Genomic DNA, 57,671 nt, shown 5'->3' with positions numbered 1-57,671 from the left:
ATCGGCCAGGCGATGCTCGCCGATTCCTCGATCGCGCGCGGCATGATCGCCAAGGTCGCCCCGCAGGCGGATCGGGACCTGCGCATGGTCGAACGCGCCATCGAAGCCGGCCGCAGCGGCAAGCCGGTGAGCGCGATCGCGTACTGCTTCTGCGGGTTCTGATCCGGTTCGAGAATGTGGTGATGCATGCGAAAACGCCCGGCGATGCCGGGCGTTTTCGCTTGGGGCATGTCGTTGCTGAAAGCGGTTCGCGACTTGCGTCGCTCCCACAAGAGCAGGCTGTTTCGCTTTCTGTGGGAGCGACGCAAGTCGCGATCGCTCGCTCGCTGAAGTATCAGTTTCCTGCAGCGTCGCCTGTCGCCGCGTCGATCGCCGCATCCTGCTTCTCCGATGCCGCTTCGGTCGCGGCCTGCGCCGCGTTGGCCTTGTCGAGCGGCTGCTCGATCGCCTGGGTCAATTCGGCAGGCTGCGCGGCGGCCTGCGGCTCGGGCGGGTTGTCGTGCTCCGGCACCTCGGGTTTCGAGCAGGCGGCCAGCGCGAGGCAGGCGGCGAGCAGCGGCAGCAGGGCGGCGCGGGCTGTGGTGCGGGACATGGCGACCTCCGTGGCGGTGACGCCGTTATCCTACGCCCATCCTCCTGTGCAGAAGAACGGTGCCCCATGACTCCGCAGCGCTGGCGTCTCGACGGACAACTCGCCCTCGTCACCGGCGGCACGGCCGGCATCGGCCGCGCCATCGCCCGTGAACTGCTCGGCTTCGGCGCACGCGTGCTGGTCGCCGCGCGCGATGCCGACGGCCTGGACGCGACGCGCGCCGAGCTGGAAGAGGAATTCCCCGATGGCGACATCCGCACCTGCGTCGCCGACGTGAGCGACGACGAACAGCGTCGCGAACTGCTCGACTGGGTCGGCGACATCGGCGACGGCCTGAACATCCTCGTCAACAACGCCGGCGGCAACATCACCAAGGCCGCGAACGACTACAGCGAGGACGAGTGGCGCGGCATCTTCGAGACCAACCTGTTCAGCGCCTTCGAACTCTCGCGCCTCGCCTACCCGCTGCTGGTGAAGCACGCCGCCTCGGCGATCGTGAACGTCGGCAGCGTCTCCGGCATCACCCACGTGCGCAGCGGCGCACCCTACGGCATGACCAAGGCCGCGATGCACCAGATGACCCGCAACCTCGCCTGCGAATGGGCCGAGGACGGCATCCGCGTCAACTCGGTCGCGCCCTGGTACATCCGCACCCGCCGCACCTCCGGCAAGCTCGCCGATCCCGACTACCTCGACGACGTGCTGCTGCGCACGCCGATGGGCCGCATCGGCGAACCCGAGGAAGTCGCCGCCGCCGTCGCCTTCCTCTGCCTGCCCGCCTCCAGCTACGTCACCGGCGAATGCATCGCGGTGGATGGCGGTTTTTTGCGGTATGGGTTTTGAGGCAGGCCCATGAGCGATTTCCCCGAGCAGATGGTCGACTGGACGGACGTGGATGCCGCACAGCATCTGCTTGCCCAGTGCCTGGGCATCTTCCCGCGTGACGTGTCGATGATCGAAAAAAAGTGGGTCTACTGGAGCGACAACTCGTTGGGGAGCACGCTGTATCGGATGCTCGAAGCACTCGTTTCGGCGGGCGTGATCGAGAAACGTGACGAGCCCGATCTGCAATATCGCTGGATCGCCGATTGAATTGCAGCACCCCTCCGGGGGATTGCTTGCAAGCAAATCCTGAGTCACTGCGGATCGGCTCGTTCGAGTTTGAATGCCGGCCCAGTTTGGGTCGGAATCCAGCCGGATTGCAGTGCCTGGCTGATCCATTCGGCGATCATTCCGGGTGTGATCGACATGTCGGAAGGATCGATGCAGGCATCGGGTCTTGTCGTGCCTGCGTCGATCAGCAGGACGCACGACGAGCCAGGCTCCGTGCACTCAACGGCGATCGTCAGCGTGCCCTGAAAGACGATTTGCGAATAGGTCGGCTTACGGCGGATGCGCCAGCGATATTCGGTGCCATCGACCCGGATGATTCGGCTGCCTCGATTGGGGATGGTCACGGTGGATGGCTGCGTGGGAGATTGTTGCCCCGAATCTTGTCGAGGTACTGTGAGACCTGCAAGGCGTTTGCGGCGGTCCGTCATGGGAGACGCATCCGGCATCACTCCAGTCTCAATTCCCCCTGCGCTTTGCCTATCTGAACGGATCGGCCCACACTGCCGGCACGGAGCCATCGGCTCCGGGGGCACGGAACGCCGCGACCATCGGCCCGACCGTGCGGGGATCATCGAGAGACAGGGAGAGCCGCCATGCGTCATCGCACGTCGTTCGTCGTCGTACCCGGGAGCCGGGCCATGCGCCTGCGCGCGCTGGGCCTGGCCGTCGCCATGCTGGGCGTCGCGCCGGTGCAGGCGCAGGAGGCGCCGTCCGTGAAGGATCGCGTCGTCAGCGATCCGGTCCTGGTTCCCATGCAGCGCGCGGCGACGCGCGCGTCGGCCGGTCGGCTGCAGCTGGCTGCCCAGCCGGGGGAGGTCGATGCCAACCCGCGACTCGTCATCCGCCTCACGAACGGTTTCATCTTCAATCCGGCGACGCAGCGCTACGACAAGGTGCGCCTGCGCAGCTACGTGGCCGAGGGCGCGCCGTCGAATGCCTTCACGCCATTCGTCGCACCGACGATCGTCACCCGCCCGGGCGACACCGTGCGCGTGTCGCTCGACAACCAGCTCAAGCCCGAGCCGGACTGCAAGCCGTCGAACATCAACACGCCGCACTGCTTCAACTCGACCAACCTGCATTCGCACGGTTTGTGGGTCAGTCCTTCCGGCAACAGCGACAACGTGCTGATCACGATCCGGCCGAAGGTCGCGTTCGAGTACGAATACAACATCCCGGCGACGCATCCGGCGGGCACGTTCTGGTATCACCCGCATCTGCACGGCTCGACCGCGCTGCAGGTGTCCAGCGGCATGGCCGGCGCGCTGATCATCCGCGGCGAGCGCCCGCCCACGCCGGTGGCGACCGGCGATATCGACACCCTGCTGCGCAACGACGACGGCAGCGCGTATCGCGAGCGCATCGTGCTGCTGCAGCAGGTGGCGTATGCCTGCCGCGAGAATCCCGACGCCCCGACGTCGCCGATCAGGAAGAATCCCGATGGCACGTGGGCCTGCGGCGAGAACGACATCGGCACGATCGAGAACTACGACCAGCTCGGCTTCGGCACGTGGGGGCCGTCCGGGCGCTACACCAGCATCAACGGCCAGATCATGCCGCGCTTCACCGGCGCGGTGGCCGGGCGCGTCGAGCGCTGGCGCAACATCCACGCCGGCATCCGCGATTCGGTCAACCTGCAGTTCGTGCGCATGCGCCCCAGCGCCAACCCGCTGTCGCTGCGCACGCTCAAGAGCCACGCGAAGTGGATCGCGCAGAACTGCACGGGCGAGCCGCTGACCCAGTTCGAGATCGCCAGCGATGGCCTGACCCATGCGAAGGCGATCCAGCGCACCGCGACGCTGCTGCAGCCGGGCTATCGCAGCGACCTGCTGATGGTGTTTCCCGAAGCCGGCGAGTACTGCGTGATCGACGGCAACCTGCCCGCGGCCAGTTCGGTGTCCGGCGAGCCCGAAAGCCGTCGCCTGCTGGGCACGGTGGCGGTCGGCGCAGGCGAGCCGGTCAAGGGCGAGCCGCAGGACTGGCTGCAGTCACGACTGGTCGCGTCCGCCGAGCGCTGGATGCCGGACGACGTGAAGGCGCGCGTGATCGCCGATCTCAACGACGGCCTGCAGCTGCAGGCGTTCCTGCCGCATCCGACGATCGCCGACGGCGAGCTCACGCCGGGCGGCGGGCAGAGCGTCGAGTTCAACATCGCCGGCGGCAAGTTCATGGTCAACGGCGAGGCCTACGATCCGGCCCAGGCGCGCGATCTGGTGCTGGGCAATGTCGAGGAATGGAAGCTGACCTCGCTGGCCGGCAGCCACCCCTTCCACATCCACGTCAATCCGTTCCAGGTGTCGCGGATCCTGGACCCGAAGGGCGTCGATGTCAGCGTGCCCGGCAGCGGCGATCCGGACTACGACGGCACGAAGGGCATCTGGAAGGACACCCTGTTCGTGAAGGGCGGCTACACGCTGTACGTCCGCACGCGCTACCAGCGCTACATCGGCGAGTACGTGCTGCATTGCCACATCCTCGACCACGAGGACCAGGGGATGATGCAGAACGTGCGCGTGCTGCTGCCCGACGGCCAGGGCGGCGCGGTGGGCAACGGGCATCACTGACGACTTCGGCGAGCGCTCGGCGCTTGCCTGCCTGCGATGCGGCAACCGGCGGCGTCCCCGTGCCGGTTGCCGCACGCATGCCTCCTCCGGAAATGCGCGAAGGATCGCGATTTTCGTGTGATGGCGATTGCTGTCCCGTCCTTCCGGGCGCCATGCGACAAACGATGCAAGCGTTTGTGTCCCGCATGCGGTTGATCGCGCTGCGAGGCGGCCGATAGGCTTGGGATGCCGTTGCGAAGGATCCGCAAGCCGGTTGCAGGACGTGCGCTGGGCCTGTGGCGCGCCATCGCGAGGGTGCACACGCGGCCCGCCTGCCTGCCGGGCGCCGGCCGTATTCCCAAGGTATGCCAAGACCACAAGGAAAGAGTCCGCATGCATCAGATCCATCGTCTCACCGCGGCCGTCGCCGCGACCCTCCTCTGTGCCTCCGCGCTGCCGGCGTTCGCTGGTGAGCTGCGCACTGCGCAGCGGCCGATCGAAGGCCGCTACATCGTCGTGCTCAAGGAAGGCGCCGCGCGCCTGAACCATGAGCGCGGCGTCGCTGCACGCGTGTCCACCGTCGCCCGCGACTTCGCCGGCCGCCATCGCGTGCGCGTGACGCGCACCTACGAGAACGCACTGCGCGGTTTCGTCGTGCAGGCCAACGACAAGGCGCTGGCCCGCCTGCTCGCCGATCCGCGCGTGGCCTACGTCGAGGAAGACGGCCTGGTCGAACTGTCGGCCACGCAGTCGAACGCGACCTGGGGCCTGGACCGCATCGACCAGCGCAACCTGCCGCTGAACACCACCTACACCTACACCCCCACCGGTGCGGGCGTGCACGCGTACATCATCGACAGCGGCATCCTGACCGGGCATACCCAGTTCACCGGCCGCATCGGCAACGGCTTCCGCGCGATCGCAGACGATGGCCGCGGCACCAGCGACTGCAACGGCCATGGCACGCACGTCGCCGGTACCGTCGCCGGCACCACCTGGGGCGTGGCCAAGAACGCGACCCTGCATTCGGTCCGCGTGTTCGGCTGCGGCAACTCGGGCAGCTGGTCGGACATCATCGCCGGCATCGACTGGGTGCGCGCCAACCACGTGAAGCCCGCCGTGGCCAACCTGAGCCTGGGCGGCGGCGCCAACACCTCGGTCGATGCCGCGGTGAACAACCTGATCAACGCGGGCGTCGTCGCCGTGGTCGCGGCCGGCAACAACAACTCGGATGCCTGTGCGTTCTCCCCGGCGCGCGTCGCCAACGCGATCACGGTCGGTTCCACCCAGAGCAACGACGCGCGTTCGAGCTTTTCCAACATCGGCACCTGCCTCGACCTGTTCGCGCCGGGTTCGAACATCGTTTCGGCCGGCATCGCCAACACCTCTGCGAATGCGACGCTGAGCGGTACCTCAATGGCCAGCCCGCACGTCGCCGGCGTGGCGGCGCTCTACCTGCAGAACAACACCGCCGCCACCCCGGCGCAGGTGGCCAGCGCGATCATCAACGCCAGCACGCCGAACAAGGTGACCAGCGCCGGCAGCGGCTCGCCCAATCGCCTGCTGTATTCCGTGCTCGGATCGAGCGGTGGCGGCAGCCCGCCGGTGATCAATTCGCTGGTCTGCCCCGACTACAACAACAGCGGCAGCGGCACCTACTGGTGCAACGTGGACTACAGCTCGTCCACGCCCGCCACGGTGAGCTGGAGCGGCGACAGCGGCAGCGATTTCGGCAATTCGTTCTATGGCACCTGCTTCGAAGGCCAGCGCCTGCAGATCACCGTGACCGTGAGCAATGCCGATGGCAGCGTCTCGCAGAGTTCGGGCAATTTCCTCTGCCCGACCAACCTGATCCCGTGATGATGTCTTGATGCTCCACGTCCCCGGGGCCTCGGCCCCGGAGACGCAGCGGCGCAACGCGGTGCATGCGCAGCGTCCGAACAGGCGCTCAGGCGAACGCCGCCGCGAGCGCCGCGCGGATCGGCTTCGACAGGTTGCGCTGTCGTTCGATCGCGGCAAGGAAGTCGCGGTCGTCGCACAGGCTGATCGGGTCCAGTTCCAGCGGACCGAGCAGGGTCGACAGCGGCACGGCGGCGGCGCGCGCCATCTCCAGTGGATCGGACGAGCGCCTCGGCGACGTGCCGTGGTTGCACAGGCGCGGCCGGATGCAGCTGTCGACCGGCTCTTCTTCTTCCAGCGCGAGGAACCATTCGGGCTTCGCGCTGCGCGAGGCGCGCCGCGGTTTTTCGAGTTCCTTCGCGAGGTCGACCAGGTCGCGCAGGCCGCGACGCAGCAGGTCCGTCGATGCGCGCAGGCCCTGCGGTTTCAGCGGGCCTTCGACCGGTCCCGCGAGATCGAACACGCGCCGACTGCCGCCGACGGTCCAGGTTTCGGCGTGGCGCGCGCCGCGCATCAGCTTCGGCAGGCCGTAGCGGCGCACGCCGTCGATCATCACCAGCACGATGTCGCGTTCGCGGCAGTCGAGCAGCTGCGCGTACGCGGGCTTGTCGGTGCCCTTGATCGCGATGAGGTCGGCGCGCTTGCCCGACTCCAGCGAGCCGACGACGTTGTGCCACTTGATCGCGCGTGCGGCATTCCGCGTGGCCATCGCGACGAGTTCGAGATCGCTGAACAGGCCGCCCTGCGCCTGGCTGACGGCGCGCGCCACCTTGAGTTCGCCGAGCAGGTGCTTGCTGCCGCTGGGCGACCAGTCGGCGCCGAGGGTGATGTTCACGCCGGCCTTCTTCGCGGCCTTGATGTTCGCGGTCTTGCCGTAGAGCAGCAGGTTGCTCAGCGGCGACCACACCATCGATGCGCCCTTGCCGGCCATCAGGTCGAAGTCCTTGCGCTTGAGCGCGACGCAGTGGATGCCGACCAGAGACGGCGAGATCGCGATCTCGCCCGAGGGCAGGGTCAGTGCCTGGAAATGCTTGTGCGCGCGCGCATCGGTGCCTTCGCTCAGGTGCAGCAGCAGCGCCGACTTCTGCTTGAGCAGGCGCATGAAACGCTCGCCGTCCTCGGCGGCGACGTCGGCGATGCGCGCATGCGCGGCCGGGAAGCCGGGGCCGTCGGAGACCTCCGGATTGCGCAGGAATCCGCGATAGAAACTGCTCATCCCGCTGTTGCTGAACAGCGCGATGCCCTGTGACGTGGTCACGCCGCCGAGCAGGCATTTGCATTCGGCATAGCGCGCGATCGCAGCCGGATAACCCGGCGTCTGGCCGAGCACGTTCATCGGTCCGCTGATCAGCTTGCGGTAGTCGGGATGCCGCGCCCAGTCGTCGCGGTTGGTATAGCGCCTGGGCACCTGCCACAGGCGCAGCACGTTGTAGCTGAGATGGTTGTGCAGGTCGATCAGGCCCGGATACAGCGTCGCACCGGTGCGTTCGACCTTCACCTGCTCGAATCCGGCTGGCGGCGGTTCGTCGGCATCGGCGACCGCGACGATGGTGTGGTCGCGCACATAGATCACGCCGTCGTCGAACACGGCGTCGTCGGGGTCCATGGTCACGATGCGGCCGTGCAGCGCGGACAGGCGGGCTTGCGGCATGCGGTCACTCCTTGCGCGGCGCCACCCAGATCAGGGTGTGGCGGTCGTCGGGTTGCGGGCGGCGCACGCTGGTGCGCTGCGGCGGCGTGGCGGCGCGGCCGGCACGGTCGTCACCGAGGAAATCCGGCGCGCCGAACGGCAGGTCGCGACGCGGGATCGGTGCGTAGTCGCTTTCGAGGAAGGTCGCGCCGTAGTTCGGCAGCGTGGCGTCGCCATCGGCATCGGGCGTGACGATCGCGCGCAGGGCGACGATGGCGTCGCGCCAGGCGGCGAGCATCACCGCTTCGTCATGACTGCTGGGATGCGGGATGTCGAACACCGGCGTCGCGCCCTTGCCGGGCCACAGATCGACGGCCTTCTGCGCCTGCCGGCCGAAGGCGATGATCGCTTGCGTCTTCGCGTTGTGCGCCATGTCGAAGAGGCGATTGCGCCAGGCCAACTGGTCGGGCAGCGTCAGCACGTCATCGCCCTTCGCGGCCTGCGCCGGGATCAGCGCGTACGAGAACGCGTTGAGGCAGAGATATGAGCGGGTGAGTCCCAGTTTCGACAGGAAACCCTGCACGCGCTGGCCGGCATCGCCGACGAGCGTGCGACCGGCGATGCGTTCGGTGGCGCCGGGATCGGAGGCGAGGCAGATCACGCGCGCGCTGCCGTCGAGCCGGCCTCGATGGAAGATCGGGCCCCAGTCGTACCAGAAATGCTGCTTCAGCGGCCCGTAGTCGGGGCAGGCGGCGAAATGCCGGGCGAAGCGCACCGGCGGTCCCTTGTCGAATTCGATCATGTCCGTGACCTCGTCGCGCGCGGCGGCGCTTCTCCTGCAAACGCGCTGGGCGCCCTGCGCAGGACAGCGCGGGGCATTCGGGGCCGATCAGTTCGTGCGCATCGCCGCAGGAATCACTGCGGGGCCATCACCTCACGCAGGTGCTGCCCAGGTAGGTGGCGCGCACGCGTTCGAGTTCGGCCTTGCGCGCGTCGTCGCGCGCGCCAGCGAGCTTCCAGCGGAAGTCGGCCTCGTCCACGCGTTTCTTCCAGCTCACGCACAGCAGTGCCTGCGGCACCTCGGCGCAGGCGTCCTGGCGCATCTCGCAGGTCTCGCCGGCGGCCAGTTCCAGGCTGCCGTCGATGCCGCGCGACTGCACCGGCACGCAGGTGGCCGGTGGCGTGCCGGTGTCGCTGAGGTAGTCGCGATCGTCCCAGGTCCGGCACTGGAACAGCGGCGGCGGTGGTGCGGGCGGCGGTGGCGGGGCCGGTGGCACGGCGACTGTCGGCGTTTCGGTCTGCGGCTGCGGGGGCGGCGGCGGTGCCTTGGGCGGCGGCGGCACGATCACGTCGGGCGTGCGCATGGTCTGTACGCCGCCGATCTTCTTCACGGTCTGCTGCGTGCCGGCGGGGCAGGGCACGTCGTTCTGGATGGTCACGCCGCCGCTGGCGTCGACGCAGCGGTAGATCAGGATCTCGTCCTGCGCGTTCGCGCCCGGCAGCGTGGAAGCGCCGACGATGACGGTCGTCGCCAGCAGGAGGGTGGAGAAGCCGGTGGCGCGGGTCATGGACAATCCTGGGTGAGTCGGGCGTTGATGCTGCGTTCCTCGCGGCCGAGCGTGGCGCGCTCCGATGGCTGGGCGATGGCGAAGCGGCGGCGGATCTCGTCGCGGCGGTCGCGCAGGCGTGCGCAGACTTCGGTCTGCGGCAGCGGATGGCAGGCGTCGCGGATCCAGTGCTGGCCGGCCCAGCCGGTGACGATGCGGTCGCGCCAGCCGCCGCTGGTGTAGCCGCCGGAGACCTGCCCATCGTCCACGCGCACCTGCAGCTGCGGCGGCTGGTATTCGCGGTAGGCCTGGATCGCAGGGCCGTCGGTCACCCACATCGGTACCAGGCGCGGATTGCCTTCGGGGCTGTCGCTCAGATAACGCGTGTTGTCGGGCGTGATGCATTCGTACAGCGGGCGCGGCGGCTGCAGGAAGACGACCTGTGGCGACGGCGGGGGCAGGCTGGCGTCCTCGCGCGGCGGCGGCATGGCCACGACCGGGCGCGGCGGCGCGTCCTTCGGGCGGAGCATGCTGCGCACTTCCTGGCGTTCGCCGGCCAGGCAGGGCGAGTCGCGGAGGCTCAGCCGCCCCTTGGCATCGGTGCAGCGGTAGATGGTGACGCCGCCGGCCGGGTCGGTAGCGACGGCCTGCGGGGCCGCACCGGCCGCCACTGGCAGCAGCAGGATGAGCAGGGCGAAGGGCGCGGAGGCAGGCATGCGCGCATCTTGCGCGCCCGGGAGGGTGCAGGGAAGGGCGTGGCTGGCCGCGAACTGAAGCGCGGCAGCCCCGCGCGCGAGGCTGCCGGAGTCGTCGGTCGCGTCAGCGGGTCTGGAACAGCACCCAGGCATCGCCCCAGGCCCAGCCGGTGCCGGGCGCGTAGGCGGGATGGTTGATGTTGCACCACTGGCCGTTCGGGAACGGGCGGCAGGCATAGAGCTTGCCGTCGGCGGCCTTCACCACGGTCTGGCCCGGGATGTACCTGCCGATGCCGTCGGGATAGACGTAGTCGTAGTCGCCCGGCGGCGGCGTGTCGGGCAGGCGGATGTCGACCTGATGGGTCAGGCCGGTGGCGTTGAGGAAGATGCGGTTGGCGGTCGCCGAGGCCACCGGGCTGATCGCACCGTTCGCCAGGACGCCGATCCGCGCCGTGGAGGCGCGCGCGTTCACGTTCTGGGCCACCCGCAGCGGCCAGGCGGTGACCGTGGTCTGGCCGTCGGCCAGGGTGGTCTCGATGCGCTCGGCATCGGTGCCGTTGGCGTTGAACACGCGCAGGGTGACCACGGTGCCCACCGGCAGCGCGTTCTGCGCGGTGAGCGCACCGACGTCGCGCCAGGTCGGCGGCGGCGCATCGGGTACCTGGATGTCGAGCGCGTGGGTGCGCCCGCTGCCGGTGAGGTAGATGCGGTTGCCCACCGCGGCGTCGACCGGGGCGATGCTGCCGTTGCTCAGGACGCCGATGCGGCCGTACAGGGCGCGCGCGTTGACGTTGCGGGCGACCACCCCGGGCCAGGTGGCCGCGGCGGTCTGGCCGCTCGCGAGGGCCGTTTCCACGCGTTCGGCCTCGCTGCCGTCGGCGTTGAGCACGCGCAGGCGGACGAGGGTGGCCACCGGCAGGTCGTTCTGCGCGCTCAGCGGCCCGACGTCGCGCCAGGTCGGCGGCGGCGGGGTGGTGCCGTCGAACTTGACGTCCATGCAGGTGTAGAAGGCTTCGGTCGAGTCCGAGCGCTGCCAGGTGTTGTAGATGACGTGGCGGCCGCTCTTCTTCGGCAGCGGGCAGCTCAGGTGGTAGGTGCCGTCGGCCGACAGCGGGGTGTTGCCGAGCCGGCAGAACTCCTCCAGGTCGCCCCAGGCCAGCGGGCGGTTCGGGTCCCAGCCGTCGCGGGTGACGTAGAAGACCCAGTCGCGGGTGGCGTGCGGCGCGGTGCCGCGGAACTTGAACAGGAAACGGCCGTTGGCGTCGGGCGCGATCGGCGTGGCCTGCCAGTCGCCGCGGGCCAGGTCGAGGCCGCTGAAGGTCGGGTTGTTGCCGCTGCACAGCGTGCCGTCGGGGACCACGGCGCGGTGGTTGCCGTTGGCGTTGGCCTGGTTGATGCCCATCCAGTTGTAGAAGGTCTGGGTGCCGCTGATCGCGCTGGCGGCGCGGCAGGCGGGGTCGCTGGGGTTCTCGATGTTGCCCTGGGCGCAGGCGTAGACGCGGCTCTGCGGGGTGGTCATGGTGCCGTGGGCCAGCGTGGGCGCGGCGCGCAGGCCGAGCACGGCCGCGCCTGCGGCCAGCAGGGCCAGCGCGGGAGTACGGAACGGGGTCATGGTCGAAACGTCCTGTCTTGAGGGAGGGCGGACCTGCCCGGCCGCGCCACGCGTGCGGATGCGCGGCCGGGCAGATGCGGGGCACAGGGCCGACGGGAGGGTTCGCGCGCCGGGGGACGCGGCGGCCCGGGGATCCTGTGGCCCGTGTCCGACGTGCGGCGCGGATCGCGGATCCGCAGCGGGGCGGGCGCGATCGAACGTGGCCGGAGGCGGGCTCGCACCGTGGGGGACTGCGCGGCGCCGGTCAGGGGCGCGGCCAGTGTGCGGCGATCCGCAAGCGCGGCGACGTGACCGGTTTCGCGCTATTTCACATTGCGATTCGTCATTTATTTCAATGACTTATCGGATTTCCGGAATTGTCCCGGGCGGGGCGCCGAGGGCGCATGCCGCTGTCCCGGGGCTGTCCTGCGGGACAGCCGGGAATGCGTCTTCGATATCGCGATCGGTGCGCTGCGTGGCGCGATGTGTCGCGAATGTCCCGCCCGGATGCGGGCGGGACCGATCAGGCGATGACGCCCATCCTCAGAACGGCGCTTCGTCCTTGGCCTTGCGCACCACGCGCTTCGCGCCCGGAACGACCGTGGCCTGCTTCAGCAGCGGCCTGGCGGGTTCCGGATGGTCGTAGAGCGCGCCGGGCTTCTTCGCGGTGGCCTTCTTCGCGACCGCCTTCTTCGCAGGCGCCTTTTTCGCCACGGCTTTCTTCGCGGCCTTCTTCGCCGGGGCCTTGCTTGCCGGGGTCTTCGCTCCCGGTGCCTTCGCCACAGCCTTGGTCGTCGCCTTCTTCGCGGCCTTCGGCTTGGGCTCGGCGGCCTTCTTCGCCACGGCCTTCTTGCCGAAGCCCTTGCGCGCCGGCTTGCCGGTCTCTTCCATCAGCTGGATCACTTCCTCCAGCGTCAGCGAGGCCGGCTCGCGGTCCTTCGGGATCTTGCCGTTGAGCTTGCCGTCGCTGAGATACGGACCGAAGCGGCCATTGAGGACCTGGATGTCGCTGCCCTCGAATTCCTTGATGATCCGGTTGCGCGCGATCTCTTCCTTCTCCTCGATCAGGAACACCGCGCGCGCCAGGTCGATGGTGTACGGGTCGTCCTCCTTCTTCAGCGAGGCGTAGGTGCTGCCGCGCTTTGCGAAGGGCCCGAAGCGGCCGATGCCGACGCTGACTTCCTCGCCGTTGTTCTCGCCGAGCTTGCGCGGCAGCCGGAACAGCTCCAGCGCGTCCTGCAGCGTGATCGTGTGCATCGACTGGCCGGGACGCAGCGAGGCGAAGTCCAGCTTCTCGTCGGTGTCCTTGTCGCCGATCTGCGCGTACGGCCCGTAGCGGCCGAGGCGCACGCTCACCGGCTTGCCGGACTTCGGATCGGTGCCCAGCTCGCGCGCGCCGGAGGCTTCGGATCGGTCCACCGATTCGGTCTTCTCGGCGACCAGTTCCTTGAACGGCGCCCAGAACTTCTCCATCAGCGGAATCCAGTCCTCTTCGCCGCGCGATACGGCGTCGAGGTCGTCTTCCATCTTCGCGGTGAAGTCGTAGTCGACGTAGCGAGTGAAGTGGCCGGACAGGAACTTGCTGACCGCGCGGCCCACGTCGCTGGGGCGGAAGCTGCGGCCTTCCATCTCGACGTACTTGCGGAACAGCAGGGTCTGGATGATCGAGGCGTAGGTGGACGGACGGCCGATGCCGTATTCCTCCAGGGCCTTGACCAGCGCCGCTTCGGTGAAGCGCGGCGGCGGCTGGGTGAAATGCTGGTCGGCATGCACGCGGTCCAGCGGCACGCGGTCGCCGGGCTTCATCGCCGGCAGCTTGCGGCCCTCGTCCTCGTCCTCGGCGGACTTCTGGTCCTTGCCTTCCTCGTACACGGCGAGGAAGCCGGGATCGACCACCGTCGTACCGCTCGCACGGAAACTGTGTTCGTTGCCGGCGGCGAGGTCGACGCTGACCGTGTTGAGCGTGGCCGGCACCATCTGGCAGGCGACGGTGCGCTTCCAGATCAGCTCGTAGAGCTTGCGCTCGTCGTCGCTCAGGAAGCGCGCGACCTTGGCCGGCGTGCGCAGCGCCGAGGTCGGGCGCACCGCTTCGTGCGCTTCCTGCGCGTTCTTGGACTTGGTCTGGTAGAAGTTCGGCTTGTCCGGCAGCGCCTTGGTGCCGTAGTCGCGGGCGATCACGTCGCGCAGTTCGGACAGCGCATCGACCGACAGGCTGACCGAGTCGGTACGCATGTACGAGATCAGGCCGACGGTGCCTTCGTCGCCGAGGGTCACGCCTTCGTACAGCTTCTGCGCGACCTGCATGGTGCGCTTGGTGGTGAAGCCGAGCTTGCGCGCGGCCTCCTGCTGCAGCGTGGAGGTGGTGAACGGCGGCGCCGGGCGGCGCTTGCGCTCCTTGCTGGCGACGTCGGTGACCTGCAGCACGCCGCTGGCGGCAGAGACAATTCGCTTGCGCGCGGCCTCGGCGGTGTCGCCGTCGGTGACGGTGAACTGTTCGAACTTCTTGCCATCGAGCTTCGTCAGCTTGGCGGTGAAGGCCTGGGTCGGATGCGCGCACTCGGCCTCGATGCTCCAGTACTCGCGGGCGATGAAGGCTTCGATCTCCTCCTCGCGCTCGACGATCATGCGCAGCGCCGGCGACTGCACGCGGCCGGCTGACAGGCCGCGCTGCACCTTGCGCCACAGCACCGGCGAGAGGTTGAAGCCGACCAGGTAGTCCAGCGCGCGGCGTGCCTGCTGGGCATCGACCAGGTCGCTGGCGATGCTGCGCGGCTTGCTCATCGCTTCCTTGATCGCGCGCGGCGTGATCTCGGTGAACACCACGCGTTCGAGCGTGCGGTCCTTGAGCAGACCGCGCTCCTTCAGGATCTCGGCGATGTGCCAGCTGATCGCTTCCCCTTCGCGATCCGGGTCGGTCGCCAGATAGAGGTGGTCGGCGGCCTTGGCGGCCTTGGCGATCGCGTCGACGTGCTTCTCGTTCTTCTCGATCAGCTCGTAGCGCATCGCGAAGCCGCGGTCGGGATCGACCGCGCCTTCCTTCGGCACCAGGTCACGCACGTGACCGTAGGAGGCGAGGACGTGGAAGTCCTTGCCGAGGTACTTGTTGATCGTCTTGGCCTTGGCGGGCGATTCGACGATGAGAAGGTTCTTGGCCATTTCGGGCGGGGGGTCCGGAAGGCCGGCCACGGGGGCCGGGGGCAGAGGTGGTGCCGGTCCCGGCAGGGCCGGATCGGCGGATTCGATCAGACGGCAACGCCCGGGTTTGGGCCCGGGCGTCGGTCAGTTCCTTTTTTTAGTGGTGTCACGTCCGGGGCGCCGCTGTCAAGCAGGCGTCCCTTCGCGTGACCGCTGCCCGGTTGCGTTCAGCTACATGAATGCGCTTGACGAGGCTCAGTTGCCCATGCCGCCGAGCATCACCGCGCCCATGATCGCGTAGGCCGCGATCATGCCGACGAAGAGCAGGGCGAACAGGACCAGGATCACGATCGTGACCGTACCCAGCTCCTCGCTCTGCCATTCGGGATGGTCGGTGAAGGCATGCTTGTCGACCACCAGGGTGTCGCAGACCATGTCGTGCAGGGCCTGCTTGCGCTCGGTCAGTGCCGCCATCAGGCCGGAGACCAGGACGCCCAGGCCGCAGGTGACGGTGCCGAACACCACGTAGAACAGCGAGCGCAGGAAGGCGCGCCAGAAGCTCACCCGGGTGCCGTCGCCGCGCACGACCTTGATCCCGATCGCCATCTTGCCCAGGCTGGCCTGCAGCGACGAGGACTGCATCCAGCCGAAATAGGCGCTGGGGATCGCGAACATGATCGGGTACACCAGCAGCATCATCGCCACGCTGGCGCCCGCCGCGAACGGGTTGTCGCCGCCGGCGCCCATCGCCCCCATCGAGCCGAAGCCGACGAGCATCAGCGGGATCAGCAGGGCATAGGTGAGGATGGTGGTGACGAAGCTGTCGATCACGCTGGCCGCGAAGCGCTTCCACAGGCCGGCGTGGACCACGTGGCCGCCGGCGACATAGCCGGCATCGACGCCGGACACGCTGGCCTGCGGCGGAGCGTAGGGCGAGGCTTCGGCGATGGCGTAGGGACGGAAGGCGTCGTCCGCGGCCGCAGGCGTCGGTGCGGCCGGCGACGGATCGCCGAAGGGCGAGCCCGACGCGGCTGCGAATGGTTCGGCGGCGGGCATGTCGCTCGCGGGTGCGATGTCCGCGGCCGACACGTCCGTGCGCGTCGCAGCGGGCGCAGCGCCGGAGACCACCTCGTGCATGATCTCCCGCCACGGCACCCAGGCGGCCAGGCCTTCGCGCCAGACCAGGCTGTCCGGCGCGAGCAGGCCGCGTCCGTGCAGGGACGCGAGTTCCTCGCTCCCCACCGGTCCCTGCTGCTGTCGTTGCGCATCGCTGTAGTACCACTCGGTCATCGCATGTCCCCGGTCGTTCGTGTCTGTATGTGCTGCGGCGTCGTCTGCGGCGTGATCAGCGCATGCCGCCCATCAGCGCCGCGCCGGCGATCATGATCACCGCGAACAGGCCGAGCAGCATCAGTCCGAACAGGACCAGGATCACGATCGTGACCGTGCCCAGCTCCTCGCTCTGCCATTCGGGATGGTCGGTGAAGGCGTGCTTGTCGACCACCAGCGTGTCGCAGATCATGTCGTGCAGCGCCTGCTTGCGATCCGTGAAGGCGGCCATCAGGTAGCCGATGCACAGGATGATCGCGCTGAGGATCGTGGCGAAGTGGCGGCCGATGCCGCGCGCGAAACTGATCCGCTCGCCGCTGGTGCGCACCACCTTGATGCCGACCGCCATCTTGCCCAGCGACGCCTGGTGCTCGGAGGAATGCATCCAGCCGAAATACACGGCGCCCAGTGCGATCGAGAACAGGTTGACCATCACGTCCAGCACCGGGCTGTCTTCCAGGCCCGCGCCCAGGCCGATCGCGACGCCGAGCACGCCGCCGATGATCCCGCCGACGATGCCGAGCAGGAAGTTGTCGATGACGCTGGCGGCCACGCGTTTCCAGAACCCGGCGTACACGACGTGCCCGCCGGTGACGATGCCGCCGCCTGCGGCGACCTGCGCCTGCGGCGGTGCGTAGGGCGATGGCTCGACGATGGCGTAGGGTCGGTAGGCACCGTCGTTCGGCGCCGCTTCCGCAGCGCGCGCCATGGCTTCGGCGCGCGGATCTTCCGGCGCACCGCCGGCGATGACTTCGCGGATCATCTCGCTCCACGGCTTCCATCCGGACATGCCCTCGCGCCAGACCAGCATGTCGGCGGTCAGCAGGCCCTTGTTGTGCAGCGCCGCGAGTTCGCCGGCATCCACCGGTCCGTGCTGCTGGCGTTGCGCGTCGCTGTAGTACCAATCGGTCATCGTGTCGTTCTCTTGGACATGCGATCAGGGCGTCGGCGAGGTGCCGGCCCTGCACTGCGGGGGAAGGAAGGTGTCGGGTACGGTGCCGCCGCAGCGCCAGCGGCCGCCGTCGGATTCGAGCGTGAGCACGGCGCTGGTCGGCAGGCTGGTCACGTTGCGGAAGCTCACCAGGACGCCGCAGCGTCCTTCCGGCGAGGTGAAGACGCGCACCTCGGCGGCCCGCGTGGCGTTGGTGTCGAGGTAATAGGTCAGGGAGGGCGAGACGCCGACGTCGAGATTGGTCGCCGGACACGCATCGTTCGCCGCGCGGTACTCGTCGATGGCCTGCCGCAGCGGTTCGAGCTTCGGCTGCAGCGACGCGATCTGCGAACGCACCACGTACTGCTGGTACGCCGGCAGCGCGATCGCGGCGAGGATGCCGATCACGACGATGCCGAAGAAACCCACCACGACGCCGACGATCGCGGCGATGGCGCAGCCGGACATCTTCTTCGGTGGCGGCTGTCGCGGTGCATGGGACGGTGCCGGCGGTGGTCCGGGCGGGAAGTGCGGGGGTGTGCTCATGCGGGCCTCAGGGTCGGCAATCGGGCGGGAGATGCTGCGGCTGCAGGCTGCGGTTGCTGCAGCGAATCACGATCTCGTCGCCGACCCGCGAGACCTCGTAGCGGACATGGCGGCCGTCGAGCTGCGGACCGAAACCCAGGTAACCCACGTCGTAGGCGCACTGGCCGCTGTCGGGACGCGCCGGGTCCAGTGCGAACCAGCCGTCCTCGCTGCCCTGCAGGCGCGGCTGGCGGACCTGGATGCGCTCGAATTCGTAGACATCGGGGCAGGCGCCGGCATCGGCCATGTCGCGCATCGCCAGGGTCACCAGTTCGCGCGCCAGCGCATCGGTATCGGCCATGCGATCGGCGTCGAACGTCCGTTCGACGGACGCCTGCGGCTCTGCGATGGTCTGTCCCGGCGACTGCCCCTGCGCGGCTTTCGCACGCTTGACGTAGTCCTGGTAGGCGGGCAGTGCGATCGCGGCGAGGATCGCCAGCATCACCAGGCCGCCGATGCCGACCGCGATCGCGGCGATGATGCAGCCGGTGCGGTTGGACGGCGGCGGTTCGATGGGCGTGCTGGGACGCGCGGCGTGCGAGGCGACGGCGGCGGCCGGTCGCGGCGGCACCGGCGGTGGTCGCGAGAGATCCTGCTCGATGCCGGTCAGGCCCAGCTCCTCGATCAGGCGATCGACCGGCTGCCATTCGCGCAGGCCGTCGTGCCACGCCAGCATGTCGCGCGTGATGCGGCGATCGCGGAAGCGCGCGCGCATCTCGTCCGCGCTCAATGGACCGACGCGACCCTGGCCGGGTGCGTGGTAATACCAATCGGTCATGCCTGTTCCTGTCTGCAAACGGGCGGCCTTGCCGCCGTTCCCCGGATCTCCCCCACAGGCAGCTTAGAACGTGCGACGTTTTTTTTCACGCCGCCCGGCGCGCGCATGGCGCCGCCGGTCAATGCACCAGTTCGCCGTCATCCTCGAACATCTGCGTTTCCATCCAGGCGTAGGCCGCTTCCGAGCCCGGCTGGTTGAACAGCACCATCAGCACGACCCACTTGAGGTCGTCCAGGTCGAGTTCGTCCTGGTCCAGGGCCATGGCGCGGTCGAGCACCAGCTCGCGCTGGTTGGCGTCGAGGATGCCCTGCTGTTCGAGGAACATCAGGAAGCCGCGGCAGTCGACATCAAGCTTGTCGAGTTCCGGGCCGAAGAAGATGCGGGTGGGACCGCCGGCGCGCGGTGCGGCGGCGTCGTGGCGACGCTCGGCCAGACCGTCCAGCCAGTCGAATGCCTTGTGGATCTCGGCCGGGCTGAAGCCGGCTTCGAGCAGACCGTTCTGCAGGGAGTCGCGGTCCCGGACCAGGTCCGCGTCGTTGGCGATGTAGTGCTCGAAGAGATAGAGCAGCACATCGAGAATGCTTTCTTTCATGTCCCCTGACTTGCGCCCGAGGGCGCTTCGGAAAGGAAGGGTGCCGTCCGGCGGCTGTAGCGGCCATGTTCGACCGACACCCGCCCCTGCAATTCCATGACGAGCAGCATGGAGGACAGGGCTGCGGCCGTCAATCCGGAGCGCTCGACCAGCTGATCCATAGTGGTGGGGTCGTGGCCGAGCGATTGCCACAATCTGTGGTGGGCGGGATCGATTTCGACCGGTGGCGGCGCCGGGTCGGGGCGACCTCCGGAGGGTGCGTTCCGACCGGCGGCGAGTCGGCGCTGCAGGTCCCCGCGCAGGGCGCCGGCCCAGGCGCCGAGCGCCGAGATCACCTCGTCGGCGGTTTCCACGAGGGCCGCGCCGTCGCGGATCAGCCGGTGGCAGCCCCGCGCCATGGGGTTGTGGATTGAGCCGGGCACCGCGAACACCTCGCGCCCGGCCTCGGCGGCCAGCCGGGCGGTGATCAGCGCGCCGGAACGGGTCGCGGCCTCGATCACCAGCGTGCCGAGGCTCAGGCCGGCGAGGATCCGGTTGCGGCTCGGGAAATGCTCGCGCCGCGCGCCTGTGCCCGGTGGATGTTCGCTGACCACCGCGCCCTCGGCGGCCATGCGCGCCAGCAGTCCGGCGTGGCTCTCGGGGTAGGGCACGTCCGGCCCCGTGCCGAGGACGGCGACGGTGATGCCGCCGGCCTCCAGGGCGGCCTCGTGCGCGGCGCGGTCGACCCCGGCGGCCAGCCCGCTGGTCACGCCGAAGCCGGCGGCGACCAGCGCGCGACTGAAGGCCCGGGCGTTGTCGCGCCCCCCGGCCGTCGGCCCGCGGCTGCCGACCACGGCGACCGCCGGATGCCAGAGCAGGTCGGCGTTTCCGGCGACGAACAGGGCCAGCGGCGGACTGGCGATCCGGCGCAGCAGCGGCGGGTAGTCCGGGTCGAGCCAACCGATGAGCCGATGGCCGGGTGTGGCCAGCCAGTCGCGGGCGCGGGTCAGGCCGTCGGCCGGGATCGCGCCCGTCGCGCCTTCGAGGGCGCGGATCTGCGCGGTGTCCAGCGCGAGCTCGCGCCAGAGCGCGCGTGGTGCGGCGCGGGCGGCCAGAGCGCTGCCGCAGCGTTCCAGCAGGGCGCGGCGCGAGGCCGCAGCGCCGCCGGCGAGGACGAGGTGGAGGAGGGCGTCGGTGTCGGAGTCGATGGCGTGCATGCCGTCATCGTGGCCCGCAAACAACGACGGCGCCGTCAGGCGCCGTCGTGTTCCGCTGTAGGAGAAATCCTACTTAGTTCATCCTACTTACTTCGCGTCGGGATGCTTGAGCAGGTAACCGACGCGGGTCGGCTTGGTGCTCTGCATGACCAGACCGTAGCTCATGCGGTCGAAGGTGCGGAACACCATGACGTGGCCGGCATACTCGTCGGGCAGCTCCACGCGGTGGCGCGGGGCGACGCTCTCGGGGCCGCGATAGCGACCCATCTCGACGCGGTCGAACTCGTTCGTGCCCTGGCGCCAGATCGAGAACACGGTGCCGTTGTCGACGCCGTCGCGCGCACCGACCGCCAGCGCCACCACGTCGTACGGGCCACCGGTGGTCAGCGACGAGGCCACCGACAGGACGCGACCGTACTGCGGGTCGGGATCGGACTTCGGCGCATGCGGGAAGAACTGCAGGTCGTACTGGCGGGCGTCGACCGGGATGATGCGGTCGCCGGCGCGCACTTCGAAGCCGTTGCCGTCGTCCAGCTTGAGGGTCGTCACGCGGTGGCGGCCCTGGTCGATCTTGGTCACCGAGCCGGCGTTGACGCGCATCAGCTCGTGGCCGAGCACTTCGCCGTCGGCCTCGGGGCTGGCGGTCTCGCTCCACGGCAGACCGAACAGCGCCACGCGGCGGCCACGGAAGTCGTAGTCGTTGCGGCCCAGCAGGTCGCAGCATTCGCGCCGGTCGGCCTTCACGTGGCGGACGGTCGGACGCACCACGAGGTAGCGCTGGCCGACCTGCGCGCCGTTCAGGTTGCGGACGTAGACCTGATGGCCGGTGACGCCGCGGCTGAAGTCGTTCTCGATGGCGACCACGTAGGGCAGCTCACGGAAGCTGTCGACCACGCGCACATCGCGCAGGTAGGCTTCGATCGCCGACAGCGGGATGGCGTTGATCGGGGCCTCGGTCCGCGGGCCCGGCTTGACGCCGACGCGGTCCAGGTAGGCGAGGCTGATCACGTCGCCCGGGTAGATCAGGTGCGGATTCGCGATCTGCGGATTGGCCTGCCAGACCTCCGGCCACAGCCACGGCTTCTTCAGGAAGCGCCCGGCGATGTCCCACAGGGTGTCGCCCTTCTTGACCGTGTAGGTGTCGGGATGGTCGCCACGGAACTCCTGGGCGATCGCGAACGTGCCGACCGTCAGCAATGCGGCGGCGCCGATCACCTTCAGACGATGAGAAAGGCGCTTAAGGATGATGCCCATCTACTTGCTCCCCTTGGGATTTTCCCCAACACAACGCAGGCACTATAGCCCACAAATCCCGGCTATTGGCAAGTCGGGACCGGGTACAATGTCCCGGTTCGAGGGCCCTGTCGCGCCTTCGCGGTCACAAATATGACGCTCCTCTCAATTCTCGAGTTCCCGGACCCCCGCCTGCGCACCAAGGCGGTGCCCGTCGACCCCTCGCGGATCGGCGACGCCGACTTCCAGGCGCGGATTGATGACATGTTTCACACCATGTACGAGGCGCCGGGCATCGGTCTGGCCGCCAGCCAGGTGGACGACCACCGCCGGTTCATGGTCATCGACATCAGCGAGGAGAAGGACCAGCCCCTGGTCTTCATCAACCCCGAGATCGTCGAAGAGGACGGCCACCAGGTCTACCAGGAGGGCTGCCTGTCGGTCCCCGGCATCTTCGCCGACGTGACCCGGGCCAACCGGATCACGGTCCAGGCGTACGGCCGCGACGGCCAGCCGTTCCGGATCGAGGCCGACGGCCTGCTGGCGATCTGCATCCAGCACGAGATGGACCATCTCGAAGGCAAGCTCTTCGTCGACTACCTGTCGCAGCTCAAGCGCGAGCAGGTGCGCAAGAAGCTGGAGAAGGCGCGGCGCAGCTCGGCGGCGTGAGCGAGCCGATCGGGGTATCGAGGATGTTCACCTTCGGCAGGGAGCACGAGGCGAAGCATGCGACCGCGCGTGTCCGCGACTCCGATCAGAAGGCCCTTGTCGCAGCCGTCATCCACGCCGTACATGACCGCATCGATGGCATCGGTGCGGCCGCTGCGTTCCAGGATGCCATCCGCGATGCCTTCGTGATGGGTAAAAGCGGTGTCTGGGAACAGGCCGCTTCCTGGCTTCGCAAGTGCGGCCCATCCTTTCCCGAAACCGCATCGCTGTGGGCCGAACTCGGGGCACATGGGGATGCTCGGGTGCGTTTTCGCGCAGCCTGTCTGCTGAACGATATGCCGGACGAAGTTCGCACAAAACTCCTCCCCGCACTGTGCGCCGATCGAAGCCGCAAGGTCTCCGAAATGGCGTACGCACGTGCGGAAGAACAATCCAACGCTTGAGTCCGAAATCAGTCTCGCCATGACCTTCCGCATCGTCTTCGCCGGCACGCCCGAGTTCGCCGTGCCCTGTCTCCGCGCCGCCGCGAAGTTCGGCGAGGTCGTGGCCGTGTACACGCAACCGGACCGTCCGGCCGGGCGCGGGCGGGCGCTGACGCCGTCGCCGGTGAAGCGCGAGGCGCTGCAGCGCGGGATCGAGGTGTTCCAGCCCGAAACCCTGCGCGAGAAAGTGTCGCGCGATGCACTGCGCGCGCTGAAGCCCGACCTGATGGTCGTGGTCGCCTACGGCCTGATCCTGCCGCAGAAGGTGCTGGACATCCCGACCCACGGCTGCTGGAACGTCCACGCCTCGCTCCTGCCGCGCTGGCGCGGCGCGGCACCCATCCAGCGCGCGATCGAGGCCGGTGACACCGAAACCGGCGTCTGCCTGATGCGCATGGAGAAAGGCCTGGACACCGGCCCGGTGCTGCTGTCGCAGCGCATCGACATCGGCGCGCAGGAGACCGGCGGCCAATTGCACGATCGTCTGTCCGATCTCGGTGCGCAGGTGCTCGCCGACGGCCTTGGGCTGCTGCGCGCGGACATCGTGCCGGTTGCGGTGCCGCAGCCGGCCGAGGGCGTGACCTACGCGCACAAGCTCGACAAGCACGAGGCGAAGCTCGACTGGACGCAGCCGGCGGTCGTGCTTGCCAACAAGGTCCGCGCCTTCAATCCGTGGCCGGTGGCCGAAGCCGAACTCGCCGGCGAGCGCGTGCGCATCCATGGCGCGGTGGCGCTGGACCTTGCGCACGACCAGTCGCCGGGGCGGGTGATTGCCGCCGGTCGCGACGGCATCGACATCGCCTGCGGCGACGGCGCGCTGCGCATCCGCTCGCTGCAGCGTGAAGGCGGCAAGGCGATCACCGCCGCCGATTACCTCAACGCGCGTCGCGACCTGCTGGCGACCGCCGGATGACGGCGATCCGCGAATACGACGCGGTCCGCGTGCGTTCGCTTGACGGATGCCGTGGCTGCACGGGGCTCGGCGCGCGTGCGCCCGCCATCGGCGACACCGGCGCCGTCGTGTCGATCCTGAGCGCCGACGGCCTGCCGGACATGTACCTCGTCGAATGCGTCCAGCCCGACGCCACCACGGCGTGGCTCGCCTCGTTTCCCGAACACGCGCTCGAACGCGTGGCGCACGCCGAGACCGCACCATGACCGACGGCACCGCTTCCCGCCTCATCGCCGCGCGCGTGCTCGATGCCGTGCTGCATCGCGGCCGTTCGCTGAAGGGCGAATTCTCCAAGGCATTGCCGACGCTGGAGGATCCGCGCGACCGCGCGCTGGTCGAGGCGATCTGCTTCGCCGCGCTGCGCGAGCGCACGCGCTACGCCGCCGCGCTCGATGCTTGGCTGGCGAAGCCGCTGGGCGGACGCGACCAGCCGGTGCGCGCATTGCTCTACGTCGGGTTCGCGCAGATCGATGCGCTCGGTTTGCCGGCGCATGCGGCCGTGGACGCCACGGTCGAGGCCGCGCGTGCGCTGGGTCGTGCGCATCAGGCGGGCATGGTCAATGCGCTGCTGCGTCGCGCGCTGCGTGAGGGTCTGCCGAAGGCCGACCCGTCGTCGAACTGGCCGGACTGGCTGCTCGCCGAGGTGCGCGCCGATTGGCCAGCGCAGGCCGATGGCATTCTCGACGCCAGCGCCGCTGCCGCGCCGCTGTGGCTGCGTGCGAACCGGCAGGCGACGACGCGTGATGCGTATCGCGAACGGCTGCGCGAGGCCGGCATCAAGGCGGAGACTGACGCGACCTTGCCCGATGCGCTGCGCCTGGCCGATTCGATGGCGGTCGCGGACCTGCCCGGCTTCGCCGATGGCGATGTTTCGGTGCAGGACGGGTCCGCGCAGGCGGTCGCTGACGCGCTGGCGCCGCCGCCCGGCGCGCGGGTGCTGGATGCCTGCGCCGCGCCTGGCGGCAAGGCTGCGCACCTGCTCGAACGCGACCCGTCGCTGCGCCTGATCGCGCTGGATGTCGATGCGCGCCGCCTGCGCCGCACCGAAGAGACCCTGCGCCGCGTCGGTGCCGGCGGCCACGTCGTGCTGAAGGCGGCCGATGCCGCCGACCTCGGCAAGTGGTGGGACGGCACGCCGCTCGACGCGGTGCTGATCGACGCGCCGTGTTCGGCGACCGGCATCGTGCGCCGCCAGCCGGACATCCTCCTGCACCGCAAGCCCGCCGACATCGATGCGCTGGTCGAGACCCAGGCCTGGCTGCTCGATGCCCTGTGGCCGGTGCTCGCCCCCGGCGGGGTGCTGGTCTATGCCACCTGCTCGATCCTGCGCCGCGAGAACGCCGCCCAGGTCGAGGCCTTCCTGGCCCGCACCCCCGACGCAGTGGTCGAGCCGCTGTCCGACGCCTTCGGCCACGCCGACGGCCCGGGCCGGCAGCGGCTGCCTGGCGAGGGCGGGATGGACGGGTTCTTCTACGCCAGGGTGCGCAAGCGCGGTTGACCCGCGGCGCCGTCATGGTCGCGGTCGGGGCCCCGCCTCCGTATCATTCGACCATGCTCAAGACCCACGCCTCCAGAGAGTTCTGGCTGTTCTTCTTCGTCGCCCTGCTGATCCTCGGTTCGGGGCTTGGCCTGCGCGATCCCTGGCCCTCGGACGAACCCCGCTTCACCCTCGTCGCCAAGCAGATGATCGAGAGCGGCGACTGGCTGTTCCCGCATCGCGGCACCGAACTGTATTCGGACAAGCCGCCGATGCTGATGTGGTTCGAGGCCGCCTTCTACACGATCTTCGGTAACTGGCGGATCGCCTTCCTGCTGCCGTCGCTGTTGGCCGCGCTGGGCACGCTGTGGTGCGTGTACGACCTCGGCCGCCGGCTGTGGACGCGCAAGGTCGGCCTGTACGCGGCGTGGGCGCTGCTGTTCGCGTTCCAGTTCACCTACCAGAGCAAGAAGGCGCAGATCGATCCGCTGGTGATGTTCTGGATCACCCTGGCGAACTACGGCCTGCTGCGCCACCTGCTGTGCGGGCCGAACTGGAAGCTGTGGACACTGGGCTGGTTCGCGGCAGGGCTGGGCACGATCACCAAGGGCGTCGGCGCGCTGTCGCTGCTGATGATCCTCCCGGCGGTGGTCGCCTCGTTCATGCACTGGCCGCGCGTGCGCGTGCATGCGAAAGACTGGCGCCTGCTGCTCGGTCCGGTCGCCTTCGTCTTCGCCGCCGCGCTGTGGCTGGTACCGATGGTCACCACCGCGCTCAGCCAGGACAATCCGGAGTACAAGGCGTATCTCCACGACATCCTGTTCCGGCAGACTGCTGGGCGCTACGCGAAATCCTGGGATCACCCGCAGCCGCCTTACTACCACTTCGTGGTGATGGCGACCGCTTGGCTGCCGACGATGTTCGCGCTGCTCTGGGCATTCCCGGCCTGGGCACGCCGCCTGCGCCGCCGCGATGCGCGCTACCTGCTGCCGCTGGCGTGGTGGGCGCTGATCATCCTGTTCTTCTCGATTCCCAGCGGCAAGCGCGATGTCTACATCATGCCCGCGCTGCCGATGGCCTGCCTCGCGCTGGGCCCGCTGCTGCCGGGCATCGTGCGCCGGCTGTGGGCGAAGCGGATCGGCTTCGGCTTCGCGCTGGTGTTCGGCGTGGTGTTCCTCGGCGCGGGCCTGGCGATATGGTTCGGCGATCCGAAGTTCGAACAGAAGTTGATGAGCGATCGCGGCTTCACCGACGGTGGCCATGCGCTGTTCGCGATGCTGATGGCGATGGGTACTTTCGCGCTGGGCGCTGCGGCCTGGCATCGCGTGCGCAACGGCGTGTCGGCGATGCTCTGGGCGCTCGGCGGCATCTGGGTGCTGTACGGCGTGCTCGCGTACCCGCTGCTCAATCCGTCGAGCTCGGCCGGAGGCCTGATGACCTCGGTCGGCCAGCGCATCGGCCCAGATGCCGAGCTCGGCCTGGTCGCGTGGAAGGAACAGAACCTGCTGATGGCCGACCGCCCTGCGGCGACCTTCGGCTTCAAGGTGCTGTGGCCCGAGCAGTTGATGCGCGGCATGCGCTGGCAGGCCGAGAAACCCGAGACGCGGTGGCTGCTGGTGCAGGAGCCGGCGCTGTCGCAGTGCGTTGACAAGTCGAAGGCGGAATTCGCCGGCGTCTCCAACCGTCGCCGCTGGTGGCTGGTGTCCGCCGCCGCCGCCGATGCGAATTGCGTGCCTGCGGGCGTGCAGACCCAGAACGAGGCGGACGGGCAGGACGATTGAGGCTGCCCGTTTCCGCGTCGCTGTAGAGCGGGTCGAAGACCCGCTGCGCTCTTGTAGAGCGGAGCTTGCTCCGCTCATGCCTCTTACGGGAAAGCCCGAGCGGAGCAAGCTCCGCTCTACAACAGCCGGGCGCGTCAGGAGTCCAGCGCTTCCCAGCGCGCGTAGGCCTGTTCGAGTTCGGCCTGCGCGGCCGCCAGCGCGGCGTTGTGCGCGTTGATCGCGGCGTGGTCGCGCTGGAAGAAGCTCGGGTCGTTCATCGCCTCGGTCATCTCCGCGATCTTCGCGTCGAGCGCTTCGATGCGCGCCGGCAGCTCGTCGAGTTCGCGCTGTTCCTTGTAGCTGAGCTTGCGCTTCGCGGCGGCGGGTGCTGCAGGCGCGGGCGCGGCTTTCGCCGGCTCTGAGGCTTTCGCAGCCGACTTCGCAGCATCGCCGCTCGCGGTTCGCTGGCGCAGCCAGTCGCTGTAGCCGCCGACGTACTCGCCGATGATGCCGTCGCTCGAACCCGCATCGGGCATGACCAGCGTCGAGGTCACGACGCTGTCGAGGAAGTCGCGGTCGTGGCTGACCAGCAGCAGCGTGCCTTCGTATTCGCCGAGCAGCTCTTCCAGCAGTTCCAGGGTCTCGACGTCGAGGTCGTTGGTCGGTTCGTCCATCACCAGCAGGTTCGACGGCTGCGCGAACAGCTTCGCCAGCAGCAGGCGGTTGCGCTCGCCGCCGGACAGGCGGGTGATCGGCGCGCGCGCGCGCTCCGGCGTGAACAGGAAATCCTGCAGGTAGCCGATCGCGTGCTTCTGGCGGCCGTTGATGGTCACCGAATCCCGGCCCTCGGCGACGTTCTCCAGCGCGTTCCAGTCCTCGCGCAGCGTGGCGCGGTACTGGTCGAAATAGGCGATCTGCAGCTGCGTCCCGACCTTGATCTCGCCCGACTGCGGCTGGAGGTCGCCCAGCAGCAGCTTGAGCAGCGTGGTCTTGCCGCTGCCGTTGGCGCCGATCAGGCCGATGCGGTCGCCGCGCATGATCGTCGTCGAGAAGTCCTTCACCAGGGCGCGGTCGCCGAACGCGAACGACACGTCCTTCGCCTCGATCACCTTCTTGCCGGAACTGGTGGCCTGCGCGACTTCCATGCGCACGTTGCCGGTGAGGTCGCGACGCTGCGCGCGTTCGTCGCGCATTGCCTTCAGGCGTCGCACACGGCCTTCGTCGCGGGTGCGACGGGCCTTGATGCCCTGGCGGATCCACACCTCTTCCTGCGCGAGCAGCTTGTCGAAGCGCGCGTTCTCCTGCGCTTCGGCATTGAGGCGCTCCTCGCGGCGACGCAGGTAGTTGTTCCAGTCGCCGGGCCAGCTGGTCAGCTGGCCGCGATCGATCTCGACGATCCGCGTCGCCAGCGCGCGCAGGAAGCGGCGGTCGTGGGTGACGAACACCACGGCGCCCGGCCAGGCCTTGAGGAAACCTTCCAGCCAGTCGATCGCGGCGATGTCGAGATGGTTCGTGGGTTCGTCGAGCAGCAGCAGGTCCGGGGCCGACACCAGCGCGCGCGCCAGCAGCACGCGCCGCTTCATGCCGCCGGACAGCCGGCCGAAGTCAGCCTCGCCGTCCAGGTCCAGCCGTGCGAGGGTCTCGGTCACGCGCTGGTCGACCGACCAGCCGCCGGCGTCTTCGATCTTCGCCTGCACGGCGGCCAGCGCATCGGTGTCGATCGCGTCGGCGTGGATGAGGTGGTGGTAGTCGGCGAGCAGCGTGCCCAGGTCGCCCAGGCCGGCGGCGACCACGTCGAACACGCTGCCGGCGGCGTCGTGCGGCACTTCCTGCTCCAGACGCGCGATGCGCACGCCGGTCTCGGCGCGGATGTCGCCGTCGTCGGGCTTGAGTTCGCCGGCGAGCAGGCGCAGCAGGGTGGACTTGCCGGCGCCGTTGCGGCCGATCAGGGCGATGCGTTCGCCGGCTTCGATGGCGAGGTCGACGCCGTCGAGCAGCAGCGGGCCGCCGACGCCGAAATCGACGTCATTGAGGGTCAGGATAGGCATCCGCGCAGTTTACCGGTTGGGCGCCTCGGCAGTACGCTGGGGACCCATCCATCGACACAGGAGTCCACCATGGCCAAGGGCATGGACCAGAAGAAGCAGGAAAAGAAGAAACCGGAAAAGACGTTGAAGGAAAAGCGCGCGGAGAAGAAGGAGAAGAAGAGCGCCCGCTGAGCGGGCCTTTCGAAGATCAGCGCCCGGGCGGGCTCCCGGACCCGGGCGCGGCTGCCGACGGCAGCAGGGCCACGTAGGCGGCCTCGGTGGCATCGACGAAGTGTTCCAGGCCGAATGCGCGCTCGGCCTTGGTGCGCGCGGCGACTCCCATCGCGTGCAGGCGGTCGCGTCCATCGAGCAGGGCGGAGACGGCACGGGCGATCGCGTCGCGGTCGCGCACTGGCACGATCCAGCCGTCGACACCGGCCTCGATGTTCTCGGGCAGGCCGGCGTAATCGCTGACCAGCACCGGCTTGCCCATCGCCATCATTTCGCGGCAGGCGAAGGAAATCGTTTCGACCGCGTACGACAGCACGAAGCCGACGTCGATCGCGGCAATCATCGGACGCACGTCCGACAGCAGGCCGGCGAAGTGGACCTGCACATCCAGGCCGAGCGCGGCGATGCGCGCGGTCTGTTCCGCGGTCGGTGGCTTGCCGCAGAGCAGGACATGCACGCGCGCGCGGCGTTCCGGCGGCAGCGTCGCCAGAGCCTCGACCAGATCCATCCAGCCCTTGTGCGCGGCGGTGCCGGCGTTGCTGCCGAGCAGCAGGTCGTCGGGCCCGCACCAGCGGTCGCGCTCGATGCGTGCCTCGTCGGCAGGCCAGGGTGCGTAGTGGCGGATGTCGACGCCGTTGCGGATCGTGCGCGGCGCGCAGGCGGCGTAGGGCGTGGCCTGCAGCTCGCGCAGGGTGGCATCGCTGACCGCGATCGCCAGGTCGGTGCGTTTCGCGCGCAGGCGATGGGTGAAGCCGGTCGCGGGCTTCGAATTGTGCTTGGTGAACACGATCTTCGGGCGCCGCGCGAGACCGCGACAGGCCGACAGCACCAGGCGATGATCGGCCGAACCGTTGACGTGGACGATGTCGAAGGCGTGCCGGCGCAGGTAGTCGTGCAGTTGGCGCCGCGCGCGCAGGCTTGCGAGGAATTTCGACAGGCCGTTCGGGAACGGCTGCGCCAACGCGTGCACGCTATCGAGCGCAGCGGCTTCGCGATGCAGCCGGCTGGTCGCCGGCGCGGCGACGTGGATCTCGTGGCGTGCGTTCAATCCGCGCGCCAGCGCCATCAGGTAGGTGGTGTGGCCGCCGCCGTCGCCTTCGTGGAAGTTGGTGAGCAGGACTTTCATGGCTTGGTCAGGCCATTCACCGGCGACGGCCGATCAGGATCGACAGGGCATCCTCAAGCCGTCTCCAGAGTGGCTCCGGACCCATCATCGCGATCGTAGCGTAGCGGCGCGCTTCGGCCCGGCTGGGGGTCGGCTTGGTACGGAACTCGAGTTTCGCCGATGCTAGGCTTCGCGGGCATAGGCCCGCGATGTTCGCGAAGTACTCGATGAGGCTGCGGCTGCCGATCTGATTGCGGTAGCGTGCTTCGTGGCTGCGTTGCGACCACCAGCCATTGTTGCCATGGATGCGATAGCCCACCTCGCCGGTTGGGAGATACAGCTTGCGCACGCCCATCAGGCTGGATGCGTGGACCAGCACGGCATCGGCGCACAGGCGCCATGAACGGCTCATCTCGATCGGAACGTTGAGGCAAGTCCGGGCATCGGTCAGGCGCAGGCTCAACGCCGATGTCGGGCTGCCATACCAGTGCGCGAGCGCATAAGTCGCCAGCGCGGTGTAGCCGTGATCGATAGGCGACGGGCCCTCTCCCTTGATTCGGATTTCGTTCCCGAACAGCGCAATATCCGAGTGGATGAAACCGATGTCGGCCCGCGCATCGTAGACCGCGCCCAGTTTCGACAGGTATCCAGGACCCCAGCGGTCGTCGGCATCGAGGAAGCAGACCACGTCGGCGTCGGTCGCGGCGAGGCCACGCTGGAACGCGACCAGCTGGCCGCCGTTCTCGCATATCTGCAGGGTCACGCGCGGGTCGTTGCCGTAGCGTTCGCGCAGCAGGTCCTGCGAGCCGTCCTTCGAGCCGTCGTCGACCACGATCACTTGTTTCGGCGGGCGGGTCTGCGCCAGCGCGCTGTCCACCGCTTCGGCCACGAAATCGCGATAGTTGTAGCAGGTGACGACGACCGCGAACGTGGTTGTCATGGTCTTGGGTGCTGCTGTGTCTGCTGTGGTCGTGTTCATGTCGCGAAACCGAGGGCGACGTCGTCCCCATGGGTAGTCATGCCCTCGCCTTGCAGCACCTCCACGATGGGGTTGCTGGCCACATGTCCTTCGGCGGGATGATTTTTCGAGGCGTCCATCAATCGGACGCCCTTTTTGTGCTCGCTCTTTTGAACCTGATTCCGGCGCTGCGCTCGACTCGCTTCCACAGAGAGCCGGGGCTCATCATGGCGATCGATATGTAACGTCGCCTTTCCTGTCGCGTAGGGCTGGGCTTGGTTCTAAACTCGAATTTCACGGATTCCGTGGAGGTCATGCACACGCCAGCGACTTGGCCGAAGTGATTGATGAGTTCGCGTGTACGGATTCGGTTCTTGTAGCTCGCCACTTGTCCCCGATTCGACCACCAGCCATTGTTGCCATGCACGCGATACATGACAGCATTCGTCGGGAGGAATAATTTGCGCCCACCGAGGATGCTCGTACCGTAGACCAGTGCGGCATCGGCGCACAGCCTCCAGCGCTTTGCGAGGGCTGATGGAAGATCCACGCATTCCCTTGCCATTGCGGTGCGAATGCTCAATGCGGATGTGGGGCCACCGTACCAATGCGCAAGCGCATACGTGGCAATGGCGGTATAGCCGTAGTCGATTTCATGATTGGCGTCTCCTATCCGCTTGTTCTCGCCGCCGAAGCGCACGATGTCGGAAAAAACGAAATCGACATCTGGCCTTGTATCGAAAGTCTGTCCTACTTTCTCGAGATAGTCCGGTTGCCAACGGTCGTCTGCATCAAGAAAGCAGGCTACGTCGGCGTTGGCTGCCGCCAGTCCGCGCTGGAATGCGACGAGTTGGCCGCCGTTCTCATCCATGACCAGCGTGATGCGTGCGTCGTTGCCATAGCGTTCCCGTAGAAGATCCTGGGAGCCGTCCTTCGATCCGTCGTCGACTACGATGATCTGGTCTGGCTGTCGGGTTTGCGCCAGCGCACTTTCTATGGCTTCGGCGACGAATGCCTTGTAATTGTAGTTCGTGATGATGACGGCAAATGTCGTGCTCATGCCGCGCGGCCCTCGCCGACGTCGCCTTCGGCCAGCAGCTTGCGGAAGTAGGCGATGGTTTCCTTCAGGCCGTCGTCCAGCGCGACCTTCGGTTCCCAGTCCAGTTCTGACTGCGCCAGCGAAATGTCGGGCTGGCGCTGCTTCGGGTCATCGGAGGGCAGCGGCTTGAACGCGAGCTTCGAGCGGCCGCCGACCTGCGCCAGCACCTTCTCGGCCAGTTCCAGCATGGTGAATTCGCCGGGATTGCCGATGTTGATCGGGCCGGTGAAGCCGTGCGGGGTCTTCATCGTCCGCACGAAGCCTTCGATCAGGTCGTCGACGTAGCAGAAGCTGCGCGTCTGCTGGCCGTCGCCGTAGATGGTGATGTCCTCGCCGCGCAGCGCCTGCACGATGAAGTTGCTGACCACGCGCCCGTCGTTGGGATGCATGCGCGGGCCATAGGTGTTGAAGATGCGCACGACCTTGATGTCGAGGGCGTGCTGGCGGTGGTAGTCGAAGAACAGCGTCTCGGCGCAGCGTTTGCCCTCGTCGTAGCAGCTGCGGACGCCGATCGGGTTTACCCGGCCCCAGTAGCCTTCGGGCTGCGGGTGCACTTCGGGGTCGCCGTAGACCTCGCTGGTGGAGGCCTGCAGGATGCGCGCCTTCAGGCGCTTGGCCAGGCCGAGCATGTTGATCGCGCCGTGCACGCTGGTCTTCGTCGTCTGCACCGGGTCGTGCTGGTAGTGCACCGGGGATGCCGGGCAGGCGAGGTTGTAGATCTGGTCGACTTCGACGTACAGCGGGAAGGTCACATCGTGGCGCATCAGCTCGAAGTAGGGATGCCCGATCCGGTGCGCGATGTTGCGCTTGCTGCCGGTGAAGAAGTTGTCGACGCAGAGGACGTCGTGGCCATCGTCGAGCAGGCGGTCGCACAGGTGCGAGCCGAGGAAGCCGGCGCCGCCGGTGACGAGGATACGGGCCATCGAGGAACACCTTCGGGAGTGGACGGGGCGCGGCGCGGGGCGCCGGGGCGACGCAGCCCGTTATCGTAGCCGCCAAAGCCCGCACACACGATCCCCGTGCAGCGCCGAATAGAGACGGCCGTCGCGCATGCGTCGGCGCATGGTGCGGTGGATCGGGCTGTGGGCGTGCGCGCCTCAGGAGCTGCAGGACAGCATCGAGCAGCCGGCGCGGTTCCGGGCCCAGTCCGGGCGCCGTGCGGCGAAGGCTTCGCGGCCGGGTTGGTCATCGTACGGACGGCGCATCACGTCCAGCAGTTCGGTCACCCCACCCGGATCGCCGGCTTCGGCGCGGTCGATGGCCTGCTGGGCGAGGTAGTTGCGCAGGATGAACCTCGGATTGGCCAGGCGCATCCGTTCCCGGCGCAGGTCTGCCGGCAACGGGTCGTCGCGCAGGCGATCGGTGTAGCGGCGCAGCCAGGCGTCGATGGCTTCGGCATGCGTCGCGCGCAGGGCCGGGTCGTAGAAGCTGTCCTCGGCGGGCGCGGGCGCGTCGAGGTTCAGGTCCATGAGGCCACGGAACCACAGGGTCATGTCGATCTCGGCCGCGTGCATCAGCGCATGCAGGTCGCGGATCAGTGCGACATCCTCGTCGCGGCACTCGGCCAGGCCGAGCTTGCGCGCTGTGTTGTCGCGCTCGGCGGCGGTGTAGGCGGTGCCGAAGGCGTCGATGCCGGCCTGCAGCGGCTCGACCGCGCCGAACAGCGGCGCCAGCGCCTGCGCCAGGCGCATCAGGTTCCAGCGCGCGATCGCCGGCTGCCAGCCGAAGCGGTAGCGCTTTCCGCCGGCATCGGTGGTGTTCGGTGTCCAGTCCGGGTCGTAGGCGTCGATCCAGCCGTAGGGGCCGTAGTCGATGGTCAGGCCGAGGATCGACAGGTTGTCGGTGTTCATCACGCCATGGACGAAACCCACGCGCATCCACTCGGCCATCAGCCGCGCGGTGCGCGTGCAGATCTCGTGGAACCAGTCGGCATGGAGGTTTTCGCCTTCGCCACGGAGATGCGGGAAATCGCGGGCGATCGTGAAGTCGACCAGTCGCCGCAGCAGGTCGTGTTCGCCGCGCGCGGCCGGCAGTTCGAAGTGGCCGAAGCGCAGGAACGAGGGCGCGACCCGGCAGACCACCGCGCCGGGTTCGGCCTGCGGGCGGCCGTCGTAGAACATGTCGCGGATCACTTCGTCGCCGGTCGCGACCAGCGACAGCGCGCGCGTGGTCGGCACGCCGAGGTGGTGCATCGCCTCGCTGCACAGGAATTCGCGGATCGACGAGCGCAGCACCGCGCGGCCGTCGGCCGTGCGCGAATATGGCGTCGGTCCCGCGCCCTTGAGCTGCAGTTCCCGGCGTTCGCCGGTCGTGGTCACGGCTTCGCCCAGCGAGATCGCGCGGCCGTCGCCCAGCTGCCCGGCCCAGTGGCCGAACTGGTGGCCGCCATAGTTGGTCGCGAACGGATCCATGCCCGGCAGCAGGGCATTGCCGCCGAACACCTCGGCGAAGCGGGGCGAGGCGGCGTCGGTCGCGTCCAGGCCCAGGTCCGCGAGCATCTCCGCCGACACCGCCAGCACGCGCGGCGCGGCGACCGGCGTCGGTGCAACCCGCGACCACAGCGCGCCACGCACCTCGCGCCGGCGCGGACCGGTGTCGGGGTCCCCGGGCAGTTCGGCGAGGAAGCGGTTGTCGAAGCGCAGGCGGTCGAGGCCGTCGGCCATCATGCTCACTCCACCTTCTGGCCGCGTTCCAGCATCCAGAGCATGATCGTTTTCTGGCGCACGTAATTGGCCCGCACATAGGCGTAGACCAGGCCGTGCCAGCCTTCGAGAAAGCCCAGCCTGAAGACGTAGCCGCGCCAGAAGCGCCAGGCTGGCGACAGCACCAGCTTGCCCAGCGAGGCGCGCTTGCCGCGCGCGAATTCGTGCTCGGCCATCATCCGCGCATAACGCTCGGTCTTCTGCAGCTGCTGCATCAGCGAGCGGTAGGGGTAGTGGATCAGGTCGCCCGGCAGGGTCTTCACCGGGCCGTCGACGCTGGCCGCTTCGTGGATCTCGCGATCACCGCGCCAGCCGCCGCGCCGGCGGTCGAACAGCCGCAGGACGCGGTCGGGATAGGCGTTGCCGCGGCGCAGGAAGCGGCCGAAATACTCGCTCAGGCGGGCGAAGCGGTAGCCGGCGGCATCGGCGAAACCGGCATCCCGGGCAGCGAGGAGGCTGGCGCGCAGCTCGGGCGAGACACGCTCGTCGGCGTCCAGGCACAGCACCCAGTCGTGGCGCGCCTGGTCCACCGCGAACTGCTTCTGGCTGCGGAACCCGGTGAACGCCCGCTCCAGCACCCGCGCCCCGGCCGTCGCCGCGATCTCGCGGGTGGCGTCGGTCGAGCCTGAATCGACCACCACGATCTCGTCGCAGAAGGCCAGCGACGCGAGGCAGTCGCCGATGCGGTCGGCCTCGTTGAACGTGATAATACAGGCCGAAATCGGCACTGCGCCCCGGGGGGAGGCGGTGGACGGTGCCCCCGAAGGCGTTGGCGAGGTGAAGGACGTATTGATGGCGGAATACCTGTTGTTCGCGACCGAGCGTTACGCGCTGCCCATCCTGCAGCCGTTGGCGGATGCGCTGCAAGCGGCGGGGCACGGCGTGCACGCGTGGTTCGAGGATGGCGCCGCCGGCGCCCGTCTCGCCGCGCCGGTGCGCATGATCGGCCTGCGCGACGCGGTGGCGCTGAAGCCGCGCGCGGTGTTCTCGGCGGCGAACTGGGTGCCGACTTTCGTCTCCGGCGCCAAGGTCCAGGTGTTCCACGGATTCAATGTCGAGAAGCGCGACGAGGCGCGCGGTCACTTCCGCGTGCGCGGCCTGTTCGACCTGTACTGCACGCAGGGCCCGGCGACCACCCTGCCGTTCCGCGAACTGGCCCAGCGCCACCGCCATTTCGCCGTGGTCGAGACCGGTTGGCCGAAGCTCGATCCGCTGTTCCGCGACGACCACGGCGCTGCTGCCGCGCTGCGCGCGCCGGCTCGCGATCGTCCCGTGGTGCTGTTCGCCTCCACCTTCACCGAGCGCCTCAGTGCCGCGCCGCACCTGCTCGACGCGATCGCCGCCGAAATCGCGCGCGGCGACCGCTACTGGCTGCTGACCCTGCATCCGAAGTGCGCGCCGGAGCTGTTCGAGCGCTATCGCGCGTTGGCAGGCGCCAATGCCTTCTTCGTCGAGACCGAGCAGCTGATGGCCGCGCAGCGCGCCGCCGACGTGCTGGTCGCCGACACCACGTCGGTGGTGTCCGAGTTCGTCGTCCAGCACAAACCTGTGGTGACCTTCCGCAACCGCGCGCCGAAGGCGCACATGATCGACTTCGACGATCCGGCCGTGTTGCCTGCGATGCTGGCCGAAGCCTTCTCGCCGGGTCCCGCGCTGCGCGCGGCGCTCGCCGACTACGCCGACGCCATCCACCCGTATCGAGACGGCTGCGCGTCTGAGCGCGTGATCGCCGCGACCGAGGACCTGCTCGCCGGCCGCCTCGGCCGGCTGGCGCGCAAACCGATCAAGGGCCGCTACAACGCCCTGCAGATCCGCGCGAAGCTGGGCTATTGGGGACTGTAGGTCGCGCTCTCGCGCGACCTACCATCGCATCGTCGAACGTGCGATCTCGCCGGCCAGGCGGGCATCGAGCGCGCGAGCCTCGTCGACCGGGATGAAACGCAGGCGCAGCGGGTCGCCGATCGCGTTGCCGCCGGCGGTGTCCAGCAGCAGGGTCGCGGTGCCGAGCGTGCGGTCCAGCGGGGATTGCGAGAAACGGATCGCCTGCAGCTTGCCGATCTCGGCGAACCGCCAGGTGCGCGTCCACCAGCCGCCGCGCACCGCCGCCATCCGCGCATCGACCGAGTAGCCGGCGTGGCGCGCGTGCTGCCAGGCGATGTAGCCGGCCCAGGGCAGCCACAGGCAGACGAGGGCCGCGCCCCAGGGACCGAAGTTCAGCGACACCGGCACCGCGATGGCCAGGGTCAGCAGCCATTGCGGCACGGCCAGACGCCAGAAGGTGCTGCGATGCAGCGGCTGCCACTGCGCCGGTGGCCACTGCACCTGCGGCGCGAGGTGGCGGATCAGCGCGTCGCAGCGTTCGGGCGTCGCGACCGGCGCGATCTCGCGCAGCGAACGCGGCTGGCCGTCGGAACCGTTCTCCAGCACCGCCGTCGAGACTTCGAGCGAGCGCTGCCCGAACAGCCGGTGCAGCATGCCTTCGCGCAGCGTCCAGGACTGGATGCGCCGACGCGGCGTGCTGGTGCGCGCGCGGCTGAGCAGGCCGCGTTCCAGGGTCAGCCGGCGGCCGTGCTCTTCGAGGCGGAAGCCGTGGTACTGCAGGAAGGCCAGGGCGATCGAGAACAGCCGCACCACCACCAGGAACAGCACGATCAGGACGAGGACGGCGGCGGTCTCGTGCCCCCGGCCGTAATCCTCGACCACGCCGAACAGGCCGCGCACCCAGGATTCGATGATCTGGGAGAACAGGTCGCGGCTGAGCTGCGCGAGCGCTGCGAACGCGCCGCCCACGACGACCATGCCGCGATTGGAGATCAGGCCCGCGCGGATGATGTCGCCCGCGCCGAGGCGCAGCAGCACCTCGCCGTCGTCGTGCGTCTCAGCACCGGGTGCGGCTGGACCCGTGCGCGCTTCGCCGCGACGTCGTCGCACCAGCGCTTCCAGCGCCAGCGCATCGGCCAGCGTCAGCACGCGCATCTCCGCTTCCGGCTTGATGCCGCCCGCCGATTCGAGGCGCACCTCGGCCACGCCGAAGATCCGGTGCAGCAGGGTCTGGCGAAGCGCGACGTTCTGGATGCGCGCGAACGGGATCTCGCGCAGGCTGCGTTCCAGCAGGCCGCTGCGGATCTGCAGGCTGTCGATGCCGATGCGGAAGCGATAGGTGTAGTACTGCCAGATCGAGATCACCGCCAGCACGCAGATCGCGACCAGCCCCCAGAGATCGTTGCGGTCGCCGCGTCCCATCACGAACAGCACGATCAGCGGCAGGATGAATTGCCGCAGCTGCTGGATCAGCACGAAGAGCCAGGACATCGGATGCAGCCGGCGCTCCGGCGCAGCCGCGTCCATGCCGGCGGGCAGTGCCGAGGGCTCAGGCGTGGTCATCGTCGTCCTGCCGGTCGATCTGTCGGCTGAAATGGTCGCGCAGGGCCTCGGCGTCCGCGTCCTCCATGCCGGAGATGCTCACCGCGCTCAGCCGGGTGCCGGCGGTGTGCAGCACCAGCGAGGCCAGGCCGTGGGCACGCTCGATCGGCCCGCGCTTGAGGTCCAGGTGCTGCACGCGCGAAGTCGGCACGCGGGTTTCCCACTGCCACATCCGCCCGCGGCGCACCGCGAAACCGGCGTCGTCGAGCAGCCAGAACGTGTAGCGGAAGCGTCGCCGCGCGACCCACGCCGCGAGCGACAGCGCGAGCGTCCAGACCGCAGCGATCTGCAGCCACAGCAGCGAATCGGCCGTGCGATGGAGCACCACGGTGGCGGCGATGGCCGGCGGCACCGCGACGATCAGCGACACGATCAGGAAGACGCGGTAGGCGCGCGCCGGCAGTGGCCGCCATTCGCGCAGCGGCAGCGGGGTGTCCATGGCCGGCGCCGGCGCGCTGCGCGCATCCGTCGCATCGATGGCATCGGGAGCGCCGACGGAGGCGTCGGCAGGGTCGGCGGCGGGGTCTGCGGCGGGGTCGTTGGTCGTCATGGCGTGCCCTGGGCGGGATGGCGTCGGCGTTCGAGATCGCGATAGGGATTGTCGACCGGGTTCATCGACGGCTGCAGCGTGTAGCGCTTGTAGGTCCACTGGTACTGCGCCGGATCACGGCGGGCGATGCGTTCCACCGCTGCATTCAGCGCCGTGGTCGCGACGACGGTGTCGGCGGAGGCGATGTCCGCCGGCGCCGGTTCGATGCGCAGCGCGAAGCTGCGGTCGCCGATGCGCTCGCAGTAGGCGAACAGCACCGCCGCGCCGCTGCGTTCGGCCAGGCGTGGCAGCAGGGTCATGGTGTAGGCCGGCCGCCCGAAGAACGGCGCGAACTCGCCGTCGCCCTTCTTCGGCTGCTGGTCCGGCAGGATGCCGACCACGCCGCCGTCGCGCAGGCGCTTGAACAGCTGGCGGATGCCGGCGGCCTCGGCGCGGATCTGCACGACGCGTTCCGCGCCGTCGGCGCGTACGTGGCGCAGGAAGGCTTCTCCCAGCGCCGACTCCGGCGCGCGGTAGAGGATCGCCAGCTCGGTGTGCGCGGCCAGCCACTGGTTCAACAGCTCCCAGTTGCCGTAGTGCGGCGCAGCCACGATCACGCCGCGACCGGCGGCGATGGCGGCGTCGAACAGCTCGACGCCGTGCGATTCGCGGATCATGCCCAGGTTCTCGGCATGCGGCCGGGTCCACAGGCGCAGCGTTTCGAGCGTCTGCCGCGCGGTGGTGCGCAGGATCGCCCGATGCAGCGCGTCGCGATCGGTCGCAGCCAATCCGGGATACGCCAGTTCGAGGTTGCGCAGCGCCACCCGGCTCTCGCGCGTGCCGCGCCGGCGCATCACGCCCGCGATGCCGTCCGCTCCCGCGCGCAGCCACGCCCAGGGCAGGCGGGCGACGGCGCCGACGAGGAAGGCCAGCAGGCGGGCGAGTGTTTCGGTCATCCCTGAAGTCTAAGCGATGGTTGCCGACGCCCCGTGGCCTGGAAGCCATGCATGCGGTGCCCGGTCGCGCCTGTGTACGATGCCGCCTGCCCCATCCTCCCCGCATTCCGCCCGGTCGCCCGCATGCTCGCCCTCATCCAGCGCGTCACCCACGCCAGCGTCGTCGTCGAAGGTGAGACCGTCGGCGCCATCGGCCCCGGTCTGCTCGCCCTGGTCGGCGTCGAACCTGGCGACGGCGCGGCCCAGGTCGCGAAGCTGGGCGACCGCCTGCTGCGCTACCGGGTGTTTTCCGACGAGGCCGGCAAGATGAACCTGTCCTTGGCCGACACCGGCGGCGGCCTGCTCCTGGTCAGTCAGTTCACCCTCGCCGCCGACACCCGGTCTGGCCTGCGGCCGAGCTTCAGCACCGCCGCGCCACCGGCGGAAGCCGAGAGAATCTTCGCTCAATTGGTGGACTATTGCAGGCAACAGCATCGATCGCCCGTGGAAACGGGCCGTTTCGGTGCCGACATGAAGGTATCCCTCCTCAACGACGGCCCGGTGACCTTCCTGCTTCGTGCCTGAACTTTCGCGCGCCGGCCCGGTCCGACGCCCACTGGACCCTTGCAATGCCCCGGTCCGCGCACCACATCGTGCGCCGGATGCCTCCTTTCGTCCTGGAGGCACGTCTCTTCACTTCAGGTCCCGCGGCACAGCCCGCACGCCTCCCGCGCCGTTCCTGCCCGTTCCGGCGCCCAGTTTCCCTCCCGGGGCTGTTATAATTACGGGTTCACTTTCCCACGGTGGCGCCCCATGGCCAACGAACGTCCGGCTCCGCAGTCCGACATCAAGCAACTGATCAGCAAGGGTCTGGAGCAGGGCTACCTGACCTACGCCGAAGTCAACGACCATCTGCCGGACGATCTGGTCGATCCCGAGCAGATCGAAGACATCATCGGCATGATCAACGGCATGGGCATCGAGGTGCACGAGGTTGCGCCCGATGTCGACACCCTGCTGCTCGCCGACGGCGCGACCGGTGGTCGCGAAGTCGACGATACCGCCGCCGAAGAGGCCGCCGCCACCTTGACCGCGCTCGACGGCGAGGGCGGCCGCACCACCGACCCGGTGCGCATGTACATGCGCGAGATGGGTACGGTCGAACTGCTGACGCGCGAAGGCGAAATCGCCATCGCCAAGCGGATCGAGGAAGGCCTGACCCAGATGATGTCGGCGCTGGCCAGCTTCCCGTGGTCGGTCCAGCTGCTGCTCGAAGAGTACGACCTGCACAAGGCCGGCAAGAAGCGCCTGGCCGACATCGTTTCCGGCTTCAACGACGTCGAGGAGCCGGCCGAGGAGATTCCCGTCGCCGACCTGCCCGAGGGCGAGGCCGAGATCGACGAGGACGAAGACGATGCCGCCGGTGGCGACGACGCCGGTCCGACCGGTCCGGATCCTGCCGAAGTCGCGCGTCGGATGGAGCAGCTCGCCGCCAGCTACCTCAAGTTCCAGAAGGGCTATGCCAAGCAGGGTGCCGGCAACAAGGCCGTGGCCAAGCTTCGCGAGGAGATGGCCGAGCAGTTCATGACCCTCAAGCTGCCGCTGCCGCTGACCGACACCCTCGTGCGCAAGCTGCGCGAAGTGCTCGGCCAGATCAAGGAGCACGAGCGCCGCATCCTCGACCTGTCCACCCGCATCGCCAAGATGCCGCGCAAGGACTTCATCCGCGCGTGGGAAGGCAACCAGACCAACCTGGGCTGGGTCGACGAGATGCTCAAGCGCAAGCAGAAGTGGTCGTCGGGCCTGCGCGACGTGAAGGACCAGATCATTGCCGAGCAGGAAGCCACGATCGCCATCGAACAGGCGCTGTTCCTCGAACTGGTCGACATCAAGGAAATCAGCCGCGCGATGGCCTATGGCGAAGCCAAGGCGCGCAAGGCGAAGAAGGAGATGGTCGAGGCCAACCTGCGCCTCGTGATCTCGATCGCCAAGAAGTACACCAACCGCGGCCTGCAGTTCCTCGACCTCATCCAGGAAGGCAACATTGGCCTGATGAAGGCGGTCGACAAGTTCGAATATCGCCGCGGCTACAAGTTCTCGACCTATGCCACGTGGTGGATCCGCCAGGCCATCACCCGCTCGATCGCCGACCAGGCGCGCACCATCCGCATCCCGGTGCACATGATCGAAACGATCAACAAGCTCAACCGCATTTCGCGCCAGATGCTGCAGCAGTACGGCCGCGAAGCGACGCCGGAAGAGCTGGCGAAGGAAATGGACATGCCGGAGGACAAGATCCGGAAGGTCCTGAAGATCGCCAAGGAACCGATCTCGATGGAAACGCCGATCGGCGACGACGAGGACAGCCACCTCGGCGACTTCATCGAGGACACCAACGTCGAGTCCCCGATCGAGAACACCACCAACATCAACCTGCAGGAAACCGTGCGCGACGTGCTGGCCGGCCTCACCCCGAGGGAAGCCAAGGTGCTGCGCATGCGCTTCGGCATCGACATGAACACGGACCACACGCTGGAGGAAGTCGGCAAGCAGTTCGACGTCACCCGCGAGCGCATCCGCCAGATCGAAGCCAAGGCCCTGCGCAAGCTGCGTCATCCCAGCCGTTCCGAGCAACTGCGCAGCTTCCTCGACATCGACTGATCCTCGCGAAGCCCGCCCCGGAAAAGCCCGCATCTCGCGGGCTTTTTCGTTGGGCTAGAATGGTCCCCGCACGACGGGCCTATAGCTCAACGGTCAGAGCAGGGGACTCATAATCCCTTGGTTCCAGGTTCGAATCCTGGTGGGCCCACCACTAAGCAGTCTAGGGTTGTCCGGATTAGTCCGATGGTTCCGGGAAGCCCGGCAAAATTCGGGATTTTTGTGCGGCACGGTCCAAAGAGCAGGGGGCTCATAATCCCTTGGTCCCAGGTTCGAATCCTGGTGGGCCATCACACCGAAACAAACCGCTCTCGGTGGCATTGCGAAACCCCTTATTTTTCAGGATTTCCGCGAATTTCCTTTGGACTTGGCGCGGGTGGCACATCGCGCGTTTTGGCCAATTTTTCGCCAAATTCTCTCTCTCTTTCTCTGCCGCCTTGGACTTGGTGAAAGCCAAATCCAAGCGATGATTTTCCGATTTCCTAGCGGATCAATGATTTACGCTTGGACTCGGGAGAGCGGTTTTATGACGTCAATGCCTATCCTGCAGGATACGAAATCAGCACGGGAGTTTCACTATCTGAGTATTGAAATTGACATCCAAAAGCTTTGACTCGTAGCTAGTAACGACACTTCGTCGTGATCCGAAACGTGATCATGCTAGTGGCTATTTTTGATCACAAATAGACATATCCGCCCACCAAGCACCGTCGCGTTGTCGCCCCTCGGCCTTACAAATCTTTTCAGCTTCGCCTTTAGCGGAGTCACGGGCGCTGCTTTCGTCTGGGGCGGTCACGGTGATTGAGTGACGTCCCCCTGTCGCAAACAGCGAGCCTCTACACAAGAATGAACAATTGAAAATCCGCTGCGTGCTTGAACTGCCGCCTCTTGTTGCGGGCGGGTCATTGTGATTACGTTGACTTTCACTTGCGCGCTGTTGCGCAAGAAGTTTGCTGCAAGCGGTAGGGCTTGGGCACGACAAAATGAACTTGCCGTTTTTGTAGATTCCGCTTTCTACTATTTTTCCGGAGCGGTCGACTTTTGTTACGAACCCTTCACGTGATCCATACACAAACGTAGCAGAAATGACTTCTCCGTTCTCCAGCGTAATGGTTCCTGGGCCATGCAAGAAATCGTTGACGAAGCGCCCTTCCCTGATGACTGTACCGTTCTTGAAGTAAAACTTGCCTTGTTGAATTATTCCACCGGAAAGGATTCCATCGAATTTTTCGGTGGGCTCTCCGTCCCAGTAGAACTGGACTACACCTTGCCCTTCAGCTTTTCCATCCTTACATGCCCCAGACCAAGTAACGTTCTGCAACGGTTGTGGCGCAGCTAGTATCGAATACGCATGGTAGTTCCGTACGGTGCAGCCAGTCCTTTCGTCGGGAAGCCACTCATGCGCTGTGCAGGCGATCTTGTTCTTGCATTCCCGCTTCAACACATCGTTCTCAAAATAGCCACGAACAATATATGCTCCGTTCTCATTTCGTGCGCCTACAGTCCGCAAAGAAAATCTATTGTAGTAGTCAGAGCCCTCCGTGCCGCCAACCTCCCAAAAACCGCTAAGGGCTACGACCTGACGCTGTACCGAAGCGTTTGGCGGATTAAACTCTCCAAAATAATAATCTTTCCCTTTGTTTTGGCTAGTAGTTGCGGGGGTAAACCTCCCTATCTGCATTCGATTACGAACTTCTCCGAAAATATTTTCGCTTAGATTGAGTCGCCCGCTCGGTCGAATATTGAAGGTTCCTTCATAACGGTCGCCATTAGAAAAAGTATAGACCCCTTCTTTGGGCTGCCCCTCGTAAAATATTCCCTCGAAACGGTCGCCTTTTCTTCCCCGCCCAGCGCCAAAAATCAAGCGCTTCGTCCATATATACGTTCCATTCCCGTGAGGAAGCCCGTTCTGAAAATTGCCGACGTAATCGTTATTGCCTTTCGCTGTCCCGTATCCATTGGCGATTCCATTTACGCATCCGCCGGTGTAATGCATCGCAATATAGTCATCATAGACTTTGCATGTCTGGGCAAAAGCGTTCCCTGCTGCACACAGTATTGAGAATAGTAAGAGAATCGATAATTTATTAAGCATTAGCTTCCTGCCAACGTTCTATAAAAAGTGGACGAGTGTTGCCTGGGATCATCAGGTGCTTGATTTAATTTATTTCAATTATGTTTAATCGGTGAAGACGACCGCTCTCTGCGGACGTGACTAGCCATGCATTCCGCAACAGGCCGCATTTTCCTTTGCTCGCGGCCTTGCTATGAAATCTATGCGCCAGAACGCCACGATCTGCTGGAGTGCAACCCAGACACGAGCTTCGAAACATTGATCTATTGGCGATAGTCTACCTTCCACGGACTGCGCGCTTGGGGGCGGGCCACTTTCCGGCTTCCAGTTCGACATGACTTCCGGCCCGGTTGACGCCGTGGCCACCAAGCTCTACAACTGTAGTACGACAGATGTAGAAGAGGTGCCGGCATGGCCGAAGACATCGTATTGAGTGACCTGCAGCTGGACCTGATGCGGGTGCTGTGGCGGGCGGGGGAGCTGAGCGTGGCGGACGTCACGACGGCGCTGGCGGACCGCGACCTGGCCCATACCACGGTGGCGACGCTGCTGACGCGGCTGGAGAAGCGCGGCGTGGTGGCGTCACGGCGCGACGGCCGCATGCTGGTTTACCGACCCTGCATCAGCGAGGACCAGGTCCGGCGCAGCATGGTCTCCAGCCTGATCGCGCAGGTGTTTCGCGGCGATCCCAAGGCGCTGCTGGCCCATCTGGTCAGCGAGCGCGAGGTCGCCGGCGGCGATCTGGAGCAGGTCCGCGCGCTGCTCGAGCGCGACGAGGCAGGGAGGCGCGAGCCATGAATCTCATCTCCTCCGTCTGGTCCGGATCCGGCGACGCGCTCGCGACGATCGCGGGGCTCGGCCTGACCTTCCTCGTCCATGCCACCGTGCTGCTGCTGGCGGTCTGGGCGATCGAACGCCTGGGCTGGCTCAAGGAGCCCACCTGGGCGGAATGGGCCTGGCGCGTGGCGTTGTTCGGGGCCTTCGTATCGGTGACGGTCGAGGCCGTGCCGCGCGCGACACCGGAGATCACCGCAGCGCAGAGGCAGGAGACGATCGCGGCCGTACGCGCATCCCAAACCCTGCCTTCGGCCGCATCGATCGAACGGCCTGTCGTGCCCGCGCCGGCGAATGTCGAAGTCCCTCAGGCGTTGCCTGCGTTGCGCGCCACGACCGAAGCCGCGCCCATGCCCGTCGCTGCAGCGCCGTTCGCGGTCCGCGTGCCGGATGCGCTGATCGTGGCCTTGCTGCTGTTGTGGGCCCTGGGCGCCGCGATCTTCTCGCTTCGTGTCCTCCGGCAATCGCGCGGCGTGCTGCGCCTGCGCGAGCGCCTGGTGCACGAAGGCGAGACGCCCGGCGCGGAGATGCACGACGCGCTGCGCACGCTGGCCCGCGAGATGACCGTGCGCGAACCGGTGATGTGTATCCTGCCGGGGCTGGCGAGCCCACTGGTCCTGCCCGGCGCGATCCTGCTGCCGCCCTGGGTGGAGGGGCTGGATGCGCGCCAGCGGCGCGCGATGCTCGCGCACGAACTGGCGCACCTGCGCAGGCGCGATCCGTTGTGGCGTCCGCTGCAGCGCCTGGCCTGTGTGCCGCTGTTCTTCCACCCGCTGGCGTGGCTGGCGATGCGCCGCCTCGAATCGCTGGCCGAAACCCTATGCGATCGCGCCGCTGCCGAACGCAGCGGTGGCGGTCGTCCGCTTGCCGAGTGCCTGGCGGAATGCCTCGCCCGCGCTGCCGCATCGACACACGCACCACGCAGCGCCGGATGGGCGTTGGCGATGGCCGAACACGACGCCGGCATCGTGTCGCGCGTCAAGGACCTCCTGGAGACCCCGCACATGAAGATGTCATCGATCCCGGCGCGCTGGCGCTGGACCGCCGCAGGCCTCGCCCTGCTCGCATTGATCGCGCTGCCCGGCGTGCTGGTCATCGCCCGGCCCGGCCCGTTGCCCGCTTTCGGCAACCACGACCTGTCGGTCACCATACGTCGCGACGGCGACACCTACACGGTGCGATCGGACCTGCCGGAAGCCGGCGAGCGCTTCCGGCTGCGGATGGACGGCGATGTCGACTTCACCGCGCGCGAAGACGACATCGCGCGCATGGCGCCGGATGCGAGCTTCACGCTGCTGCAGCGTCGTGGCGACATCACGCGTGAGCTGACCGTCGCTCCCGCCGCGAACGGCCTGAAGCGCGACTATCGCGTGAACGGCGCCGCGCATGCCTTCGATGCCGACGCGAAAGCGTGGCTGGCGACCGCCATCCCCGAGATCCATCGCCTGACCGGCATCGATGCCGAGGCGCGCATCCAGCGCCTGCTCGCGAACGGCGGCGTGCCGCGCGTGCTGGGCGAAATCGCGCTGATCCGCACCGACTACGGCCGCGCGACGTACCTCGCGAAGCTCTCCGGCGCGGTTGCCCTGGGCGATGCGGACATGGCCGCCGTCATTGCGGTCGCGACGAAGATCGACTCGGATCACGAGAAGCGTCGGGCCATGCTCGCCCTCCTGGACCAGGCGCGGATCGCGCCGGCCAACCAGGCTGCCCTGCTGGCGGCAGCGAACGGCATCGCCTCGGACTTCGAGCGCGCCGAGTGGCTCAGCGCCGCTGCGGAGAAACTTCCGGTCGATGGCGACAACGCCGCGGCGTGGCGTACTGCCCTGATCGGCTCCGGCAGCGACTTCGAGCGTCGCCGCGCGCTGCAGGCATTGATCGAACACGGCCAGCCGCGTACGGCTGCTGTCGCGCTGGCGCTGGGCTCGATGCACGGCATGGCCAGCGACTTCGAGGCGCGTGCGGTGCTCGTGTCGGCGGTGAAATCGACCGCGATGCGTTCCGACGCCGATTACTTCGCCGCCGTCGACGCGATGGCCAGCGATTTCGAACGCCGCGAGGCGCTGATCGCCCTCATCGGCGCGGGTGCGCCCGATGCCGCGCGCAGTGGTGCCGTGATCGACAGCGTCGCGAAGATGGCGAGCGATTTCGAGCGCGGCGAGGTGCTCGAAGCGCTGGCGCGTGTCATGCCGAACGATCCCGCGCTGATCGAACGCTACCGCGCCGCCACCCGCGCGATGGCCAGCCAGCACGAGCGTGGCGAAGCCGAGCAGGCGCTGGATCGGTTCTATCGCAGCTGAGCATCGAACGCTGTCTGCGGAAACGCGAAGGCCCCGGCATGACCGGGGCCTTCGCTTTCAGCTCTGGTGGATCGAGGATCAGCCGGCGTACTTCTTCAGCAGCTCCGCCTCGCGCGCCTTGGCCTTGTGCAGGTGCGCTTCCTTGACGTGGCCGTAGCCGCGGATATGTTCGGGAATCGCGGCGATCTCGGCGGCGAGCGCGAGGTTGTCGCTGCCGAGCTTGCCGAGCAGCGTATCGACGGTGGCGAAGTAGTCGGCGATCAGCTTGCGCTCCATCTTCCGCTCCTCGGTGTAGCCGAAGATGTCGAAGGTGCCGCCGCGCAGGCCGCGCAGCTTCGCCAGGAACCTGAACGCGGTGAACACCCACGGGCCGTATTCGCGCTTCATCAGCTGACCCTGCGCGTTCTTCTTCGCCAGCAGCGGCGGCGCAAGGTGGAAGTGGACCTTGAAGTCGCCTTCGAACTGCTGCTCGATCCGGCGCCTGAACTCGCCGCTGGTGTACAGGCGCGCGACTTCGTACTCGTCCTTGTACGCCATCAGCTTGAAGGCGTAGCGCGCGACCGCTTCGGACAGGTCGGTCGAGCCCGGCACCTTCGCCTGCTCGGCGCTGCGCACCTTGCCGACGAGGTCGGCGTAGCGCTTCGCGTACGCCGCATCCTGGTAATCGGTGAGGAATGCGACGCGGCGGGCGATGATCTCGTCGAGTGAACGCGACAGGCGTGCATCATCGAGCGGCTGGAAGATGTCGCCGCTGCCGTTGGCCGGCACATGACGCAGTTCGTCGGCGCTGCGCAGGTCGGCGTTCTGCGGCATCAGGCCCGATTCATGGCCTTCCGACGCGGTGGGCGCGAGCAGCGGCAGCGCATGCGGCGTGGCTTCGGCGGCGGTCGGCGCGTTGCGCACGACGCCAGCGGCCTCGACCACGGCCGGCAGGTCGATCGCGGCGAGGCGGCCCCAGGCGAACGCGGTCTTGTTCATCTGCACGGCGGCGCCGTTGAGCTCGACCGCGCGCATGATCGCGTCGAACGAGATCGGCACCAGGCCCTGCTGCCAGGCATAGCCGAGCATGAAGAGATTCGCCGCGATCGCGTCACCCATCAGCGCGGTGGCGAGCTGGGTGGCGTCGACGAGGTCCGGGTCCTTGCCGCCCAGCGCGGTGCGCACGGCGGACACGATGTCGGCCGCCGGGAACTGCATGTCCGGACGTGTGGTGAAGGTGCCGGGCATCGCTTCGTAGCTGTTGAGCACGACGCGACTGCGGCCTTCGCGGATCTTCGACAGCGCCCAGTAATCGTTGACGACGACCATGTCGCAGCCGAGCACCAGGTCGGCCTCCCCGGCGGCGATGCGCACGGCGTGGATGTCGTCAGGCGCCTTCGCGATGCGGATGTGCGTGGTGACCGCGCCGCCCTTCTGTGCCAGGCCGGTCTGGTCGAGCACGGTCGCGCCCTTGCCTTCGAGATGGCCGGCCATGCCGAGCAGCGCGCCGATCGTCACCACGCCGGTGCCGCCGACGCCGGTGATGAGGATGTTCCAGGGCTTGTCGAGGCCGCTGGCGAAGCTCGGCATCGGCAGGTCGTTCAGTCGGTCCGCTGCGTTGGCCTTCTTGCCCTTCTTCAGCTGGCCGCCGTGCACGGTGACGAAGCTAGGGCAGAAGCCTTCGACGCAGCTGTAGTCCTTGTTGCAGTTGCTCTGGTCGATCTCGCGTTTGCGGCCGAATTCGGTTTCCTTCGGCAGCACCGACACGCAGAAGCTCTTCACGCCGCAGTCGCCGCAGCCTTCGCAGACCAGCGAGTTGATCGCCACGCGCTTCTGCGGATCCGGCAGCTTGCCGCGCTTGCGGCGGCGGCGTTTCTCGGTCGCGCAGGTCTGGTCGTAGATCATCACGCTCACGCCCTTGGCCTTGCGCAGCTTCTTCTGCACTTCGTCCAGGTCGCGGCGGTCGTAGTACTCGATGTCCGACGGGAACAGGTGGCGCTGGCGCGTCCACTTGGTGATGTCGTCGCTGACGACGTAGATCGTGTATACGCCCTCGGCGCGCATCTGCTGCGCGATCTGCGGCACGGTCAGCGTGCCGTCGACCGGCTGGCCGCCGGTCATCGCGACCGCGTCGTTGTAGAGGATCTTGTAGGTGATGTTCACGCCGGCGGCGATCGACTGGCGGATCGCCAGCGAGCCGGAGTGGAAGTAGGTGCCATCGCCGAGATTCTGGAAGACGTGCTCGGTCTCGGTGAATGCCGACTGCCCGCACCACGTGACGCCTTCGCCGCCCATATGGGTGAAGGTGTCGGTGCTGCGGTCCATCCACGTGACCATGTAGTGGCAGCCGATGCCGCCGAGCGCGCGCGACCCTTCCGGCACCTTGGTCGAGGTGTTGTGCGGGCAGCCGCTGCAGTAATGCGGCACGCGCGGGAAGCTGGCGCGGGGCAGGGCGAGCTCGCCTTCCTTCTGCTCGATCCACGCCAGCACGTCGCGGATCTGTTCGCTGTCGTGGAACTTCTGGATGCGGCGCGCGATGACCATCGCGATGCGTGCCGGCGTCAGTTCGCCGGTCGAGGGCAGGATCCAGTCGCCGCTCTCGTCGAACTTGCCGACGATCGAAGGACGGTCGCCGTCGAAGTTGTAGAACAGCTCCTTCATCTGGCTTTCGATGAAGCTGAGTTTCTCCTCGACGACGAGGATGTCCTGCAGGCCGCGCGCGAAGGCGCGGATGCCCATCGGTTCCAGCGGCCAGGTCATGCCGACCTTGTAGACGCGGATGCCGAGGTCGGCGCAGGCGCGCGCATCGAGGCCGAGGTATTCCAGGGCCTGCAGCACGTCGAGATAGCTCTTGCCGGTGGTGACGATGCCCAGGCGCGCGTTCGGCGAATCGATCACCACGCGGTCGATGCGGTTTGCGCGCGCGAATGCCTGCGCGGCCTTCACCGCATAGCGATGCAGGCGCATTTCCTGGTCGAGCGGCGGATCCGGCCAGCGGATGTTGAGGCCGCCGAGCGGCATCTCGAAGTCGTCCGGCGTGAGGATGTCCAGCGCCAGCGGATTCACGTCGACCGATGCCGACGATTCCACGGTTTCCGCGATCGTCTTGAAGCCGACCCAGCGGCCAGTGTAGCGCGACATGGCAAAACCAATGAGGCCCATGTCGAGGATGTCCTGCACGCCGGCCGGGTTGAGCACCGGCATGAGCGCGGACTGGAATTCGCCTTCGCTGCCGTGGGGCAGGGTGGAACTGCGGCAGGCGTGGTCGTCGGCGGCCAGCGCCAGCACGCCGCCGAACTTCGAGGTGCCGGCGGCGTTGGCGTGCTTGAACACGTCGCCGCAGCGGTCCACGCCCGGGCCCTTGCCGTACCACATGCCGAACACGCCATCGACCTTCGCGCCCGGGAACAGGTTGGTCTGCTGGGTGCCCCAGACCATCGTCGCGCCCAGGTCCTCGTTGAGGCCGGGGGTGAACTTCACGCCGGCACTGCCGAGGTGCTTCTTGGCTTTCCACAGTTCCAGGTCGAAGCCGCCCAGCGGGCTGCCGCGATAGCCACTGACGAAGCCGGCGGTGTTCAGGCCGGCGGCCTGGTCGCGCAGGCGCTGCATGATCGGCAGGCGAACCAGCGCCTGCACGCCCGAGAGGTAGATGCGGCCTTCGGTCCGGGTGAACTTGTGGTCCAGGGTGTAGTCGCGATCGACGGCGGGCGTGCCGGCTGCCGGCGAGCGGAGGTCGGTGGAACTGGCCATGGCGGGGGGGTCCTGAAGGCGATTCGCGCAGCCCGACGGCGCGTGTGGCCCGGGAGAGGGCCAACGCTTGCGCGGAAAAGTGGGGCTAGAGCGAAAATTCTAGCAGGGGCAGGCGCTTGTCACGAAATCCGCGCTTGTCCTGGCGGGGACGAACAGGTCATTCCCGGAGGTTATATGGTCGACTGTCACAGGAAAGCAGTCGAATCCGTTGCCCACAAACGGCTAAAATGTGACGCTGGGCGCAGACAGGTCATGGCCAAAGGGCTGGACTTCGTACACGCCGGATCGCCAGCCCAATCAGGGACATACAGGTTTCGCGATCGACAACGGTGACGCTTGGCACGGAATTTGCAATGGCAGTCACAGTCGCTGTGCCCGCGAGGGCAGGCGGCGCTATCTGATTGTGTACGTGAGTCGGATGTCCGAGGGACGGGCATCCGGGTTTCGAAGTGGCGGTAACCGGTCCGCGGTCCGGGAACGGGGAAACACAACCATTGCGCTTCCGGTATTTGCCGGGAGCTTCGATCCGGGATTCGGTCGGTGTCGCATTCGGGGCGGCACGGCCTGGGGGAGTTTCAGTGCTTGCGAATCTGACCTGTTTCGTCGACCGCGCGCGTCGTTGCATCGGCGCAGCCTTCGTCTTCGGTGCCGCCGCGTTCGTCGCGAGTCCGGCCGTCCTGGCCCAGAGCGCGGTCAATACCGCCTCGGTCACGACGCCCGCCACGGTCACCGATCCGAACGCGGCGAACAACACCGCGACGGACAGCGACACCATCACCCGCACCACCAACCTCAGTCTCGTCAAGACGGCCAGCCCGAATCCGGTCGTCGTCGGTCAGACCCTGACCTACACGCTCACCGTGAGCAATGGCGGCCCGAGCGCCATCCTCGCCTCCGACACCTTCTCCCTGGTCGAATCCCTGCCCGCCGGCCTGAGCGGCTGCAGCTACACCCCGTCCACCGGCACCTTCAATGTCGGCACGATCGCGCCCGGCGCCACCGGCACCGGCACCTGGACCAACGCCGCCATCGCCAGCGGCGGCAGCGCCACCCTGACCATCACCTGCAGCGTCACTGCGTCCGCAGCCGCCAGCATCTCCAACACCGCGACCATCGTTCCGCCCACCGGTGTGACCGATCCGGACTGCTCCGGCGCGCCGGTCACCTGCGCAGGCAACAACACCTCCACCGTCGGCACCACGGTCAACCGTCCGCAGCTGACGATGACCAAGACCGCGAGCGCGGCCTCGTTCACCGTCGGCGTGCCGGCGAGCTACACGCTCACGGTCACCAACACCGGAACCGCAACGACCTCCGGCAACATCACGGTCACCGATACCATCCCGGCGGGCCTCACGATCGGCACGCTGCCGGCCGCCTGTACGGCTGCCGGCCAGACGGTGACCTGCACGTTCACCGTGCCGCTCGCAGCGGCTGCATCGACCAACGTGATCATCCCGGTGACGCCGACTGCGGCCGCAGCCGCCAGCGTCACCAACACCGCGACGGCCAGCGGCGGCGGCGACGCCACCTGCCCGGCGGATGCGCGCTGCACCGGCAGCGTCACCTCCGCAGTGGACCGGCCGAACCTCAATGCCGCCAAGACGGCTGGCGTCGCCACGGGTCCGTCCGTGGCCGGCATCTACACCGTGACCTATACCGTCACCGTGACCAATTCGGGTGCCGCTTCCGGCACCTACGGTCCGCTGAGCGATGCGCCGGTCTTCCCGGCCAACATCAATATCTCCGGTGCCACCTGGACCACCAGCGGTGCGGGCGCGCCTGCGGGCGGTTCCTCGGCCACCGGCGGCGCCTACGCCCTGGCCCCGGCGGGCACGACGATCGCCGCAGGCGTCACCCATACCTACAACCTCACGATCACCTATACCTATGCCGCGAACACGGCGGTGACCGTGTGCGCCGGCGTGCCCACCCCGGGCAGCGGCCTGTACAACGCGGTGTCTCTGCCCGGCGGGCAGGAAGGTGGCGCCGCCACCGACAACGCTGCGTGCGTGAACACCCCGCCGCCGCCGCCGTTCCTGACGATGACCAAGACCGCGAGCGCCAGCCCGTGGACGGTCGGCGTGCCGGCGAGCTACACGCTGCAGGTCACCAACACGGGTGGCGTCGCCACCACGGCGACCGCGACCATCACCGACACGATCCCGACGGGCCTGACCATCGGCACGCTGCCGGCAGGCTGCACCGCCGCCGGCCAGACCGTCACCTGCACCATCGCCGCCGGCCTGGCCGTGAGCGGCAGTGCCTCGTTCGTGATCCCGGTGACCCCGACCCTGGCTGCCGGCACCAGCGTGACGAACACCGCGACCGTCAGCGGTGGCGGTGACCCGGGTTGCGGTGCGGAAGCACGCTGCACCAGCTCGGTGGGTCCGACGACGATCAATGCGCCGCAGCTGACGATGACCAAGACGGCCTCGGCCGCTTCGTTCACGGTGGGCGTGCCGGCGTCTTACACGCTGACGGTGAGCAATACCGGCACGGCCGCGACCACGGCCAATGTCACGGTGCTGGACACCATTCCGACCGGTCTGACGATCGGCACGCTGCCTGCGGCGTGTCTCGCCAGCGGCCAGGCGGTGTCGTGCAACGTGCCGGCCGGATTGGCTGCGGGCGGCAGCGCCTCGTTCGTGATCCCGGTGACGCCGACCCTGGCGGCCGGCAACAGCGTGACCAACACCGCAATCGCAACCGGTGGCGGTGACGCGACCTGCCCGGCCGACGCGCGCTGCACCAGCAGCGTGACGACTGCGGTGAATGCGCCGCAGCTGACGCTGAGCAAGACCGCGAGCGCTTCGCCGTGGACCGTCGGCGTGCCGGCGAGCTACACGCTGCAGCTGAGCAACACCGGTAACGCCGCGACCACCGCCGTCGCGACGATCACCGACACCATTCCGACCGGTCTGACGATCGGCACCCTGCCGGCGGGCTGCACTGCGGCCGGCCAGATCGTCACCTGCACCGTGGCCGCCGGCCTGGCGGCCGGTGGTAGCACTTCGTTCGTGATCCCGGTGACGCCGACCCTGGCGGCTGGCGCGAGCGTGACGAACACGGCGAGTGTGTCCGGCGGTGGCGATCCGACCTGTCCGGCCGATGCACGCTGCACCAGCACCGCCGGCCCGACGCCGGTGAATGCGCCGCAGCTGACGCTGAGCAAGACCGCTTCGGCTTCGCCGTGGACCGTCGGTGTGCAGGCGTCGTACACGCTGCAGCTGAGCAATACCGGCACCGCAGCGACGACGGCGGTGTCGACGATCACCGACACGATTCCGACCGGTCTGACGATCGGCACGCTGCCGGCGGGCTGCACTGCCGCCGGCCAGACCGTGACCTGCACCGTGCCGGCCGGCCTGGCGGCCGGCGGCAGTGCCTCGTTCGTGATCCCGGTGACGCCGACCTTGGCGGCTGGCGCGAGCGTGACGAACACGGCGAGTGTGTCCGGCGGTGGCGATCCGACCTGTCCGGCCGATGCACGCTGCACCAGCACCGCCGGCCCGACGCCGGTGAATGCGCCGCAGCTGACGCTGAGCAAGACCGCGAGTGCTTCGCCGTGGACCGTCGGTGTGCCGGCGAGCTACACGCTGCAGTTGTCGAACACCGGCACTGCTGCGACGACGGCGGTGTCGACGATCACCGACACCATTCCGACCGGTCTGACGATCGGCACGCTGCCGGCGGGCTGCACCACCGCCGGTCAGACGGTGACCTGCACCGTGCCGGCCGGCCTCGCAGCCGGCGGCAGCACCTCGTTCGTGATCCCGGTGACGCCGACCCTTACGGCCGGTACGAGCGTGACGAACACGGCCACCGTGAGTGGCGGTGGCGATCCGACCTGTCCGGCCGATGCGCGCTGCACCAGCACCGCCGGCCCGACGCCGATCAACGCGCCGCAGCTGACCCTGAGCAAGACCGCTTCGGCTTCGCCGTGGACCGTCGGTGTGCCGGCGTCGTACACGCTGCAACTGTCGAACACCGGCACCGCTGCGACGACGGCGGTGTCGACGATCACCGACACCATTCCGACCGGTCTGACGATCGGCACGCTGCCGGCGGGCTGCACCGCCGCCGGCCAGACGGTGACCTGCACCGTGGCCGCCGGCCTGGCGGCTGGTGGCAGCACTTCGTTCGTGATCCCGGTGACGCCGACCTTGGCGGCCGGTACGAGCGTGACGAACACGGCCACCGTGAGTGGCGGTGGCGATCCGACCTGCCCGGCTGATGCGCGCTGCACCAGCACCGCCGGCCCGACGCCGGTGAATGCGCCGCAGCTGACGCTGACCAAGACGGCCTCGGCTTCGCCGTGGACCGTGGGTGTCCCGGCGAGCTACACGCTGCAGCTGTCGAACACCGGCACCGCGGCGACGACGGCGGTGTCGACGATCACCGATACGATTCCGACCGGTCTGACGATCGGCACGCTGCCGGCGGGCTGCACCGCCGCCGGTCAGACGGTGACCTGCACCGTGCCGGCCGGCCTCGCAGCCGGTGGCAGCACTTCGTTCGTGATCCCGGTGACGCCGACCCTGGCGGCCGGCGCGAGCGTAACGAACACGGCGACCGTGAGCGGCGGCGGCGATCCGACCTGCCCGGCCGATGCACGCTGCACCAGCACCGCCGGCCCGACCCCGATCAATGCGCCGCAGCTGACCGCAGGCAAGGTCTCCAGTGCGCCGACCTTCATCGCCGGCCAGCAGTATCAGTACCTCATCCGCGTCAACAACACTGGCACTGCAGCGACGACCGCCCCCGTGACGCTGAGCGACACGATCGCTGCGGGTGTCACGATCGATGCCGTCGATGCGGGCTGCACCGTCGCCGGCCAGACCGTCACCTGCACGGTGCCCGCCGGCCTCGCCGCTGGCAATTTCGCGGGCTTCCTGATCACGGTGACGCCGACGGCCTCGGCTGCATCGCCTATCGTGAATACGCAGACGGTGTCCGGTGGCGGCGATCCGACCTGTCCGGCGGCAGCGCGCTGCTCGGCCACGACGTCGAACACGCTCACGGTCGTGCAGCTGACGCTGACGAAGACGGCCTCGGCTTCGCCGTGGACCGTGGGTGTCCCGGCGAGCTACACGCTGCAGTTGTCGAACACCGGCACGGCCGCGACGACCGCTGTGTCGACGATCACCGACACGATTCCGGCCGGTCTGACGATCGGCACGCTGCCGGCAGGCTGCACCGCCGCCGGCCAGACGGTGACCTGCACCGTGCCGGCCGGCCTCGCGGCCGGTGGCAGCACCTCGTTCGTGATCCCGGTGACGCCGACCGCAGCAGCGGCCCCGAGCGTGACCAATACCGCCAGCGTGAGTGGCGGTGGCGATCCGACCTGCCCGGCCGATGTGCGCTGCACCAGCACCGCAGGTCCGACGCCGGTCAACGCCAGCGCCGACCTGTCCATCGTCAAGACCCAGGGCACGCCGAATCCGGCCGTGCCGGGCCAGACGGTGACGTGGACCGTGACGGTGACCAACAACGGTCCGTCCGATGCTGCCGCCGTGACCACGGCCGACACGGTCTCGGTCTCGGTCACCGGCCTGAGCGTCGGTGGCGCTGACGGTGCGTCGTGCACCGTGACCGGCCAGGACGTGAACTGCGCCTTCGGTACGGTCGCCAATGGCGCCACGCGCACCTTCACGATCACCGGCACGCTGGCTGCGAACTTCACCGGCAGCCTGAGCAACACGGCCACGGTGGCTTCGACCACCGCCGACCCGACGCCGGGCAACAACAGCTCCACGTCGAACACGCCCAGCGCGCCGAGCGCCGATGCCGCGATCGCCAAGACCCTGCTGACCGCGACGCCGGTCCAGGCCGGCGGCACGGTGTCGTACCAGATCGTCGTGACCAATGCCGGTCCGTCGAACCTGGTCGGCGCCAGCGTGGCCGATACCCTGCCAGCGCAGCTCACGGGCGCGACCTGGACGTGCACCGCGACCGGCAGCGCCAGCTGCGGTACGGCGAGCGGCGCCGGCAATGTCGCCACCACGGTCGACATCGCGGCCGGTGGCGGCAACTCGATCACCATCGTGGTGACCGGCACAGCACCGGTCACCACGCCCAGCACGATCGCGGCCAACACGGCGACCGTCGCCGTGCCGGGCGGCACCACCGATCCGAACCCGGGCAACAACAGCTCGACCGTGCCGGCGATTCCGGTCACGGCGCTGCCGATCGACGCGGTGGACGACGACTACACGGGCACGCCGGTGAACGGCGGCCCGGGCGGCAACCTGCCGAGCGTGCTGGGCAACGACACGCTGAACGGCGGTGCGGTGACGGTGGGCGTGGGCGGCAACGTCACGCTGACCCCGGGTGCA

The 57,671-nt window shown here is 68.0% G+C and carries 44 protein-coding genes, 1 tRNA gene and 1 pseudogene (1 of these 46 only partly in view); 18 read left to right on the top strand and 28 right to left on the bottom strand.

Annotation, left to right across the window (positions count from 1 at the left end):
* Positions 1–162 carry the end of a signal peptide peptidase SppA gene (gene sppA / locus ACFQ0E_RS02855; protein WP_386822185.1) on the top strand. 1,743 nt of this gene lie to the left of the window's left edge, so only the last 162 of its 1,905 coding nucleotides appear in the window; its start codon lies beyond the left edge, outside the window; the stop codon is at positions 160–162.
* Positions 163–334: 172 nt separating this feature from the next.
* Here the strand turns inward: sppA and ACFQ0E_RS02850 are convergent, their stop codons facing one another.
* The gene (locus ACFQ0E_RS02850; protein ID WP_386822184.1) at positions 335–592 is read right to left on the bottom strand and encodes a hypothetical protein; all 258 of its coding nucleotides are present in this window, start codon (positions 590–592) and stop codon (positions 335–337) included.
* Between the two features lie 66 nt (positions 593–658).
* Here ACFQ0E_RS02850 and ACFQ0E_RS02845 point away from each other — a divergent pair, with 66 nt between their 5' ends.
* Positions 659–1,435, top strand: a complete 777-nt coding sequence (locus ACFQ0E_RS02845) for an SDR family oxidoreductase (RefSeq protein ID WP_386822183.1) — start codon at positions 659–661, stop codon at positions 1,433–1,435.
* A gap of 9 nt (positions 1,436–1,444) precedes the next feature.
* Positions 1,445–1,684, top strand: coding sequence for a hypothetical protein (locus ACFQ0E_RS02840; protein WP_386822182.1), 240 nt, complete (start codon positions 1,445–1,447; stop codon positions 1,682–1,684).
* 44 nt (positions 1,685–1,728) lie between these two features.
* Here the strand turns inward: ACFQ0E_RS02840 and ACFQ0E_RS02835 are convergent, their stop codons facing one another.
* Positions 1,729–2,049, bottom strand: coding sequence for a hypothetical protein (locus ACFQ0E_RS02835; RefSeq protein WP_386822181.1), 321 nt, complete (start codon positions 2,047–2,049; stop codon positions 1,729–1,731).
* A gap of 249 nt (positions 2,050–2,298) precedes the next feature.
* Between ACFQ0E_RS02835 and ACFQ0E_RS02830 the strand changes: the two genes are divergently transcribed.
* Together ACFQ0E_RS02830 and ACFQ0E_RS02825 are read left to right on the top strand one after the other, a co-directional pair.
* Entirely contained in the window at positions 2,299–4,269 is a 1,971-nt protein-coding gene (locus tag ACFQ0E_RS02830; protein WP_386822180.1) for a multicopper oxidase family protein, read from the top strand.
* A gap of 372 nt (positions 4,270–4,641) precedes the next feature.
* On the top strand, positions 4,642–6,108 hold the full coding sequence (locus tag ACFQ0E_RS02825; protein WP_386822179.1) for a S8 family peptidase: 1,467 nt from the start codon (positions 4,642–4,644) through the stop codon (positions 6,106–6,108).
* 88 nt (positions 6,109–6,196) lie between these two features.
* Here the strand turns inward: ACFQ0E_RS02825 and ACFQ0E_RS02820 are convergent, their stop codons facing one another.
* From ACFQ0E_RS02820 to ACFQ0E_RS02760, 13 genes and pseudogenes are all read right to left on the bottom strand, one after another.
* Positions 6,197–7,798: an amidohydrolase family protein gene (locus ACFQ0E_RS02820; RefSeq protein ID WP_386822178.1), complete on the bottom strand. Its 1,602-nt coding sequence runs from the start codon at positions 7,796–7,798 to the stop codon at positions 6,197–6,199.
* Positions 7,799–7,802: 4 nt separating this feature from the next.
* Positions 7,803–8,579 carry a uracil-DNA glycosylase family protein gene (locus ACFQ0E_RS02815; RefSeq protein WP_386822177.1) on the bottom strand — a complete coding sequence of 259 codons (777 nt, stop codon included), beginning with the start codon at positions 8,577–8,579 and terminating at the stop codon, positions 7,803–7,805.
* A gap of 127 nt (positions 8,580–8,706) precedes the next feature.
* A complete protein-coding gene (locus ACFQ0E_RS02810) occupies positions 8,707–9,345 on the bottom strand; it encodes a hypothetical protein (protein ID WP_386822176.1) in 639 nt (212 codons plus the stop codon).
* Entirely contained in the window at positions 9,342–10,040 is a 699-nt protein-coding gene (locus ACFQ0E_RS02805; RefSeq protein WP_386822175.1) for a DUF4124 domain-containing protein, read from the bottom strand. Before ACFQ0E_RS02805 ends, ACFQ0E_RS02810 begins: the two co-directional genes overlap by 4 nt.
* A 103-nt stretch (positions 10,041–10,143) precedes the next feature.
* The gene (locus ACFQ0E_RS02800) at positions 10,144–11,631 is read right to left on the bottom strand and encodes a lytic polysaccharide monooxygenase (protein ID WP_386822174.1); all 1,488 of its coding nucleotides are present in this window, start codon (positions 11,629–11,631) and stop codon (positions 10,144–10,146) included.
* A gap of 639 nt (positions 11,632–12,270) precedes the next feature.
* Positions 12,271–14,766: pseudogene (locus ACFQ0E_RS02795) on the bottom strand (DNA topoisomerase I); the annotation flags it as partial.
* 234 nt (positions 14,767–15,000) lie between these two features.
* Complete coding sequence (locus ACFQ0E_RS02790; protein ID WP_386822173.1) at positions 15,001–16,035, bottom strand: RDD family protein; 1,035 nt, start codon at positions 16,033–16,035, stop codon at positions 15,001–15,003.
* A gap of 55 nt (positions 16,036–16,090) precedes the next feature.
* Positions 16,091–16,987 (bottom strand): RDD family protein, encoded by an 897-nt coding sequence (locus tag ACFQ0E_RS02785; protein WP_386822172.1) that lies wholly within the window; start codon positions 16,985–16,987, stop codon positions 16,091–16,093.
* 24 nt (positions 16,988–17,011) lie between these two features.
* On the bottom strand, positions 17,012–17,551 hold the full coding sequence (locus tag ACFQ0E_RS02780; RefSeq protein WP_386822171.1) for a type IV pilin protein: 540 nt from the start codon (positions 17,549–17,551) through the stop codon (positions 17,012–17,014).
* Positions 17,552–17,558: 7 nt separating this feature from the next.
* Complete coding sequence (locus ACFQ0E_RS02775) at positions 17,559–18,368, bottom strand: DUF4339 domain-containing protein (protein ID WP_386822170.1); 810 nt, start codon at positions 18,366–18,368, stop codon at positions 17,559–17,561.
* 118 nt (positions 18,369–18,486) lie between these two features.
* The gene (locus ACFQ0E_RS02770) at positions 18,487–18,960 is read right to left on the bottom strand and encodes a DUF494 family protein (RefSeq protein WP_386822169.1); all 474 of its coding nucleotides are present in this window, start codon (positions 18,958–18,960) and stop codon (positions 18,487–18,489) included.
* On the bottom strand, positions 18,957–20,156 hold the full coding sequence (gene dprA / locus ACFQ0E_RS02765) for a DNA-processing protein DprA (RefSeq protein WP_386822168.1): 1,200 nt from the start codon (positions 20,154–20,156) through the stop codon (positions 18,957–18,959). Before dprA ends, ACFQ0E_RS02770 begins: the two co-directional genes overlap by 4 nt.
* Positions 20,157–20,243: 87 nt before the next feature.
* Positions 20,244–21,410 (bottom strand): LysM peptidoglycan-binding domain-containing protein, encoded by a 1,167-nt coding sequence (locus tag ACFQ0E_RS02760; protein WP_386822167.1) that lies wholly within the window; start codon positions 21,408–21,410, stop codon positions 20,244–20,246.
* A 132-nt stretch (positions 21,411–21,542) separates the two neighbouring features.
* Here ACFQ0E_RS02760 and def point away from each other — a divergent pair, with 132 nt between their 5' ends.
* Genes def through ACFQ0E_RS02730 form a run of 6 tightly spaced genes read left to right on the top strand, consistent with a single transcriptional unit; the run spans position 21,543 to position 26,750 of the window.
* Positions 21,543–22,058, top strand: a complete 516-nt coding sequence (def, locus tag ACFQ0E_RS02755; protein ID WP_137852132.1) for a peptide deformylase — start codon at positions 21,543–21,545, stop codon at positions 22,056–22,058.
* A gap of 23 nt (positions 22,059–22,081) precedes the next feature.
* Positions 22,082–22,501, top strand: a complete 420-nt coding sequence (locus ACFQ0E_RS02750; RefSeq protein ID WP_386822166.1) for a hypothetical protein — start codon at positions 22,082–22,084, stop codon at positions 22,499–22,501.
* 19 nt (positions 22,502–22,520) lie between these two features.
* The gene (gene fmt / locus ACFQ0E_RS02745) at positions 22,521–23,453 is read left to right on the top strand and encodes a methionyl-tRNA formyltransferase (protein WP_386822165.1); all 933 of its coding nucleotides are present in this window, start codon (positions 22,521–22,523) and stop codon (positions 23,451–23,453) included.
* Positions 23,450–23,698 (top strand): hypothetical protein, encoded by a 249-nt coding sequence (locus ACFQ0E_RS02740; RefSeq protein WP_386822164.1) that lies wholly within the window; start codon positions 23,450–23,452, stop codon positions 23,696–23,698. Before fmt ends, ACFQ0E_RS02740 begins: the two co-directional genes overlap by 4 nt.
* Positions 23,695–24,990, top strand: a complete 1,296-nt coding sequence (gene rsmB, locus ACFQ0E_RS02735) for a 16S rRNA (cytosine(967)-C(5))-methyltransferase RsmB (RefSeq protein ID WP_386822163.1) — start codon at positions 23,695–23,697, stop codon at positions 24,988–24,990. Before ACFQ0E_RS02740 ends, rsmB begins: the two co-directional genes overlap by 4 nt.
* A gap of 53 nt (positions 24,991–25,043) precedes the next feature.
* Entirely contained in the window at positions 25,044–26,750 is a 1,707-nt protein-coding gene (locus tag ACFQ0E_RS02730) for an ArnT family glycosyltransferase (protein WP_386822162.1), read from the top strand.
* A gap of 134 nt (positions 26,751–26,884) precedes the next feature.
* Here ACFQ0E_RS02730 and ACFQ0E_RS02725 read toward each other — a convergent pair whose 3' ends face one another.
* The 8 genes from ACFQ0E_RS02725 to ACFQ0E_RS02690 form a co-directional block, all read right to left on the bottom strand.
* Entirely contained in the window at positions 26,885–28,777 is a 1,893-nt protein-coding gene (locus tag ACFQ0E_RS02725) for an ATP-binding cassette domain-containing protein (protein ID WP_386822161.1), read from the bottom strand.
* 187 nt (positions 28,778–28,964) lie between these two features.
* Positions 28,965–30,113 carry a glycosyltransferase family 4 protein gene (locus tag ACFQ0E_RS02720; protein ID WP_386822160.1) on the bottom strand — a complete coding sequence of 383 codons (1,149 nt, stop codon included), beginning with the start codon at positions 30,111–30,113 and terminating at the stop codon, positions 28,965–28,967.
* Between the two features lie 16 nt (positions 30,114–30,129).
* On the bottom strand, positions 30,130–31,032 hold the full coding sequence (locus ACFQ0E_RS02715) for a glycosyltransferase family 2 protein (protein WP_386822159.1): 903 nt from the start codon (positions 31,030–31,032) through the stop codon (positions 30,130–30,132).
* A 35-nt stretch (positions 31,033–31,067) separates the two neighbouring features.
* A complete protein-coding gene (locus tag ACFQ0E_RS02710) occupies positions 31,068–31,190 on the bottom strand; it encodes a hypothetical protein (protein ID WP_386822158.1) in 123 nt (40 codons plus the stop codon).
* Complete coding sequence (locus tag ACFQ0E_RS02705) at positions 31,190–32,110, bottom strand: glycosyltransferase family 2 protein (protein WP_386822157.1); 921 nt, start codon at positions 32,108–32,110, stop codon at positions 31,190–31,192. Before ACFQ0E_RS02705 ends, ACFQ0E_RS02710 begins: the two co-directional genes overlap by 1 nt.
* Positions 32,107–33,072, bottom strand: a complete 966-nt coding sequence (locus tag ACFQ0E_RS02700) for a UDP-glucuronic acid decarboxylase family protein (RefSeq protein ID WP_386822156.1) — start codon at positions 33,070–33,072, stop codon at positions 32,107–32,109. Before ACFQ0E_RS02700 ends, ACFQ0E_RS02705 begins: the two co-directional genes overlap by 4 nt.
* 174 nt (positions 33,073–33,246) lie before the next feature.
* Positions 33,247–34,812 (bottom strand): protein adenylyltransferase SelO, encoded by a 1,566-nt coding sequence (locus tag ACFQ0E_RS02695; RefSeq protein WP_449284341.1) that lies wholly within the window; start codon positions 34,810–34,812, stop codon positions 33,247–33,249.
* A gap of 5 nt (positions 34,813–34,817) precedes the next feature.
* Positions 34,818–35,579, bottom strand: coding sequence for a glycosyltransferase family 2 protein (locus tag ACFQ0E_RS02690; RefSeq protein ID WP_386822155.1), 762 nt, complete (start codon positions 35,577–35,579; stop codon positions 34,818–34,820).
* Between the two features lie 61 nt (positions 35,580–35,640).
* Between ACFQ0E_RS02690 and ACFQ0E_RS02685 the strand changes: the two genes are divergently transcribed.
* Positions 35,641–36,693 (top strand): CDP-glycerol glycerophosphotransferase family protein, encoded by a 1,053-nt coding sequence (locus tag ACFQ0E_RS02685; protein ID WP_386824007.1) that lies wholly within the window; start codon positions 35,641–35,643, stop codon positions 36,691–36,693.
* A gap of 18 nt (positions 36,694–36,711) precedes the next feature.
* Here ACFQ0E_RS02685 and ACFQ0E_RS02680 read toward each other — a convergent pair whose 3' ends face one another.
* Genes ACFQ0E_RS02680 through ACFQ0E_RS02670 form a run of 3 tightly spaced genes read right to left on the bottom strand, consistent with a single transcriptional unit; the run spans position 36,712 to position 39,759 of the window.
* Positions 36,712–38,199: a PH domain-containing protein gene (locus ACFQ0E_RS02680; RefSeq protein ID WP_449284340.1), complete on the bottom strand. Its 1,488-nt coding sequence runs from the start codon at positions 38,197–38,199 to the stop codon at positions 36,712–36,714.
* A gap of 22 nt (positions 38,200–38,221) precedes the next feature.
* A complete protein-coding gene (locus ACFQ0E_RS02675; protein ID WP_386822153.1) occupies positions 38,222–38,824 on the bottom strand; it encodes a PH domain-containing protein in 603 nt (200 codons plus the stop codon).
* A complete protein-coding gene (locus ACFQ0E_RS02670; protein WP_386822152.1) occupies positions 38,821–39,759 on the bottom strand; it encodes a lauroyl acyltransferase in 939 nt (312 codons plus the stop codon). Before ACFQ0E_RS02670 ends, ACFQ0E_RS02675 begins: the two co-directional genes overlap by 4 nt.
* Before the next feature lie 123 nt (positions 39,760–39,882).
* Here ACFQ0E_RS02670 and dtd point away from each other — a divergent pair, with 123 nt between their 5' ends.
* From dtd to ACFQ0E_RS02655, 3 genes are all read left to right on the top strand, one after another.
* Positions 39,883–40,323, top strand: a complete 441-nt coding sequence (gene dtd, locus ACFQ0E_RS02665) for a D-aminoacyl-tRNA deacylase (RefSeq protein WP_386822151.1) — start codon at positions 39,883–39,885, stop codon at positions 40,321–40,323.
* A gap of 228 nt (positions 40,324–40,551) precedes the next feature.
* The gene (gene rpoD, locus ACFQ0E_RS02660) at positions 40,552–42,399 is read left to right on the top strand and encodes an RNA polymerase sigma factor RpoD (protein WP_386822150.1); all 1,848 of its coding nucleotides are present in this window, start codon (positions 40,552–40,554) and stop codon (positions 42,397–42,399) included.
* Between the two features lie 75 nt (positions 42,400–42,474).
* Positions 42,475–42,550: transfer RNA gene (locus ACFQ0E_RS02655), tRNA-Ile, on the top strand.
* Between the two features lie 513 nt (positions 42,551–43,063).
* On the opposite strand, the gene ACFQ0E_RS02650 is transcribed toward ACFQ0E_RS02655, so the two are convergent.
* A complete protein-coding gene (locus ACFQ0E_RS02650; protein WP_386822149.1) occupies positions 43,064–44,491 on the bottom strand; it encodes a hypothetical protein in 1,428 nt (475 codons plus the stop codon).
* Between the two features lie 390 nt (positions 44,492–44,881).
* Here ACFQ0E_RS02650 and ACFQ0E_RS02645 point away from each other — a divergent pair, with 390 nt between their 5' ends.
* Positions 44,882–45,268, top strand: a complete 387-nt coding sequence (locus ACFQ0E_RS02645; RefSeq protein WP_386822148.1) for a BlaI/MecI/CopY family transcriptional regulator — start codon at positions 44,882–44,884, stop codon at positions 45,266–45,268.
* Positions 45,265–47,604, top strand: a complete 2,340-nt coding sequence (locus ACFQ0E_RS02640) for a M56 family metallopeptidase (RefSeq protein WP_386822147.1) — start codon at positions 45,265–45,267, stop codon at positions 47,602–47,604. Before ACFQ0E_RS02645 ends, ACFQ0E_RS02640 begins: the two co-directional genes overlap by 4 nt.
* A gap of 78 nt (positions 47,605–47,682) precedes the next feature.
* Here ACFQ0E_RS02640 and ACFQ0E_RS02635 read toward each other — a convergent pair whose 3' ends face one another.
* A complete protein-coding gene (locus ACFQ0E_RS02635; protein ID WP_386822146.1) occupies positions 47,683–51,333 on the bottom strand; it encodes an indolepyruvate ferredoxin oxidoreductase family protein in 3,651 nt (1,216 codons plus the stop codon).
* A 578-nt stretch (positions 51,334–51,911) separates the two neighbouring features.
* Between ACFQ0E_RS02635 and ACFQ0E_RS02630 the strand changes: the two genes are divergently transcribed.
* Positions 51,912–57,671: hypothetical protein (locus ACFQ0E_RS02630; protein ID WP_386822145.1), on the top strand; the 5,760-nt coding region annotated here is incomplete at its 3' end.

Source organism: Lysobacter brunescens (assembly GCF_042677005.1).
In the GTDB taxonomy this organism is placed as follows: domain Bacteria; phylum Pseudomonadota; class Gammaproteobacteria; order Xanthomonadales; family Xanthomonadaceae; genus Lysobacter_I; species Lysobacter_I brunescens.
Note: the sequence above shows the minus strand (reverse complement) of the source record. Positions and strands in the feature narration are given on the sequence as shown.

What these genes read in the sequence shown, in the direction of transcription:
- ACFQ0E_RS02840 (WP_386822182.1), top strand. Translation starts at nt 1,445, where the DNA reads ATGAGCGATTTCCCCGAGCAGATGGTCGACTGGACGGACGTGGATGCC.
- ACFQ0E_RS02825 (WP_386822179.1), top strand. Translation starts at nt 4,642, where the DNA reads ATGCATCAGATCCATCGTCTCACCGCGGCCGTCGCCGCGACCCTCCTC.
- ACFQ0E_RS02805 (WP_386822175.1), bottom strand. Translation starts at nt 10,040, where the DNA reads ATGCCTGCCTCCGCGCCCTTCGCCCTGCTCATCCTGCTGCTGCCAGTG.
- ACFQ0E_RS02790 (WP_386822173.1), bottom strand. Translation starts at nt 16,035, where the DNA reads ATGACCGAGTGGTACTACAGCGATGCGCAACGACAGCAGCAGGGACCG.
- ACFQ0E_RS02770 (WP_386822169.1), bottom strand. Translation starts at nt 18,960, where the DNA reads ATGAAAGAAAGCATTCTCGATGTGCTGCTCTATCTCTTCGAGCACTAC.
- ACFQ0E_RS02725 (WP_386822161.1), bottom strand. Translation starts at nt 28,777, where the DNA reads ATGCCTATCCTGACCCTCAATGACGTCGATTTCGGCGTCGGCGGCCCG.
- ACFQ0E_RS02785 (WP_386822172.1), bottom strand. Translation starts at nt 16,987, where the DNA reads ATGACCGATTGGTACTACAGCGACGCGCAACGCCAGCAGCACGGACCG.
- ACFQ0E_RS02670 (WP_386822152.1), bottom strand. Translation starts at nt 39,759, where the DNA reads ATGACCGAAACACTCGCCCGCCTGCTGGCCTTCCTCGTCGGCGCCGTC.
- ACFQ0E_RS02740 (WP_386822164.1), top strand. Translation starts at nt 23,450, where the DNA reads ATGACGGCGATCCGCGAATACGACGCGGTCCGCGTGCGTTCGCTTGAC.
- ACFQ0E_RS02815 (WP_386822177.1), bottom strand. Translation starts at nt 8,579, where the DNA reads ATGATCGAATTCGACAAGGGACCGCCGGTGCGCTTCGCCCGGCATTTC.
- ACFQ0E_RS02750 (WP_386822166.1), top strand. Translation starts at nt 22,082, where the DNA reads ATGTTCACCTTCGGCAGGGAGCACGAGGCGAAGCATGCGACCGCGCGT.
- ACFQ0E_RS02850 (WP_386822184.1), bottom strand. Translation starts at nt 592, where the DNA reads ATGTCCCGCACCACAGCCCGCGCCGCCCTGCTGCCGCTGCTCGCCGCC.
- ACFQ0E_RS02680 (WP_449284340.1), bottom strand. Translation starts at nt 38,199, where the DNA reads ATGGACGCGGCTGCGCCGGAGCGCCGGCTGCATCCGATGTCCTGGCTC.
- ACFQ0E_RS02640 (WP_386822147.1), top strand. Translation starts at nt 45,265, where the DNA reads ATGAATCTCATCTCCTCCGTCTGGTCCGGATCCGGCGACGCGCTCGCG.
- ACFQ0E_RS02830 (WP_386822180.1), top strand. Translation starts at nt 2,299, where the DNA reads ATGCGTCATCGCACGTCGTTCGTCGTCGTACCCGGGAGCCGGGCCATG.
- ACFQ0E_RS02705 (WP_386822157.1), bottom strand. Translation starts at nt 32,110, where the DNA reads ATGAGCACGACATTTGCCGTCATCATCACGAACTACAATTACAAGGCA.
- dtd (WP_386822151.1), top strand. Translation starts at nt 39,883, where the DNA reads ATGCTCGCCCTCATCCAGCGCGTCACCCACGCCAGCGTCGTCGTCGAA.
- dprA (WP_386822168.1), bottom strand. Translation starts at nt 20,156, where the DNA reads ATGCACGCCATCGACTCCGACACCGACGCCCTCCTCCACCTCGTCCTC.
- ACFQ0E_RS02810 (WP_386822176.1), bottom strand. Translation starts at nt 9,345, where the DNA reads ATGACCCGCGCCACCGGCTTCTCCACCCTCCTGCTGGCGACGACCGTC.
- ACFQ0E_RS02635 (WP_386822146.1), bottom strand. Translation starts at nt 51,333, where the DNA reads ATGGCCAGTTCCACCGACCTCCGCTCGCCGGCAGCCGGCACGCCCGCC.
- ACFQ0E_RS02675 (WP_386822153.1), bottom strand. Translation starts at nt 38,824, where the DNA reads ATGACGACCAACGACCCCGCCGCAGACCCCGCCGCCGACCCTGCCGAC.
- ACFQ0E_RS02730 (WP_386822162.1), top strand. Translation starts at nt 25,044, where the DNA reads ATGCTCAAGACCCACGCCTCCAGAGAGTTCTGGCTGTTCTTCTTCGTC.
- ACFQ0E_RS02760 (WP_386822167.1), bottom strand. Translation starts at nt 21,410, where the DNA reads ATGGGCATCATCCTTAAGCGCCTTTCTCATCGTCTGAAGGTGATCGGC.
- ACFQ0E_RS02720 (WP_386822160.1), bottom strand. Translation starts at nt 30,113, where the DNA reads ATGAAAGTCCTGCTCACCAACTTCCACGAAGGCGACGGCGGCGGCCAC.
- ACFQ0E_RS02780 (WP_386822171.1), bottom strand. Translation starts at nt 17,551, where the DNA reads ATGAGCACACCCCCGCACTTCCCGCCCGGACCACCGCCGGCACCGTCC.
- ACFQ0E_RS02710 (WP_386822158.1), bottom strand. Translation starts at nt 31,190, where the DNA reads ATGGACGCCTCGAAAAATCATCCCGCCGAAGGACATGTGGCCAGCAAC.
- ACFQ0E_RS02695 (WP_449284341.1), bottom strand. Translation starts at nt 34,812, where the DNA reads ATGGCCGACGGCCTCGACCGCCTGCGCTTCGACAACCGCTTCCTCGCC.
- ACFQ0E_RS02845 (WP_386822183.1), top strand. Translation starts at nt 659, where the DNA reads ATGACTCCGCAGCGCTGGCGTCTCGACGGACAACTCGCCCTCGTCACC.
- ACFQ0E_RS02645 (WP_386822148.1), top strand. Translation starts at nt 44,882, where the DNA reads ATGGCCGAAGACATCGTATTGAGTGACCTGCAGCTGGACCTGATGCGG.
- ACFQ0E_RS02775 (WP_386822170.1), bottom strand. Translation starts at nt 18,368, where the DNA reads ATGACCGATTGGTATTACCACGCACCCGGCCAGGGTCGCGTCGGTCCA.
- rsmB (WP_386822163.1), top strand. Translation starts at nt 23,695, where the DNA reads ATGACCGACGGCACCGCTTCCCGCCTCATCGCCGCGCGCGTGCTCGAT.
- def (WP_137852132.1), top strand. Translation starts at nt 21,543, where the DNA reads ATGACGCTCCTCTCAATTCTCGAGTTCCCGGACCCCCGCCTGCGCACC.
- fmt (WP_386822165.1), top strand. Translation starts at nt 22,521, where the DNA reads ATGACCTTCCGCATCGTCTTCGCCGGCACGCCCGAGTTCGCCGTGCCC.
- ACFQ0E_RS02820 (WP_386822178.1), bottom strand. Translation starts at nt 7,798, where the DNA reads ATGCCGCAAGCCCGCCTGTCCGCGCTGCACGGCCGCATCGTGACCATG.
- ACFQ0E_RS02700 (WP_386822156.1), bottom strand. Translation starts at nt 33,072, where the DNA reads ATGGCCCGTATCCTCGTCACCGGCGGCGCCGGCTTCCTCGGCTCGCAC.
- rpoD (WP_386822150.1), top strand. Translation starts at nt 40,552, where the DNA reads ATGGCCAACGAACGTCCGGCTCCGCAGTCCGACATCAAGCAACTGATC.
- ACFQ0E_RS02650 (WP_386822149.1), bottom strand. Translation starts at nt 44,491, where the DNA reads ATGCTTAATAAATTATCGATTCTCTTACTATTCTCAATACTGTGTGCA.
- ACFQ0E_RS02715 (WP_386822159.1), bottom strand. Translation starts at nt 31,032, where the DNA reads ATGACAACCACGTTCGCGGTCGTCGTCACCTGCTACAACTATCGCGAT.
- ACFQ0E_RS02800 (WP_386822174.1), bottom strand. Translation starts at nt 11,631, where the DNA reads ATGACCCCGTTCCGTACTCCCGCGCTGGCCCTGCTGGCCGCAGGCGCG.